At 55.7% G+C, this 56,619-nt stretch carries 58 protein-coding genes, 2 tRNA genes and 1 riboswitch (2 of these 61 only partly in view); of the genes, 29 read left to right on the top strand and 31 right to left on the bottom strand.

Annotated features, from left to right (window positions below):
• Positions 1–42 (bottom strand) — tRNA-Arg (locus QWY83_RS00855) (it extends 35 nt beyond the left edge of the window).
• A 111-nt stretch (positions 43–153) separates the two neighbouring features.
• Between QWY83_RS00855 and QWY83_RS00850 the strand changes: the two genes are divergently transcribed.
• The 7 genes from QWY83_RS00850 to QWY83_RS00820 all read left to right on the top strand — a co-directional run bounded on the left by QWY83_RS00850 (position 154) and on the right by QWY83_RS00820 (position 6,331).
• Entirely contained in the window at positions 154–1,179 is a 1,026-nt protein-coding gene (locus tag QWY83_RS00850; RefSeq protein ID WP_067552753.1) for a LacI family DNA-binding transcriptional regulator, read from the top strand.
• Positions 1,180–1,355: 176 nt separating this feature from the next.
• Complete coding sequence (locus QWY83_RS00845; protein ID WP_249946830.1) at positions 1,356–2,783, top strand: circularly permuted type 2 ATP-grasp protein; 1,428 nt, start codon at positions 1,356–1,358, stop codon at positions 2,781–2,783.
• A gap of 3 nt (positions 2,784–2,786) precedes the next feature.
• On the top strand, positions 2,787–3,731 hold the full coding sequence (locus tag QWY83_RS00840; RefSeq protein ID WP_249946692.1) for an alpha-E domain-containing protein: 945 nt from the start codon (positions 2,787–2,789) through the stop codon (positions 3,729–3,731).
• Positions 3,728–4,531, top strand: a complete 804-nt coding sequence (locus QWY83_RS00835) for a transglutaminase family protein (protein ID WP_249946691.1) — start codon at positions 3,728–3,730, stop codon at positions 4,529–4,531. Before QWY83_RS00840 ends, QWY83_RS00835 begins: the two co-directional genes overlap by 4 nt.
• Positions 4,532–4,543: 12 nt before the next feature.
• The gene (locus QWY83_RS00830; RefSeq protein ID WP_249946690.1) at positions 4,544–5,275 is read left to right on the top strand and encodes a proteasome-type protease; all 732 of its coding nucleotides are present in this window, start codon (positions 4,544–4,546) and stop codon (positions 5,273–5,275) included.
• Between the two features lie 179 nt (positions 5,276–5,454).
• The gene (locus QWY83_RS00825) at positions 5,455–5,748 is read left to right on the top strand and encodes a hypothetical protein (RefSeq protein WP_105236063.1); all 294 of its coding nucleotides are present in this window, start codon (positions 5,455–5,457) and stop codon (positions 5,746–5,748) included.
• 40 nt (positions 5,749–5,788) lie between these two features.
• Positions 5,789–6,331, top strand: coding sequence for a hypothetical protein (locus QWY83_RS00820; protein WP_249946689.1), 543 nt, complete (start codon positions 5,789–5,791; stop codon positions 6,329–6,331).
• Between the two features lie 93 nt (positions 6,332–6,424).
• Here QWY83_RS00820 and QWY83_RS00815 read toward each other — a convergent pair.
• Positions 6,425–6,500 (bottom strand) — tRNA-Lys (locus QWY83_RS00815).
• 94 nt (positions 6,501–6,594) lie between these two features.
• Between QWY83_RS00815 and dapF the strand changes: the two genes are divergently transcribed.
• Genes dapF through QWY83_RS00795 form a run of 4 tightly spaced genes read left to right on the top strand, consistent with a single transcriptional unit; the run spans position 6,595 to position 9,953 of the window.
• Positions 6,595–7,407 (top strand): diaminopimelate epimerase, encoded by an 813-nt coding sequence (gene dapF / locus QWY83_RS00810; RefSeq protein ID WP_249946688.1) that lies wholly within the window; start codon positions 6,595–6,597, stop codon positions 7,405–7,407.
• A complete protein-coding gene (gene mtaB / locus QWY83_RS00805; RefSeq protein ID WP_249946687.1) occupies positions 7,404–8,657 on the top strand; it encodes a tRNA (N(6)-L-threonylcarbamoyladenosine(37)-C(2))-methylthiotransferase MtaB in 1,254 nt (417 codons plus the stop codon). The genes dapF and mtaB overlap by 4 nt, the downstream gene beginning before the upstream one ends.
• A 40-nt stretch (positions 8,658–8,697) precedes the next feature.
• Positions 8,698–9,321, top strand: coding sequence for an FMN-binding negative transcriptional regulator (locus tag QWY83_RS00800; RefSeq protein ID WP_249946686.1), 624 nt, complete (start codon positions 8,698–8,700; stop codon positions 9,319–9,321).
• A gap of 29 nt (positions 9,322–9,350) precedes the next feature.
• On the top strand, positions 9,351–9,953 hold the full coding sequence (locus tag QWY83_RS00795) for a glutathione S-transferase (RefSeq protein ID WP_249946685.1): 603 nt from the start codon (positions 9,351–9,353) through the stop codon (positions 9,951–9,953).
• A 3-nt stretch (positions 9,954–9,956) separates the two neighbouring features.
• Here the strand turns inward: QWY83_RS00795 and QWY83_RS00790 are convergent, their stop codons facing one another.
• The gene (locus tag QWY83_RS00790; protein ID WP_249946684.1) at positions 9,957–10,622 is read right to left on the bottom strand and encodes an outer membrane protein; all 666 of its coding nucleotides are present in this window, start codon (positions 10,620–10,622) and stop codon (positions 9,957–9,959) included.
• 330 nt (positions 10,623–10,952) lie between these two features.
• Here QWY83_RS00790 and petA point away from each other — a divergent pair, with 330 nt between their 5' ends.
• The 3 genes from petA to QWY83_RS00775 are packed head-to-tail and all read left to right on the top strand — an operon-like array spanning position 10,953 to position 13,720.
• Complete coding sequence (petA, locus tag QWY83_RS00785; RefSeq protein ID WP_067552827.1) at positions 10,953–11,513, top strand: ubiquinol-cytochrome c reductase iron-sulfur subunit; 561 nt, start codon at positions 10,953–10,955, stop codon at positions 11,511–11,513.
• Positions 11,514–11,525: 12 nt separating this feature from the next.
• Positions 11,526–12,839 (top strand): cytochrome b, encoded by a 1,314-nt coding sequence (gene petB / locus QWY83_RS00780; RefSeq protein ID WP_249946683.1) that lies wholly within the window; start codon positions 11,526–11,528, stop codon positions 12,837–12,839.
• 17 nt (positions 12,840–12,856) lie between these two features.
• Positions 12,857–13,720 carry a cytochrome c1 gene (locus QWY83_RS00775; protein ID WP_249946682.1) on the top strand — a complete coding sequence of 288 codons (864 nt, stop codon included), beginning with the start codon at positions 12,857–12,859 and terminating at the stop codon, positions 13,718–13,720.
• A gap of 55 nt (positions 13,721–13,775) precedes the next feature.
• Here QWY83_RS00775 and QWY83_RS00770 read toward each other — a convergent pair whose 3' ends face one another.
• Genes QWY83_RS00770 through thiB form a run of 3 tightly spaced genes read right to left on the bottom strand, consistent with a single transcriptional unit; the run spans position 13,776 to position 16,961 of the window.
• Positions 13,776–14,474 (bottom strand): thiamine ABC transporter ATP-binding protein, encoded by a 699-nt coding sequence (locus QWY83_RS00770; RefSeq protein WP_249946681.1) that lies wholly within the window; start codon positions 14,472–14,474, stop codon positions 13,776–13,778.
• Entirely contained in the window at positions 14,461–16,002 is a 1,542-nt protein-coding gene (locus QWY83_RS00765; protein WP_249946680.1) for a thiamine/thiamine pyrophosphate ABC transporter permease ThiP, read from the bottom strand. Before QWY83_RS00765 ends, QWY83_RS00770 begins: the two co-directional genes overlap by 14 nt.
• Positions 15,978–16,961, bottom strand: coding sequence for a thiamine ABC transporter substrate binding subunit (gene thiB, locus QWY83_RS00760; RefSeq protein WP_249946679.1), 984 nt, complete (start codon positions 16,959–16,961; stop codon positions 15,978–15,980). The genes QWY83_RS00765 and thiB overlap by 25 nt, the downstream gene beginning before the upstream one ends.
• Before the next feature lie 43 nt (positions 16,962–17,004).
• Positions 17,005–17,107, bottom strand: a riboswitch (TPP riboswitch).
• 97 nt (positions 17,108–17,204) lie between these two features.
• On the opposite strand from thiB, the gene aroC reads away from it, so the two are divergent.
• Entirely contained in the window at positions 17,205–18,308 is a 1,104-nt protein-coding gene (gene aroC / locus QWY83_RS00755; RefSeq protein WP_249946678.1) for a chorismate synthase, read from the top strand.
• 44 nt (positions 18,309–18,352) lie between these two features.
• Here the strand turns inward: aroC and QWY83_RS00750 are convergent, their stop codons facing one another.
• The 3 genes from QWY83_RS00750 to QWY83_RS00740 form a co-directional block, all read right to left on the bottom strand.
• Positions 18,353–19,222 (bottom strand): DMT family transporter, encoded by an 870-nt coding sequence (locus tag QWY83_RS00750; RefSeq protein ID WP_249946677.1) that lies wholly within the window; start codon positions 19,220–19,222, stop codon positions 18,353–18,355.
• A gap of 84 nt (positions 19,223–19,306) precedes the next feature.
• Complete coding sequence (locus QWY83_RS00745) at positions 19,307–19,594, bottom strand: HU family DNA-binding protein (protein ID WP_067552698.1); 288 nt, start codon at positions 19,592–19,594, stop codon at positions 19,307–19,309.
• Between the two features lie 132 nt (positions 19,595–19,726).
• Positions 19,727–21,193, bottom strand: coding sequence for an AMP nucleosidase (locus tag QWY83_RS00740; protein WP_249946676.1), 1,467 nt, complete (start codon positions 21,191–21,193; stop codon positions 19,727–19,729).
• 191 nt (positions 21,194–21,384) lie between these two features.
• On the opposite strand from QWY83_RS00740, the gene QWY83_RS00735 reads away from it, so the two are divergent.
• Both QWY83_RS00735 and QWY83_RS00730 read left to right on the top strand, forming a co-directional pair.
• Positions 21,385–22,137, top strand: coding sequence for a DUF4253 domain-containing protein (locus tag QWY83_RS00735; protein ID WP_249946675.1), 753 nt, complete (start codon positions 21,385–21,387; stop codon positions 22,135–22,137).
• Positions 22,138–22,176: 39 nt separating this feature from the next.
• Positions 22,177–23,025, top strand: coding sequence for an SDR family oxidoreductase (locus QWY83_RS00730; RefSeq protein ID WP_249946674.1), 849 nt, complete (start codon positions 22,177–22,179; stop codon positions 23,023–23,025).
• Here the strand turns inward: QWY83_RS00730 and dxs are convergent.
• The 6 genes from dxs to QWY83_RS00700 are packed head-to-tail and all read right to left on the bottom strand — an operon-like array spanning position 23,022 to position 28,203.
• Positions 23,022–24,947, bottom strand: coding sequence for a 1-deoxy-D-xylulose-5-phosphate synthase (gene dxs, locus QWY83_RS00725; protein ID WP_249946673.1), 1,926 nt, complete (start codon positions 24,945–24,947; stop codon positions 23,022–23,024). The genes QWY83_RS00730 and dxs overlap by 4 nt on opposite strands.
• Positions 24,948–24,954: 7 nt before the next feature.
• Entirely contained in the window at positions 24,955–25,812 is an 858-nt protein-coding gene (locus tag QWY83_RS00720; RefSeq protein ID WP_249946672.1) for a polyprenyl synthetase family protein, read from the bottom strand.
• Complete coding sequence (locus QWY83_RS00715) at positions 25,812–26,054, bottom strand: exodeoxyribonuclease VII small subunit (RefSeq protein WP_067552682.1); 243 nt, start codon at positions 26,052–26,054, stop codon at positions 25,812–25,814. The genes QWY83_RS00720 and QWY83_RS00715 overlap by 1 nt, the downstream gene beginning before the upstream one ends.
• Entirely contained in the window at positions 26,051–26,977 is a 927-nt protein-coding gene (locus QWY83_RS00710) for a histone deacetylase family protein (protein WP_249946671.1), read from the bottom strand. The genes QWY83_RS00715 and QWY83_RS00710 overlap by 4 nt, the downstream gene beginning before the upstream one ends.
• Positions 26,978–27,007: 30 nt before the next feature.
• Positions 27,008–27,709: a response regulator gene (locus QWY83_RS00705; protein ID WP_249946670.1), complete on the bottom strand. Its 702-nt coding sequence runs from the start codon at positions 27,707–27,709 to the stop codon at positions 27,008–27,010.
• Complete coding sequence (locus QWY83_RS00700) at positions 27,706–28,203, bottom strand: MarR family winged helix-turn-helix transcriptional regulator (RefSeq protein WP_249942974.1); 498 nt, start codon at positions 28,201–28,203, stop codon at positions 27,706–27,708. Before QWY83_RS00700 ends, QWY83_RS00705 begins: the two co-directional genes overlap by 4 nt.
• 149 nt (positions 28,204–28,352) lie before the next feature.
• Here QWY83_RS00700 and QWY83_RS00695 point away from each other — a divergent pair, with 149 nt between their 5' ends.
• Positions 28,353–29,219: a branched-chain amino acid aminotransferase gene (locus QWY83_RS00695; protein WP_249942975.1), complete on the top strand. Its 867-nt coding sequence runs from the start codon at positions 28,353–28,355 to the stop codon at positions 29,217–29,219.
• Positions 29,220–29,253: 34 nt separating this feature from the next.
• Here the strand turns inward: QWY83_RS00695 and QWY83_RS00690 are convergent, their stop codons facing one another.
• The 3 genes from QWY83_RS00690 to QWY83_RS00680 form a co-directional block, all read right to left on the bottom strand.
• The gene (locus QWY83_RS00690) at positions 29,254–30,168 is read right to left on the bottom strand and encodes a DMT family transporter (RefSeq protein ID WP_249946669.1); all 915 of its coding nucleotides are present in this window, start codon (positions 30,166–30,168) and stop codon (positions 29,254–29,256) included.
• 102 nt (positions 30,169–30,270) lie between these two features.
• Positions 30,271–30,768 (bottom strand): DUF1097 domain-containing protein, encoded by a 498-nt coding sequence (locus QWY83_RS00685; protein WP_249946668.1) that lies wholly within the window; start codon positions 30,766–30,768, stop codon positions 30,271–30,273.
• Positions 30,769–30,884: 116 nt separating this feature from the next.
• The gene (locus QWY83_RS00680) at positions 30,885–31,661 is read right to left on the bottom strand and encodes an ABC transporter permease (protein WP_249946667.1); all 777 of its coding nucleotides are present in this window, start codon (positions 31,659–31,661) and stop codon (positions 30,885–30,887) included.
• A 127-nt stretch (positions 31,662–31,788) separates the two neighbouring features.
• On the opposite strand from QWY83_RS00680, the gene QWY83_RS00675 reads away from it, so the two are divergent.
• Positions 31,789–33,867 (top strand): 4Fe-4S binding protein, encoded by a 2,079-nt coding sequence (locus tag QWY83_RS00675; protein WP_353958930.1) that lies wholly within the window; start codon positions 31,789–31,791, stop codon positions 33,865–33,867.
• Positions 33,864–34,745 carry an FAD:protein FMN transferase gene (locus QWY83_RS00670; RefSeq protein WP_249946666.1) on the top strand — a complete coding sequence of 294 codons (882 nt, stop codon included), beginning with the start codon at positions 33,864–33,866 and terminating at the stop codon, positions 34,743–34,745. The genes QWY83_RS00675 and QWY83_RS00670 overlap by 4 nt, the downstream gene beginning before the upstream one ends.
• Positions 34,746–34,798: 53 nt before the next feature.
• On the opposite strand, the gene QWY83_RS00665 is transcribed toward QWY83_RS00670, so the two are convergent.
• The 6 genes from QWY83_RS00665 to pedF all read right to left on the bottom strand — a co-directional run bounded on the left by QWY83_RS00665 (position 34,799) and on the right by pedF (position 40,705).
• On the bottom strand, positions 34,799–35,584 hold the full coding sequence (locus QWY83_RS00665; RefSeq protein ID WP_105236115.1) for an FAD binding domain-containing protein: 786 nt from the start codon (positions 35,582–35,584) through the stop codon (positions 34,799–34,801).
• 14 nt (positions 35,585–35,598) lie between these two features.
• Positions 35,599–37,962, bottom strand: coding sequence for a xanthine dehydrogenase family protein molybdopterin-binding subunit (locus QWY83_RS00660; protein ID WP_249946665.1), 2,364 nt, complete (start codon positions 37,960–37,962; stop codon positions 35,599–35,601).
• A gap of 31 nt (positions 37,963–37,993) precedes the next feature.
• Positions 37,994–38,479, bottom strand: a complete 486-nt coding sequence (locus QWY83_RS00655) for a (2Fe-2S)-binding protein (RefSeq protein ID WP_067552651.1) — start codon at positions 38,477–38,479, stop codon at positions 37,994–37,996.
• Between the two features lie 26 nt (positions 38,480–38,505).
• Positions 38,506–39,030, bottom strand: a complete 525-nt coding sequence (locus QWY83_RS00650; protein ID WP_249946664.1) for an SRPBCC family protein — start codon at positions 39,028–39,030, stop codon at positions 38,506–38,508.
• 74 nt (positions 39,031–39,104) lie between these two features.
• Complete coding sequence (locus tag QWY83_RS00645; protein WP_249946663.1) at positions 39,105–40,013, bottom strand: substrate-binding periplasmic protein; 909 nt, start codon at positions 40,011–40,013, stop codon at positions 39,105–39,107.
• Entirely contained in the window at positions 40,013–40,705 is a 693-nt protein-coding gene (gene pedF, locus QWY83_RS00640; protein ID WP_105236118.1) for a cytochrome c-550 PedF, read from the bottom strand. Before pedF ends, QWY83_RS00645 begins: the two co-directional genes overlap by 1 nt.
• Positions 40,706–40,855: 150 nt before the next feature.
• Between pedF and QWY83_RS00635 the strand changes: the two genes are divergently transcribed.
• The 5 genes from QWY83_RS00635 (at position 40,856) to QWY83_RS00615 (ending at position 45,133) form a co-directional block, all read left to right on the top strand.
• Complete coding sequence (locus QWY83_RS00635) at positions 40,856–42,028, top strand: ABC transporter substrate-binding protein (protein WP_249946662.1); 1,173 nt, start codon at positions 40,856–40,858, stop codon at positions 42,026–42,028.
• A gap of 3 nt (positions 42,029–42,031) precedes the next feature.
• On the top strand, positions 42,032–42,991 hold the full coding sequence (locus tag QWY83_RS00630) for a YVTN family beta-propeller repeat protein (protein WP_249946661.1): 960 nt from the start codon (positions 42,032–42,034) through the stop codon (positions 42,989–42,991).
• A gap of 11 nt (positions 42,992–43,002) precedes the next feature.
• Positions 43,003–43,722 carry an ABC transporter ATP-binding protein gene (locus QWY83_RS00625; RefSeq protein WP_249946660.1) on the top strand — a complete coding sequence of 240 codons (720 nt, stop codon included), beginning with the start codon at positions 43,003–43,005 and terminating at the stop codon, positions 43,720–43,722.
• On the top strand, positions 43,719–44,507 hold the full coding sequence (locus QWY83_RS00620) for an ABC transporter permease (RefSeq protein WP_249946659.1): 789 nt from the start codon (positions 43,719–43,721) through the stop codon (positions 44,505–44,507). Before QWY83_RS00625 ends, QWY83_RS00620 begins: the two co-directional genes overlap by 4 nt.
• Before the next feature lie 77 nt (positions 44,508–44,584).
• Complete coding sequence (locus QWY83_RS00615) at positions 44,585–45,133, top strand: tetratricopeptide repeat protein (RefSeq protein ID WP_249946658.1); 549 nt, start codon at positions 44,585–44,587, stop codon at positions 45,131–45,133.
• Here the strand turns inward: QWY83_RS00615 and QWY83_RS00610 are convergent.
• Positions 45,130–45,732 carry an ABC transporter ATP-binding protein gene (locus tag QWY83_RS00610; RefSeq protein ID WP_249946657.1) on the bottom strand — a complete coding sequence of 201 codons (603 nt, stop codon included), beginning with the start codon at positions 45,730–45,732 and terminating at the stop codon, positions 45,130–45,132. The genes QWY83_RS00615 and QWY83_RS00610 overlap by 4 nt on opposite strands.
• Positions 45,733–45,771: 39 nt before the next feature.
• Positions 45,772–46,746 carry an ABC transporter substrate-binding protein gene (locus QWY83_RS00605; protein ID WP_249946656.1) on the bottom strand — a complete coding sequence of 325 codons (975 nt, stop codon included), beginning with the start codon at positions 46,744–46,746 and terminating at the stop codon, positions 45,772–45,774.
• 211 nt (positions 46,747–46,957) lie between these two features.
• Between QWY83_RS00605 and QWY83_RS00600 the strand changes: the two genes are divergently transcribed.
• The 4 genes from QWY83_RS00600 (at position 46,958) to QWY83_RS00585 (ending at position 52,993) form a co-directional block, all read left to right on the top strand.
• Positions 46,958–48,715 (top strand): PQQ-dependent methanol/ethanol family dehydrogenase, encoded by a 1,758-nt coding sequence (locus tag QWY83_RS00600; protein WP_249946655.1) that lies wholly within the window; start codon positions 46,958–46,960, stop codon positions 48,713–48,715.
• Positions 48,716–48,869: 154 nt separating this feature from the next.
• Complete coding sequence (locus QWY83_RS00595; RefSeq protein WP_249946654.1) at positions 48,870–49,544, top strand: response regulator; 675 nt, start codon at positions 48,870–48,872, stop codon at positions 49,542–49,544.
• A 60-nt stretch (positions 49,545–49,604) separates the two neighbouring features.
• Positions 49,605–50,777, top strand: a complete 1,173-nt coding sequence (locus tag QWY83_RS00590) for an FIST N-terminal domain-containing protein (protein WP_249946653.1) — start codon at positions 49,605–49,607, stop codon at positions 50,775–50,777.
• Positions 50,774–52,993, top strand: a complete 2,220-nt coding sequence (locus QWY83_RS00585; RefSeq protein ID WP_105236128.1) for a PAS-domain containing protein — start codon at positions 50,774–50,776, stop codon at positions 52,991–52,993. Before QWY83_RS00590 ends, QWY83_RS00585 begins: the two co-directional genes overlap by 4 nt.
• Here QWY83_RS00585 and QWY83_RS00580 read toward each other — a convergent pair.
• The 5 genes from QWY83_RS00580 to QWY83_RS00560 form a co-directional block, all read right to left on the bottom strand.
• Entirely contained in the window at positions 52,990–53,178 is a 189-nt protein-coding gene (locus QWY83_RS00580) for a hypothetical protein (RefSeq protein WP_249946652.1), read from the bottom strand. The two genes, QWY83_RS00585 and QWY83_RS00580, sit on opposite strands and share 4 nt — an antisense overlap.
• Before the next feature lie 38 nt (positions 53,179–53,216).
• The gene (queG, locus tag QWY83_RS00575) at positions 53,217–54,257 is read right to left on the bottom strand and encodes a tRNA epoxyqueuosine(34) reductase QueG (RefSeq protein WP_249946651.1); all 1,041 of its coding nucleotides are present in this window, start codon (positions 54,255–54,257) and stop codon (positions 53,217–53,219) included.
• Complete coding sequence (gene fzlA / locus QWY83_RS00570) at positions 54,238–54,903, bottom strand: FtsZ-binding protein FzlA (RefSeq protein WP_249946650.1); 666 nt, start codon at positions 54,901–54,903, stop codon at positions 54,238–54,240. The genes queG and fzlA overlap by 20 nt, the downstream gene beginning before the upstream one ends.
• Positions 54,904–54,984: 81 nt before the next feature.
• Positions 54,985–55,719: a monofunctional biosynthetic peptidoglycan transglycosylase gene (gene mtgA, locus QWY83_RS00565; RefSeq protein ID WP_249946649.1), complete on the bottom strand. Its 735-nt coding sequence runs from the start codon at positions 55,717–55,719 to the stop codon at positions 54,985–54,987.
• A gap of 285 nt (positions 55,720–56,004) precedes the next feature.
• A protein-coding gene (locus tag QWY83_RS00560; protein WP_249946648.1) for a DUF6976 family protein crosses the window boundary here: on the bottom strand, positions 56,005–56,619 show its 3' portion. Its footprint extends 366 nt past the window's final position; only the last 615 of its 981 coding nucleotides appear in the window; the start codon falls outside the window, past its right edge; the stop codon is at positions 56,005–56,007.

The following is a 56,619-nucleotide window of genomic DNA, read 5'->3' as shown; positions in this document are numbered from 1 at the left end:
CCCTTAGGAGGGGGCTGCTCTATCCAGTTGAGCCACGGGGCCATCGCTGCCTTGAATGCCTCCCTTTGTTTCGGGCGTCAATCGTTCGGGCTTGGACTAGCGATGAATGTGTGGATAAATGCAGAGTAATAAATCTGTTACAGGACGAATGCCGTGAAAGCTCCTAGCAAACGCCCCCTTACACTTCGCGACGTGTCCGAGGCATCTGGCGTCAGCGAAATGACCGTCAGCCGCGTTTTACGCAATAAGGGGGACGTGAGCGATGCGACCCGCAAACGGGTACAGGATGCTGCAAAGTCTCTCGGGTACGTTCCGAACAAAATCGCAGGCGCACTGGCGTCGCAACGTGTGAACCTAGTGGCGGTAATCATCCCCAGCCTTGGGAACATGGTTTTCCCCGAAGTGCTGTCTGGCGTTTCAGAGATTTTGGCCGACACCGACCTTCAACCTGTTGTGGGCGTGACGGACTACCTTCCCGAAAAAGAAGAGAAGGTCCTGTTTGAGATGCTGTCGTGGCGTCCATCGGGCGTGATCATCGCAGGCCTTGAGCATTCTGATGCGTCGCGCGCAATGCTCCGTCAGGCTGGCTGCCCAGTGGTAGAGATCATGGATGTCGACGGCCACCCTGTTGATGCCTGCGTCGGCATTTCCCATCGCCGCGCCGGTCGGAAAATGGCGGAGTCGATCCTCCAGAACGGCTATCGCAAGATCGGCTTTATCGGGACGAAGATGCCGCTCGACCACCGAGCTCGTAAGCGGTTCGAAGGCTTTACCCAGACGCTCGCCAAGGCTGGGATAGAAATCTCGGATCAGGAGTTCTATTCGGGCGGATCGGCGCTGGCTAAAGGGCGCGAACTGACTGAAAAGATGCTCAAGCGCAGCCCTGACCTCGACTTCATGTATTTTTCTAACGACATGATCGGTGCTGGTGGTCTGCTCTACCTCATCGAGCAAGGCTATGACATTCCGGGTCGCATCGGCATTGCTGGCTTTAACGGCGTTGAGCTGTTGGATGGTTTGCCGCGCAAATTGGCATCCATGGACGCCTGTCGCCGCGAGATTGGCCGCCGTGCGGCGCAAATCCTCGCCGACCGCGTGACCAACCCAGACGCCGACGAAGGGCTCGTCGTTGAGCTAACGCCAAAGCTGCAGCCTGGCGACACGCTCAACCGCTCGTAATTTGATCGATTGCAAAGAGAATCAGCGCAAAATTTTTGCGCTGATTTCTTTTTCAGCCCCAGACAGTGCACTCACGGGGTTGGGGCTGCCTATTTTTTAAACAAAAGTCCATTTCGCATGCGCAACCAATCATGGTTCCAATTGTGCGCCCCATGCTCGCTTCTAAGATCGAGCCTATGGAAAAGCGCAATATTTTTGACGAAATGACAGGTGTAAACGGGGACGACATTCGCGCCCCATACACGGATTTCAACGCATGGTTCGACGGCGAAGATCCAGCCCGATTGCGTAAAAAGCAGAGGGAGGCGGAAGACCTCTTTCGCCTGACTGGCATCACCTTCAACGTCTATGGGCGCGCTGCCGCATCAGAACGACTGATCCCGTTCGATATCGTTCCGCGCGTTATTTCGGGACGCGAGTGGGCCCGACTATCGCGCGGGATCGAACAACGCGTTCGTGCAATCAACGCCTTTCTTTACGACATCTACCATCGCCAAGAAATCGTGCGTGCTGGACGTCTACCTGCGGAAATGATCGCAAAGAACGCGGCCTTCTTGCCGCAGATGATGGGCGTCAGTCCCGCAGGTGGTGTTTACACGCATATTGTTGGCATCGACCTTGTCCGCACGGGGCCTGACGAATTCTACGTCCTCGAAGACAACGCACGGACACCGTCTGGCGTGAGCTACATGCTCGAAAACCGCGAAACTATGCTGCAGATGTTCCCTGAGTTGTTTGCACGCAATCGGGTTTTGCCTGTCTCGAATTACCCAAAGATGTTGCGCCGCTCCCTAGCCGCTTGCGCACCAGCCGCGACCTCCGATAAACCGACGGTCGCTGTTCTGACACCGGGCATCTACAATTCGGCCTACTACGAACACAGCTTCCTCGCCGACAAAATGGGCGTTGAGTTGGTTGAAGGCCACGACCTGCGAGTCGTCGATGGTCGCGTGGCGATGCGAACGACCGAAGGGTACAAAGCGATCGATGTTCTGTATAGACGCGTGGATGATGACTACCTCGATCCACTAAATTTCAACCCTGACAGCCAGCTCGGCGTTCCAGGTATCATGGATGTCTACAAGGCAGGCGGCATAACAATCGCCAACGCACCTGGAACAGGGATCGCCGACGACAAGGCAATTTATAGCTACATGCCTGACATCGTCGAATTCTACACTGGCGAAAAGGCAATCCTTCAGAACGTCCCGACATGGCGCTGTAGCGAGCCTGATAGCCTCGCCTATGTCCTCGACAACCTGTCCGAATTGGTCGTCAAAGAAGTTCACGGCTCTGGCGGCTACGGGATGCTCATTGGACCGACCGCGACGAAAAAGGACATCGAGACGTTCCGCCGTAAGCTCAAGGCGCGGCCATCGAACTATATCGCTCAGCCGACTCTATCGCTCTCAACCGTGCCCATTTTTACGCGCTCTGGCCTCGCACCACGTCACGTCGATCTTCGGCCGTTTGTTTTGGTCAGCCCTGACAGGATCGACATCACACCAGGGGGACTAACTCGCGTCGCCCTCAAGAAAGGAAGCCTGGTCGTGAACTCATCGCAAGGTGGCGGCACCAAAGATACTTGGGTTCTGGAGGAGTAAAAAATGCTGGGAAAAACTGCCGGCGGCCTCTTCTGGATGTTCCGCTATCTCGAACGATCTGAAAACACGGCACGCCTGATCGAAGCGGGACTACGCATCGCCCTCACCCGCAGCGGATCGACGGACGAAGAATGGATCAGCGTCATGCAGACGGCTGCCGTACTTGATGGTTACAATGTGGCTTACGACGGTGTCGTCACCCGTGATCAGGTTATCGACTGGATGCTTCGCGACCGCGACAACCCGTCTAGTGTCCTGAACGCAGTCGAATACGCACGCAACAACGCGAAAACCGTTCGCACAGCCCTGACCCGTGAAGTTTGGGAGGCCGTGAATGAATGCTGGATGTCGCTCAAATCCGCACTCGCTCGCAAAGTCGCGGAACGTGACCTGCCGCATGTCCTTCAGTTGATCCGCCAACGCAGCGCCTATGTGCGCGGTGCGCTTCATGGAACGATGCTGCGGAACGATATCTACAACTTCGCCCGCATCGGCACGTTTTCAGAGCGGGCGGACAACACGGCGCGCATCCTCGATGTGAAATACTACGTTCTGTTGCCATCCGCGATGGCCGTTGGGTCGTCGCTCGATAACGTCCAATGGCAAACAATCCTGCGATCTGTTTCTGCCGAAGGCGGTTTTCAGATGGCCTATGGCCAAGACCCGCGTCCTCGCGAAATCGCGCAATTCCTCATCCTAGACCGTCGGATGCCCCGAAGCCTCGCGTTTTGCATAGAGAAAATACGGGCGAACCTTGGCTACCTGATGTCGGACTATCAGACGCGATTGCCCTGTCATGATCTGGCCGAAAAGCTCGCACTCCAAACCATGCAGTCCAGCATTGATGAGATTTTCGACACTGGCCTGCACGAATACATCCAACTTTTCCTCAAGGATAACGCCCTCCTCGGCCAGCAAATCGAAGTTGATTATCGTTTCACACAATGACCCAAACGCTCTCCATCCAGCACACAACGACCTATCACTACGATGAGCCAGTGCCTTACGCGCTGCTCCAGCTTCGGTTGCGTCCTAAAGATCACCACGGGCAGACCGTGCGCAATTGGGTTGTCGATGTCGAAGGCGGAAAGATCGAGGTCGAATACGATGATCAGAATTGCAACCACGTGACCTTGATCAGCTTCGACGCGGATGTGACCGAGGTCAAAGTTACCAGCAGCGGTCAGGTCGATATCAGAGAAACGAATGGTATTACGGGTCAGCATCAGGGCTTCGCGCCTCTGTGGCTCTTTGAACAGCAAACACCCCTCACCAAAGCAGGATCAGCCTGTCGGAAAATTCTCGGGCAAGTTTCGGGCGAAGTGGGCACGTTGGCGTGGCTGCACGATTTATCAAACGTAATCCGCGCCAAGGTTGCCTACGAAATCGGTGCATCCAATGTTGGTTATTCCGCAGAGGATGCAGCCCAAGCAGGGCACGGCGTGTGCCAAGACCACTCGCATATCTTTATTGCCTGTTGCCGCGCTATGAACCTGCCGAGCCGCTACATCTCGGGCTATCTGATGATGGACGATCGCACGCATCAGGACGCGACACATGCTTGGGCCGAGGCCTATGTCAAAGACCTCGGATGGGTTGGTTTCGACATCTCGAATGGTATTTCGCCTGATAGTCGGTATGTTCGTGTCGCGTCAGGGCTGGACTATGCAGACGCTGCCCCTGTATCGGGAACGCGATTTGGAACCGCTTCCGAAAGCATGGCGGTCCAGTTGCAAGTGCAGCAGTAACGGACGAGTAAGATGACCTATTGTGTCGGGATGCAGTTGAACAACGGTCTGATTTTCATGTCGGACACGCGAACCAATGCGGGTGTCGACAACATTTCGACCTTCCGCAAAATGTTCACCTTCGAAGTTCCTGGGGAACGTTGCATCACCTTGATGACGGCCGGAAACCTCGCCACCACTCAAGCCGTGATCTCAATGCTCGAAGAGCGAACGAAGGCGCCTGACAATCGGTCGCCCTCCATCCTCGAAGCGCCTTCGATGTTTCAAGTCGCCCGTTTGATCGGGGACACATTGCGCGAAGTGATCGCGCGCAATGCCGACGCGGGGCAACGCGCAGACTCGACCTTCAATGCCACGGTATTGGTCGGCGGACAGATCAAAGGCAGCCCACCGCGGATGTTCTTGATCTACCCCGAAGGCAACTTTATCGAAGCGAGCGATGAGACACCGTTTTTCCAGATTGGCGAGACGAAATATGGCCGACCGATCCTTGTTCGGGCTTACGATCCCGACATGAGCTGGGAAGCCGCTGTCAAGCTGCTGCTTGTCAGTTTTGACTCGACCATCAAAGCGAACCTTTCAGTGGGTCTCCCGCTCGATCTCCAGATCTATACAACCGATAGCTATCAGCGGGGCCTTTCGAAGCGGATCACAGCAGAAGATCCGTCTTTTAGATCAATCACAGACGGCTGGGGCGATGCCCTAAAAGCTGCATTCGACAGCCTTCCTGAAATCTCACTTTGATATTTTTTATCGTTTGATGGAGCGAAATACTCAGATGTGTGTTACGATGCCACAAACGCGTCTAGAAATTTACGGTGATTACCCATATTAACCACCATCTACGTCTTCTGAGCACGCGTAAAACACTGCGCGTTTGCGGTATCAGCACCAGACGCAATATCGAAGGTACCTAATCGGCCATGTCTAGTCTCAAAGCAATCTCGCAACTGCGCGTTCTTCTTCGGGATATGGAACGCTCACTCGGGCTAAGCGAACTCACTGACGTTGAGCGTGACTTGCTCTCTGCAGCGGCCGAAGTTTCGATGTCCACAGGGACCCTAAAAACCGCAGACCTTATGGCTCACAAGCTGACGTCGTCAGTCCCCCGCGCGTCTTTTTTCCGTGCGCTCCGCGTGTTGGACATGAAGGGCTATTTGGTGTCCGATGCTGACCTCGGAAAAGGCTGGTATCGTTTGAACCCAGAACTCAAATAGTGACTCTCCGAGTCGGATTATATCGGAAGCGATAAGACGTATGAGAAATGAGGTCCTGAGAACGGTCGTCGTTTCCGCCTGCTTCCTGATTGCCTTTTGGATTTCGATTTTTGTTCTGGGCCCGATCCAGACCTATTTTCTGGGTAATCTTCCCAACTACTTGAGCCTGCTATTTTTACCGCACGGCGTCCGCCTACTGACGGCATGGCTCTATCGCGAAAAGTCGATCCTCTACATTTTTCCAGGCGCTTTGCTGTCGCACATTTCGTCCCAAGGAATCGGGTCGATCACAGAATCCTCTGTTTTGACAACGCTCGTCGGATCAGTCGTCGGAATCGGAGGGATACTCGCCGTCGAGGCCGTAAGCGGCACGAAAATTACCTCCCTCAAATCAATGTCCCAGTGGAAATTGCTCCTCATCGCAGGAGGAATCGCATCATTGGCCAATTCGATTCTCAATTGTTTGGTCTATGGGACCGACGTGATTCAGGGGATTGGTTATTTGATCGGCGATATTTCCGGTCAATTCTTCCTGATGGTGATTTTGGTATTCGTGTTTCGAATCGAACGCCGAATGGCGTGAAAAGCTCGGAAACCCAGAAAAACCTGTAAAATTAAGCCTGAGAAACAAAAAAGGCGCCCGAAAGGCGCCTTTTTTCGTTCTCTTTAGAGAAAGTGGTGAGCCGTGCAGGATTCGAACCTGCGACCCACTGATTAAAAGTCAGTTGCTCTACCAACTGAGCTAACGGCCCACTGTGGTGCGGCTTCTAGAAAGGTCGCTGGGTAGGGTCAACCCGAAAATCGCGATCTCTGGATTTAATTTTTATCGAGGCGTATACGACCACCATGCGCGCAGAACAAAATACTGGCCTGCCGTTCATGAAAATGCACGGTTTGGGCAATGATTTCGTAGTCATTGATGAACGCGTCCTCGGCACTGTCGTGGACGAAACCTTGGCTATTGCCATGGCCGATCGCCACATGGGAATCGGGTTCGATCAACTGGCGACCATTCACGAAGGCCGAAATTCGGACCTTCATCTGGTCTTTTGGAACTCTGACGGATCGCAATCCGCCGCCTGTGGAAACGCGACTCGCTGTATTGCCCGCTGGGAAATGGATCGCACGGGCAAATCCGCCCTCACGATCACCACAGATCGCGGCACCCTATTCGCCGAAGATGCAGGCAATGGCCTGACCTCGGTGAATATGGGGCCACCTCAGCTGAACTGGGACGAAATCCCGCTCGCTCGTGAAATGGATACGCTGTCACTGCCGATGGACGGCTCCCCCACGGCAACTGGGATGGGCAACCCACACTGCACGTTCTTTGTCGACGATGCCGAGGCTGTCGATCTGACCACCTTTGGACCCACAATCGAACATCACCCGCTCTACCCCCAGCGCACGAATGTGCAGGTCGCCACGGTTGTTGGACCTGATCACATTCGTATGCGGGTTTGGGAACGTGGCGCTGGCCTAACGCTGGCATCTGGGTCATCTTCATGTGCGACAGCTGTCGCAGCGGCCCGCAGGGGGCTCACAGGGCGCATGGTACGGATTGATCTGGATGGCGGCACCCTCCACATCGACTGGCGCGAGGATGGCGTCTGGATGACTGGGCCAACGGCGCATGTGTTTGATGGTATCTGGCGATGAGCGCACCTGTCTTTTCGACCTTGGGCTGCCGCCTGAACGCCTACGAGACCGAAGCGATGAAAGATCTTGCTGCGAAAGCAGGGGTCGAAAACGCTGTGGTCGTGAATACCTGTGCGGTGACATCCGAGGCCGTGCGCAAAGCCAAACAAGAGATTCGCAAACTTCGTCGTGAAAACCCTGATGCAGTTCTGATCGTGACGGGCTGTGCCGCTCAGGTCGAACCAGAAACATTTGCGGCGATGCCCGAAGTAACTCGCGTCATCGGCAACACCGAAAAGATGCAGGCGGATACTTGGGCATCCATGGCCCCCGACCTCATTGGTCAAACCGAGGCTGTGCGCGTCGACGACATCATGTCGGTCACTGAAACCGCTGGTCATTTGATCGACGGATTTGGGACACGTTCGCGCGCTTATGTTCAGGTCCAGAACGGCTGCGATCACCGCTGCACGTTTTGCATTATCCCGTTTGGCCGCGGCAACTCTCGCTCGGTCCCTGCTGGTGTCGTGGTCGATCAGATCAAACGCTTGGTCGATAAGGGATATAACGAAGTCGTCCTCACCGGTGTGGACCTGACCTCGTGGGGCGCCGACCTCCCCGCCACGCCGAAACTCGGCGATCTGGTCATGCGAATCTTGAAACTGGTGCCAGACCTTCGTCGCCTTCGGATCAGTTCCATCGATTCTATCGAAGTTGACGAAAACCTCATGCAGGCCATCGCTACTGAACCTCGGCTCATGCCTCACCTGCATTTGTCGCTACAGCATGGTGATGATTTGATCCTCAAACGGATGAAGCGCCGCCACCTCCGTGATGATGCGATCCGCTTTGCCGAAGACGCGATTAAGCTGCGCCCCGACATGACGTTCGGTGCAGACATTATCGCGGGCTTCCCGACCGAGACCGAAGAGCATTTCCAAAACTCACTACGTCTGGTCGATGAATGCCATCTGACGTGGCTTCATGTGTTTCCCTATTCGATCCGTCAGGGCACACCAGCCGCACGAATGCCGCAAGTGAACGGAAAACTCATCAAAGATCGCGCCGCCCGTCTTCGCGCAAAAGGGGACGAACGAGTCGCCGCCCATCTGGCGCAACAAATCGGCCGGACGCATCAGATTTTGATGGAAAACGCGCGTATGGGTCGGACCGAACAATTCACCGAAGTGATGTTCGAAACAGACCAGCCCGAATCGGAAATTGTGACCGCTACAATTCTGGGTGTTGACGGACAACAGCTTCGCGCCTGATCGTTGGCTGTCGATACGACACGCCAAACGAAAGCGCCCCATGCACCCGAATCCGATCTACAGACAGACGCCACCCGACCAAGCTACCGAATTCGCTCGGAATCGTGCGTTTGGAACCCTGACCGTCAACGGTGATGAAGGGCCGCTGGCCTCTCATGTGCCGTTTCTGCTCTCCGAGGATGGCAAGACCGCCGATGTTCACCTCGTTCGGTCCAACCCGATCGTCCGTGCCCTATCAGAGCCTCAAAAGTGTCTTTTGGCCGTGAACGGGGCCGATAGTTACATATCGCCCGATTGGTATGGCCTCGACGATCAAGTGCCGACTTGGAACTACGTGGCGGCACATCTGCGCGGAACCCTCGAAAAGCTGCCTGATGACACAATGCGCGACATGCTCGACCGCCAATCGGCGTTTTTCGAATCGCGCCTTCTGCCAAAGAAGCCTTGGAGAACGGAGAAAATGCCCAGCGAGGTCATTGAGCGAATGATGCGGCAGATCGTTCCTGTTCGACTGACCATCACCTCTGTCGATGGCACATGGAAGCTCGCCCAGAATAAGACCGCCGAAGCACGGTTGGCCGCATCGAACGAGGTAGACAAACATGGGTTTGGTCTAGAGCCGTCTACGATTGGAGCCTTGATGCGGGCGACTCTCACTGATTAACCTTGGGCAACTCAACGTAGGATACGACAATGAAACTAATCGCCTCGATCACATCCCCATTCGTTCGAAAAGTCCGCGTTTTGATCCGCGAAGCTGGCAAAACGGACGAGGTCGAAGAGGTGATGGTCGCCACCACGCCCTTGGCCACCGATTCGTCGGTTATTGCGGCGAACCCGCTGGGAAAAATCCCCGCCCTGATCCGCGAGTCAGGCCCCGCAATTTACGATAGCCGCGTCATCACGCGCTACCTCGATACGCATTGGGACCTCGGCCTTTATCCGGCTGATCGCCAGTGGGATGTTCTGACGCTCGAAGCGACCGCGGATGCGATTCTCGAAGCCGCTGTGGCAATTGTCTACGAAGCCCGTATGCGTCCCGCCGAATGTCAGTATCCCGAATGGGTTGAGGCTCAGTGGGCAAAGATTGACCGTGCTCTCACTGCCGTCGAAGAACGCTGGATCAGCAATCTTCTGGGGCCGCTCGACATGGGTCAGATTGCGATTGGCGTCGCGCTGTCCTACGTCGATTTTCGTTTGGGAGATCGGAATTGGCGCGCCACACGGCCTGAACTGGCAAAATGGCACGCCGAATTCGCGGCACGGAAATCCATGACGGACACCGTACCGGAATAAGGGTTAGAACGTGTAGCTAAGGCCAACGTTCAGCGCATTTGTAATCAAGTTGAACTGGACGTTGCCGCCATTGTCCAAATCGATGTCCTGTTTGCTGTATGTGAACTGGTATTCACCGAACACGGCCCAAGTATCGCTGAGATCATACTTCGCACCTGCGTAAAGGCGGGCCGCAGCGCCAGTAATCTGGTATTCCCAAGTGTGGGTTGCGCCACCATCTGCTTGAATATCGACGTGCGGGAACGTGAAACCAAGACCACCGCCAACGTAAGGTGTCACAGCGCCGGAAGCCCATTTGTCATTCCAGCGGTATGTCGCGTTTGCGGTCAGTACGTTGATACCGTCCGTCAGTTCGAAACGCTCATAATTTGCGGCTGCTAGTGAATCTGCGTCAGCATAAACCTTGGAGTGCGTGTACTCGACACCAAAGCCGAGGTTGTCGGTGCGCCACCACGTTCCTCGGAAGCCATAGTAGGGGGGCATCGCGAAAGGCTTACCTTCCCAACCAAATGTATAACTAGTCACGCCACCATTCTCATCGTCATCCATCGTGACCGGAGAATGAGGTGCGCCCTGTGTACCCGTGTAGCCACTAATTTCGAATTCTGCCGCGGCGAAGGTCGGCAGGGCGACAAATGCGATGGCCGTAAGAAGTTTGGCTTTTGTCATGATAACATCCCAAAATTGATATTTGTTCCCGTCCTACGCCTCGAGCCCTAAGCTATCAAGCGTCGCGGCGGCTTCGCGTCATTTTGCCTCCCGCACAAAAAAATCGCTACGGAATCTCGCAAATATCGAAATTACCACCAGATTACGGGGCAAATTGTGGTTTTTGCGCCATCTTTCCCCACCCTACGACCTTATTCCCAATGCCTGCGCCCGATTGTCCGCTAGACGCGACAGGTTTTGATAGCTAAACAGCGCCCGAACGGACGGCGGTTTTCTGCCGTCTGTCCTATTCGTATGGGCCGAGGCCCGGAAAAATCGGAGATGCACCCCGTGTCACATCAAGAAGAACACCAGGGCACACGCCGCGATTTCATCTACTACGCTACCGCAGGTGCGGGCGCAGTGGTGACCGGCGCCGCTGTCTGGCCTCTCGTTAATCAGATGAACCCGTCCGCAGACGTTCAGGCGCAAGCCTCGAAGCGTGTAGACGTTAGCTCGGTTGCCGCTGGCACCCAGTTGACTGTTCTGTGGCAGGGCAAGCCTGTTTTCATCCGCGCACGTACGCAGGAAGAAATCGACGCAGCTCGCGCAGTTGAACTGAATGCGCTGCCTGACCAGAATGCTGAAAACGCAAACTTGGCTGCCGATGCAGATGCTTCGGACGAAAACCGCGCACTGTCGGAAGACGGCGTATGGCTCGTTCAGATGGGCGTTTGTACCCACCTTGGCTGCGTGCCGCTCGGTGAGTCGGGCGATTTCGGTGGCTGGTACTGCCCGTGCCACGGTTCGCACTACGACACCGCAGGCCGCATCCGCAAAGGTCCGGCACCGCGCAACCTCGATATCCCCGTCGCTGCCTTTATCGACGAAACCACAATCCAGCTCGGCTAAGGAGAGGCACGAATGTCCGGTATCCCGCACGATCATTACGAGCCGAAGACTGGCGCAGAAAAATGGCTCCACAGCCGCCTGCCCGTCATCGGTCTTCTCTATGACACCCTCATGATCCCAACTCCGAAGAACCTTAACTGGATGTGGATCTGGGGCATTGTCTTGGCCTTCACACTGGGTCTTCAGATTGCAACTGGTGTTGTGCTCGTCATGCACTACACCCCGCACGTTGACATGGCGTTCGCTTCGATCGAACACATCATGCGCGACGTAAACGGCGGTCACATGATCCGTTACTTCCACATGAACGGCGCATCGCTGTTCTTCGTGGCTGTTTACGCACACATCTTCCGCGGCCTTTACTACGGTTCGTACAAAGCACCGCGCGAAGTCACATGGATCATCGGTATGCTTATGTACCTGATCATGATGGGCACCGCGTTCATGGGCTACGTTCTGCCTTGGGGCCAGATGTCGTTCCACGGTACCGCTGTTATCACCGGTCTATTTGGTGCGATCCCGTTCATCGGTGAATCGATCCAGACTTGGCTGCTCGGTGCGTCCGCTGTTGGTCAACCAGCTCTGAACCGTTTCTTCTCGCTGCACTACCTGCTGCCGTTCGTTCTGGCCGGCCTGACATTGGTGCACATCTGGGCATTCCACTCGACAGGCAACAACAACCCAACTGGTGTTGAAGTTCGTCGTGGCTCGAAAGAAGAAGCACAGAAAGACACTCTGCCGTTCTGGCCCTACTTCGTCATCAAAGACCTCTTCGCACTCGCTGTGATCCTCGTGGTCTTCGTTGCTATCGTAGGCTTCATGCCGAACTACCTCGGCCACCCGGACAACTACATTCCGGCAAACCCGCTGGCGACTCCGGCGCACATCGTTCCTGAATGGTACTTCCTGCCGTTCTACGCGATCCTGCGTGCGTTCACCGCTGACGTTTGGGCCGTTCAGTTCGCAAGCTTCATCACTGCTGGCATCGTCGACGCAAAGTTCTTTGGCGTTCTCGCGATGTTCGGTGCGATCGCTGTAATGGCTCTGGCACCTTGGCTGGACACATCCAAAGTACGTTCGGGTCGTTACCGTCCGATGTTCAAATGGTGGTTCGCTCTGCTGGTCGTCGATTTCTTCGTACTGATGTGGGTTGGCGCACAGGCAACAACCTTCCCGTATGACTGGATCTCGCTCATCGCTGCGACCTACTGGTTCTCGTACTTCCTCGTCATCCTGCCGCTGCTGGGTGTAATCGAAAAGCCGCTGGCACAGCCTGCGACCATCGAGGAAGATTTCAATGCCCACTACGGCAACCCGGCCGAGTGAGAAAGGAAACAAGAACTATGTTCCGTAAACTTACCCTTTCCGCCGCGATCGCTCTTGGCCTGTCCTCCGGTGCTGCTCTGGCATCGGGTGGCACCAGTCACGTCGAAGATTTCGCATTCTCGTTCGAAGGCCCGTTCGGCTCTTACGACCAGATGCAGCTTCAGCGCGGTCTGAAAATCTACACCGAAGTTTGTTCGGCATGTCACGGCCTCGAGCACGTTCGCATCGGCACCCTCGCTGATGAGGGCGGACCGCACTACGGCATCGACGAAGTCTGGGACTACGCTGGTCAGTTCGAAGTTTGGGATCCTGAACTTGCGGACGGTGAAGGCGACTTCCGCGCCGCCACTCCGGCTGACAAATTCCCTGGTTCGTCGCTGTCAAACGCACCTGACTTGTCCCTGATGGCCAAAGCACGCGCTGGTTTCCACGGCCCCTACGGCCTCGGTATCAACCAGATCGTCAAAGGCATGGGCGGCCCCGAGTACATCGCGTCGCTTCTGTCCGGCTACGAAGAGGCACCTGAATGTGCGCCTGAAGGTTTTGACGGTAACTACAACACCGTCTTTACTGCAGGTGGCTACCCGAACGAATGTAAAGACGAGCACGGCAACCACCTCTATCCGGGCAGCTGGATCGCGATGGCACAGCCGCTCTACGGTGAAGACACTGAATTCGATGACGGTCACTCCAACGACCTGCACCACGAAGCTCAGGACGTTGCTGCATTCCTGATGTGGGCTGCTGAGCCGAAACTGAACGCTCGTAAAGAAGCTGGCCTGACCGGCGTGATCTTCCTGATCGTTCTGTCGGTTCTGCTCTACATGACCAACAAACGTCTGTGGGCACCGCACAAAGGTAAAAAGCGCGACGAAGAGTAATCTGACGCGCTCTGAATAGGAAAAGGCCCGCCAAATTGGCGGGCCTTTTTCATTTCTAGGAGGAGGTTCCTAAATACCGCTGCAGCACATCAGGCGGGTTATCCATCACCTCTCGTGCCGGCAAAGGTGCGAATAACTGCCCTTCATCGACCAGGGCAATTTGATCAGCAGCGACCAGCGCATCCTGCGGGTCATGAGTCACCATCAAAACGACACGATTGTCGGTAAGCGCGCGCTCCCGCACGAGGGTAAGCATCTCTTGCTTGAGACCGGGTCCCAAAGCGGCAAAGGGTTCGTCCAAGAGGATCACAGGACGATCCTGCAGCAAAAGCCGCGCCAGCGCTGCGCGGCTCTGTTGCCCGCCCGAGAGAGCCGCAGGTTTTCTGGCTCCCATTCCCGATAGCCCGACGCTGGCGAGCATTTCATCAACGCGGCGCGGTTCATCGCGCGTCAGCCGAAGCGATGCTCGCAGCGCGAGGCCGACATTCTGTGAAACAGTCAAATGAGGAAAGAGGTTGTTGTCTTGGAACAGGATCGAAACTGGTCTCTGATCAGGTCGCAAATCGGTTATCGGCTCACCGCGCCACAACACCTGCCCTTCGGCTTGATAGAAACCCGCGATCACAGAAAGGATCGTGGATTTGCCAGCACCAGACGGGCCGATGAGAGCTGTAATCTGGCCCGCCGCAAAGCCTACATTTGCCGTTAGGTGGAAATCACCCTGACGCACATTCAGGTTTTCAAGCATCAGCATCGGCGCGTCCTCCCCTGTCGAAAATCCAAAAGGCACAAAGGCTCAGACTCAACAACACAAGTGCCGCGCCAGACGCGGCATCCGTGCGGTAACTTCCCATCAATTGATACATCAACAACGGCAAAGTCTGCTGGTCCGAGGTCGCAAAGAGAGCGATCACACCAAGATCACCCATCGAAAGTGCTGCCGCCAATCCTGCAGCAAAGCCGAGCGGCTTTCGAATACGAGGCAGGACTGAAATTCTAACCCGCGCCCAACCTTTCAGCCCGATCGAATCGGCAAGGCGTCCGTAGTCCGCCTCAACACGTTCAAACGCAGGCGCGATGACCCGTAGCGCAAAAGGAAGCGCCATAAGCGCATTCATCAAAGCCGTGACCAGCAGCGCTAATTTCCCGGGATTGAACATAGGTTGAACAACAACAAAGAGCCCCGTCCCGACCACCAATGAAGACGCAGCCAACGGCAAGGCTGAGGCCACCCCAACGGCGCGTCCGCCACGCATCGATAAGAGGACTGCGGCAGTGATGGTCAAAGCAGTAGAAACCGCAGCGACTGAAACCGAACGCGCAATTGCGGGCCAAACGGACGCTGGCAGATCGGACAAGCCAATCATGCCTTTGATGACCACCATCGATAGCGGCAGAATCAGAAATGCAGCGGCCAATGCGATAGCGAGGGCATCGCATGACCGCTCCCATAGGCTGGCTCCATCCCAGCGCGGCAGAACACGGTCCAACCCCGCCCCAAAGCCTTCAGGAACAGTGATGAACCACGCAGCCAGCGCGGCGATAATGGACAAACCGAATTGGACAGCAGCCAAAAGCGCGGCCCGCCCGAGGTCGAAGTCAAATCTCACAGCCTGATAGATTGCCAATTCAACCGTGGTTGCCTTTGGGCCACCGCCCAGAACGAGTGCGACAGCAAAACTCGTCAAGCAAATCAGGAAAATGGCCATAAACGCACCCGGCAAAACGGCTCGTAACATCGGTCGCTCTAGCATTGCGCTCACCGAGGCACCAAGGCTCACGACCAACCGAAATCTCTCGGCGGGTATAGCGATCCAGCCTTGCAGTATCATCCGCACCGCAAGCGGAAGGTTGAAGAAGACATGAGCCAACACAACGCCGCCCAGCCCATAGATTGAGATCCGATCCCCGCCCGCCATAGAGATCGCATCATTCAAAAGACCATTGCGGCCAAAGACAGCCAACAGCCCCATAACCGCGACAATGACTGGCAAAATGAATGGAGCGCCGAGGAGCGTTATAAGGACCGAGCGTCCCCGAAACCTGCGTCGAGATAGCGCCCGCGCAACTGGGATCGCCAGCACAACACTGGCCGCCGCAGATAGTATGGCCTGAAGCACGGTAAACCGAATGGCGGCCCATTCAGCCCGACCTAGCCCACCCACGCCTTCGGCGCGCCAAAGAACAGCCAACAGCGTTCCCAGCGTCAACACTAGCACGAGGGCGATCACCATCGCCCCCGGCCAGCGTGGATAGTTTATTGAGCGAGTGCTGCGCGCCATGCGTCAATCGCCGGACCCGACTTTGCAGCCGCATCCTCAGAGCTGAGCAACAAAGCGGTCGAGGGTGTGACAAGGGTCTCAAACCCTTCGGGCAGACCAACCGCAGGTGTCACCGCAGGATACATCCAGTTGGTTGTCGGAATCACAGACTGGAACCCTTCGGTCGTCATGAACGCGAGGAAGGCATCCGCAAGCTCTGGCACATCGGTCGATGCGACCTTTGCTGCAACTTCGACCTGCATGTAATGACCCTCTTCAAAGGCCCACGATGTCTTGCTGTCGTCGCCTTCCGCGATCAGGTGATAGGCAGGCGAGGTTGTGTAGGACAATACAGCGTCTGCTTCGCCTTCGAGGAATAGACCGTAGGCTTCGGACCATCCGGGGGTTACGGTGACGATGTTGTCTGCCAGATCAGCCCAAATGCTGCCAGCTTCGTCACCATAGGCCGCTTCAATCCAGAGGACGAGGCCCAGACCTGGTGTCGACGACCGCGGGTCTTGGATTACGATTTTCAGGTCGCTTGCAGCGAGTTCACGGAAATTGGTCGGTGCTTCGACGTCCTTCCCAGCAACGAAAGCAAAATAGCCCCAATCGAACGGAACAAATGTGTCGTCGGACCATTCGATTGGCAAATCATAGGCTGCAGTCACGCCCGATGCCGCAAAAAGGCCGGTCGCCGCTGCATCCGCCGTCAGGTTCGTATCGAGGCCGAGCACGATATCTGCATCCGTATTTGCGCCTTCGAGTTTCAGGCGCGACAGTACGGCAGCGCCGTCACCAGCGGCGACAAACTCCAGATCACAGGCGCATTCGGCCTCAAAGTTCGCCTCGATCTGCGGACCTGGGCCCCATTCGCTGTTAAAGCCGTCGTAGGTGTAAATCGTCAGGGTCGATGTTTCAGCGATTGCGCCAGTGGCAACGAAACATAGTCCTGCGACATGCGTGAGGGTGGTTTTCATAATGGTCTTTCCTCTTCATGCGCCGAACGGACGGGGGTCAAGAGGATCAACTCTGCACCTTCCCTCCGCCGGTCTTAACCGGTTCAGGTTCAACGGGTTCGCTTTCGCATCTCAGCCCTGTTGCCAGAGCACCCCGAGGTAACGGCGAACATAGACGCGCAAAAACGATGTTCAAGAGGAATTCGCAAAAGACCTTGGCCCCTCGCCCTGTCCGCGATAGAGGAAACAACAAAGGAGGCGCCCATGTCGTATAATACCTTCGGTCACATCTACCGCACCACCACGTGGGGCGAGAGCCATGGTCCAGCTTTGGGCGCAACGGTCGACGGCTGCCCTCCGGGCGTGGCGCTGACACCAGAGATGATTCAAGTCTGGCTCGACAAGCGCAAACCAGGTCAGAACAAAAATACGACCCAGCGCAATGAACCCGATGCAGTGAAAATCCTGTCGGGTGTGTTTGAAGGCGTGACCACTGGCACCTCAATCCAGCTGATGATCGAAAACACAGACCAGCGGTCCAAGGACTACGGCGACATCGCCCAGACCTTCCGCCCCGGTCACGCTGACCTCGCATATCACCAAAAATATGGCCTGCGCGATTATCGCGGTGGGGGTCGTTCCTCTGCACGCGAAACTGCGGCGCGCGTTGCCTCTGGTGGTGTTGCGCGCGAAGTGTTGAAGACCCTCGCACCCGCGATTGAGATCAAAGGTTACATGGTCCAGATGGGCGATAAAAAGATCGACCGTAATCGGTTTGATTGGAACGCCATCGACCAGAACGATTTCTGGTGCCCTGACGCGCAAATGGCGCTTGAGTGGGAAGAGTACCTTCAGTGGCTCCGCAAGGATGACCACAACAGCGTTGGCGCAGTGATCGAAGTTGTAGCGCGTAATGTCCCTGCGGGGATCGGCGCTCCGATCTATGCAAAGCTGGATACCGATCTCGCAGCAGCGATGATGTCGATCAACGCCGTCAAAGGCGTTGAAATCGGCGAAGGCATGGCAGCAGCAGCCCTGACGGGACGCGACAACGCCGACGAGATTTTCTTTGACGACGGTCAGGTGCGTTACGGGTCAAACCACGCTGGCGGTATCCTTGGTGGCATTTCGACTGGCCAAGATGTCGTCGTGCGCTTTGCTGTAAAGCCGACCTCGTCTATCCTGTCTCCACGCCGTTCTATTCGCATGGACGGCACTCCGACAGAAGTCGTCACCAAAGGCCGCCACGACCCCTGCGTCGGCATCCGCGCGGTCCCCGTTGGTGAAGCAATGGCGGCGTGTGTCATCCTCGATCATATCCTGCTCGACCGCGCCCACACTGGCGGCGTCCGAGGTCAGATCGGCTAACACTGTTGATGCTCAAGATACTAAGCGGCGCCCGAGAGGCGCCGTTATAATTTTGCGCCCTGCTTGGACAATTGGACGGCCAAAATTCCCGCTGCAATAATCGCAACCCCGATCACGTCCCAGTGTGTCAGTTCTTCACCAATCAGAGCCCACGCAATGGTTACGCCAAAGAACGGGTTCAAAAAGTGGAACGTCGCCGCTTTGATCGCGCCAATCCTCTGAACGAGCAGGAACCAGACAAGGGTCGCCAAAAGACCGGGAACCAAAGTGGTGTAGAAGAACGCCACAATCAGCTGCCAGCTCCAAATAATGTCCCAGCTCTCGAGCAGCGTCGCAGGCACGGACAGCACAGCCGAGCCAACCAGCATTTGCAAACCAACAATCATCAAAACGTTGCCGCCCGAGGACGCACCGCGCACGGACAGCGTTGCAACTGCCAGTGCCGTCACACCAATGGCGCATAGAACGAGGCCCATCACATCGATGGTCCCCGACAGGCGTGCACCCATGATCACAGTCACGCCGATGATCCCTGCAACAAGCCCGAGCATGCCTAACGGCTTTGGCCGATCGCCCATCACCCACCCGAAAAGAGCTACGATCAACGGCATCGTCGCTGCAATGATTGCAGCCAGCGACGCTTCAATCGTTTGCATCGCCACAAAGAACAGGCCGAGGTAAAGCGCGTTCTGGCAAACGCCAAAAATCAGCGTAGCCTTCCATTGCTCTCGCGTAAGTTTGGCCCGCTGCCCCATCGCATAAGCAATCGCGATCCCCAGAAGACCCGAGACCAAAAACCTAAGCGATAGAGAGGCCATTGGCGGGGCATATTGGACGATAATTCGTGCTGAGGTGAAAGCTGAAGACCACATAAGGGCAAAAGACAGCCCCATCAAAATAGCACGTAAATCCATAATGTCCCCGAGAATGAAAAAAGGGCCGCTGATGCCAGCGACCCTTTCTTAAGAATGCGTCAGGTGCAAGACCTGCAGAACGACTTATGCGTTAACGCTGTCTTTAAGTGCTTTCGCGATGGTCATTTTCACAACCTTGTCTGCCGGCTTCGACATGGTTTCGCCGGTTGCAGGGTTGCGAACCATACGCTCGGGGCGCTCGCGGCAGTAGATCTTGCCTACGCCCGGAAGGGTCACAGCGCCACCGCCCGAAACTTCGGAGGTGATGATATCGATCAGAGCTTCGAGACCAGCGGTTGCGGTCTTTTTGTCTGTGCCTGCTTTTTCAGCGAGTGCGGCGACGAGTTGCGCCTTAGTCATCGGCTTTGCCATTTTTATGGTCTCCCTAGTTCCGCCCGATATTGGGCCTCATGTCCCGTATAATAACGGTATATAGTAGATCACCACTATGAAAAGTGGATCGATGCAAGCAAAAAAGCCCTATTTTCGACCAAAAAGGCGAAATCACAGGAAGGCTGTTTCCTCAAAGCTGCGCAATTTCCGACTATGAATGCGTTCAAGAGGCATTTCTCGCAGATGTTCCATAGCACGAACACCAATCATGAGGTGCCGTGCGACCTGTGTTTTATAGAAATCTGACGCCATTCCGGGTAATTTCAACTCGCCATGCAGCGGCTTATCAGAGACGCACAGGAGCGTGCCGTAGGGCACTCTGAAGCGGAAACCGTTGGCGGCGATGGTCGCGCTCTCCATATCGAGCGCTACGGCCCTTGATTGGCTCAAACGCTGCACAGGGCCAGAGTGGTCCCTTAGTTCCCAATTGCGGTTATCAATGGTCGCAACGGTGCCTGTGCGCATGATGCGCTTAAGATCATAGCCAGAGACCTCTGTGACCTCTGCCACAGCATTCTCGAGCGCGATCTGGATCTCGGCAAGGGCTGGGATCGGAACCCAAACAGGCAGATCATCGTCCAGAACGTGGTCTTCGCGCAGGTACGCATGGGCCAAAACGAAATCGCCCAAGCGTTGGCTATTCCTCAAACCAGCACAGTGTCCAACCATCAGCCAAGCGTGCGGACGAAGCACAGCAATGTGGTCTGTTGCCGTCTTCGCGTTCGACGGACCGACGCCGATATTGACCAACGTAATACCCGAGCCGTCAGAGCGTTTGAGGTGGTATGTCGGCATCTGCGGGAGTTTTGCAGGAATGAGCAACGGCTCCGCAGCGCCCGTGATCACGATGTTCCCTGGCCCGACGAATTCGATGTAGCCGCTATCGGGATCAGCCAACATTTGACGGGCGTAGGATTCGAATTCTTCGACGTAGAACTGGTAGTTCGTAAACAGAACGTGGTTCTGGAAATGATCAGGCGATGTGGCCGTGTAGTGCGACAACCGCGCCAGCGAATAGTCCACCCGCTGCGCCGTGAACGGAGCGAGCGGATGCGAGCCATCGGGATACGTAAACCCCGTGCCATTCACGATATCATCGTGCGTGATCGACAGATCAGGCACGTCGAACACATCCCGCAAGGTGAAATTCATCGCGCCTTCTTGGGGGATCGTAACCGCCGCATCGTTCACGACGGCAAAGTGGACAGGAATCGGCGTCGTAGAGGGCCCGATTTCGACTGCGATACCGTGATTTTCGATCAGCTGACCAATCTGCTGCCGCAAGTAATTCGCAAACAAACGGGGCTGCGTCACGGTCGTCGAATAGACACCGGGCGTCGCCACATGGCCAAACGACAAGCGGCTATCGGTCTGGGCATAGCTTTTGGTTTCAATTCGGATTTCGGGATAAAACGCGCGATAGCGGGCTTCTGGCTTGCCTTCGGTCACAGCGCGCGAAAACTCTTTACCGAGGAATTGAACGGCGGCGTCATACAATTCGATCAAGCGTTCAACGGCCTGATCTGCGTTATCAAAGCTCTCCGCCGCCAATGTGTCGGCCGTAATGATTTGGTTCATTCTTCTACCTTTTTGGAATTGTTTTGGACGTCGGCATGCGCCCCGATTACGGGGTCGGAGTGTCCGGTTATGATGCCTGATCGGTCCATCCTCAAATCTGACACCAGTTATGCAACGTCTTCAAGACGCAATGGCACTTGCCGCTGGCAGAGCGATGATGGCAAATGGCGTCAAACCGCTTGGGGGCAAGCATGAGTATTTTGAAAAAGTTATTTGGCCCAGATGATGATCAGGCTCTGATCTACGACGCTGGTTCATTGGTCGAAACCACAGTAACTCGCTTTCCACTGATCCGCTGTCACAGCGATCTCGCTCAGGCCGTGATCGCAAAAGAAGCCCAAAATCGGGATCATACCCCCATCATCATCGGCTCGATCCGATCGGTCGAATTGCTGAACGATGCCACGCCGCGACCCATCACAGACATCGCGTTACGGGCTGCCAAATTCGATTTCCCTGCATGGATGGATCAGGCAAAGCTCGACTGGGCCACTCGATCAAATACCGCCAAACAGCCAGTGCCGCCACGCGGGCCATCGGATACGCACACCAACCACGCCGATGCGATTGACAGCGCCGTCTGGGATCCTGCACGCGGCGCGGCGTTGCAGACGATCTACATCGCGCTTTTCCCCACCGCAGACCCGACCGAAGTTCCTGCATACCTCGACTGCGGTGGATGGAATGCCTTTCCAGAAACCGAAGTCCATATGGGTCTCATGCGCCGCTGGCGTGATCGGTTCGGCGCACGGCTAATTGGTCACAGCCACGACACGCTAACCTTCCACGTTCTGCGCCCGCCTCACACACTCGCCGAAGCGCTGACGCTTGCGGAAGAGCACTATGCCTATTGCCCAGATGTCGTTGATCAAGGGTTCGAAACGCTGGATGCGCTTGCTGGGGCGCTCTTGAATGCCGCCACTTGGCAGTTCTGGTGGGACTGACCACTTGACCATGCCTGAGGTCACGTCACATTGCGAAACATGAAAACGCTTCTCTCATTCGGTCACGGCTATTCCGCCCAAGCCCTTACACAACTATTGCCCGACGACTGGACGGTGATCGGGACCACTCGGTCCGCCGACAAGGCCACAAGATTGCTCTCCGAAGGCGTTGATCCCCGCGTTTGGCCCGGCGCAGACTTGCGGCCTGCACTGGACTGTGCGACGCACCTTCTGGTTTCCGCTGCGCCGAACGAAGATGGCGACCCAGTGCTTCAGCATCTGCGCGATGAAATTCTATCGCGAGCCGATACCTTTGAATGGGTCGGATATCTGTCCACGACGGGCGTCTATGGCGATCACAGCGGCGATTGGGTGGATGAAGATGCTCCCCTGACCCCCGCCACAAAACGTGGGCAACTGCGAGTTAAGGCAGAGGCCGAATGGCGGACTATGGGCCTGCCGCTCCATATCTTTAGGCTCGCGGGAATATATGGACCCGGTCGTGGACCGTTTGCGAAAGTGCGTAATGGGACGGCGCGGCGGATCATTAAACAGGGTCAGGTGTTCAGCCGTACCCATGTCGAAGACATCGCGCAGGTGCTTTGGGCCTCAATCAACCGTCCCAATCCGGGGGCCGCGTATAACGTCTGCGACGACGACCCTGCCCCGCCCGAAGACGTCATTGCCTATGCCGCGAAACTGCTGGATCTTCCGATCCCGCCAGCCGAGGATTTCGAGACAGCCGAAATGACGCCTATGGCGCGGTCGTTCTATGCCGAGAGTAAAAAGGTGAAAAACGACCGGATTAAGGACGAATTGGGTGTGATTTTGAAATATCCAGACTACCGCAGCGGTCTGGACGCCCTTCTCGCCGCTGGAACCGATTAAGCAGTCTTGCCGATCGTCGCCACGCCCAGAACCTCGAGCACTTTTGCTTCGATGTCGTCGGCGTTCAATCCAGCCGTCGCATACATATCGCGCGGGTTGGCGTGATCGATGAACGTATCAGGCAGGACCATCGAACGGAATTTCAGACCCGCATCGAATACACCCTCGTCAGACAGCAATTGCGCAACGTGACTGCCGAAACCGCCAACCGCGCCTTCTTCGATAGTGATCAAGGCGTCATGATCTGCGGCAAGTTTCAGGATCAATTCACGGTCGAGCGGTTTTGCGAAACGCGCATCTGCGACGGTCGGCGAGATGCCTTTAGCGTTCAGACTTTCGACGGCTTGCATCACCTCTTGAAGTCGAGTCCCGAACGAGAGGATTGCAACCTTCTTACCCTCAACAATCATGCGGCCCTTGCCGATTTCGAGAGGCTCCGCATCGGTTGGAATTTCGACGCCAACACCTTCACCACGAGGGAAGCGGAATGCGATCGGCCCTTCGTCATGCGCCGCAGCCGTCACAACCATCCGCACCAGTTCGGCCTCATCCGCCGCAGCCATGACAACCATGCCCGGCAAATTCGCCAGAAACGCCACATCAAAGCTACCTGCATGTGTCGCGCCATCAGCACCAACGAGACCAGCACGGTCGATTGCAAAACGAACGGGCAGACGTTGGATAGCAACATCGTGAACGACTTGATCGTAACCACGCTGCAAGAACGTCGAATAGAGCGCGCAGAATGGTTTCATTCCACCCGCAGCCAGCCCCGCAGCAAAGGTCACCGCATGCTGTTCGGCGATACCCACGTCGAAACAACGTGATGCATAACGTTCCATAAATTTCGACAGACCCGTGCCATCCGGCATCGCAGCCGTGATCGCGCAGATTTTTTGATCCTTTGCCGCCAAATCGAGCAAGGTTTCAGCAAAAACATTCGTGTAGCTTGGTGCGTTGGACGGCGCCTTGTGCTGCTTCCCGCTCGGAACGTCGAATTTGGCCGTCGCGTGACCTTTGTCGCGTGCCGCCTCAGCAGGGGCGTAACCCTTGCCTTTTTTCGTAATCGCATGGATCAGGATCGGACAAGTTGCGCGCGCCTTGACCGTGCGCAAGACGGCCAAAAGCTGCTCCATGTCGTGGCCATCAATCGGCCCGATGTAAGAGAACCCAAGCTCTTCGAACATGGTCCCACCGACGGTCATATGCTTGAGCATATCCTTCGCCCGCTTAGCGCCTTCGCGGAATGGCGGGGGGAGAAGGCTTACCGCGCCTTTGGCAGCCGCTTTCAGCTCTTGGAACGGAGCGCCTGCATAAAGACGCGATAGATAAGACGACAACGCGCCAACGGGCTCTGCAATCGACATCTCGTTGTCGTTCAGAACTACGATCATCCGCTTGCCCAAGTGGCCCGCATTGTTCATCGCCTCGAACGCCATGCCCGCAGACATGGACCCATCACCGATCACCGCAATCGCGTCGCCGACGCCCTCTTCGGTGACGCCGCCCAAATCGCGTGCCACGGCAAAGCCGAGTGCCGCAGAGATCGACGTCGACGAGTGACCAGCGCCAAACGCGTCATACGGGCTCTCGCTACGCTTGGCGAAACCAGACAGGCCGTCTTTTTGACGGAGGGTCCGAATACGATCACGACGACCCGTCAAAATCTTATGCGGGTAGCACTGGTGCGAAACGTCCCAGATGATCTTATCTTTGGGCGTATCGAACACCGCATGAAGCGCGACCGTCAGTTCCACGACGCCCAATCCAGCGCCCAAATGCCCGCCTGTCACCGATACCGCACTGATCGTCTCGGCACGCAGTTCATCGGCTACATGGCGCAGTTCAGAATCCGACATACCCTTAAGGTCCGCAGGTGTGTGAACGCGGTCGAGGTGTGGTGTCATCGGTGTGTCAGTCATGGCTGTCTCACTTGTCGCGGGCGATCACAAAACGTGCCGCGTCGCGCAGGGTTTGCGCGGTTTCACCATAGATAGATAGGGCATCGCAAGCCTCGGTCACCAAATCGGCTGCGCGGCGTTTCGCCCCGTCCAAACCCAAGAGGGACACGAATGTCGCTTTGCCAGCATCAGCGTCTTTACCCACGGCTTTGCCGACCGTTTCAGCATCGCCCGTCACGTCCAGAACATCGTCCCAGATTTGGAAAGCCAGCCCCAAGGCATCGCCATAGCGTTTCAACGGTCCAATGTCCGCGCCCGCCATTCGAGGCCCCGCCGTCGCGGACCACGTGATGAGCGCACCCGTTTTACCTGCCTGCAATGTGGTGATCTGATCGAGTGTGAGCGGAGCCAAAGCGGTCTCTGCCGCGATGTCCAACGCCTGACCACCGACCATCCCACGCACACCCGACGCCTCGGCAAAGGAACGGATCAGGTCTATGCGCCGTTCAGCGGCACAATCAGCGGAAGCCAAGAATTCAAATGCTAACGATTGAAGCGCATCACCTGCAAGGACGGCGGTCGCTTCGTCCCATTTGCGATGAACGGTCGGCTGCCCACGGCGCACATCATCATCGTCCATGCAGGGCAGATCATCATGCACCAGAGAATAGGCGTGCAAACATTCGATCGCCGCCGCGACCTTGGTAGCGTTCGCAATACCGTGGAGCGCCGCACCTTCGAGAACCAAAAAACCGCGCAACCCTTTTCCGCCGCGCACTGCATATCCCATCGCATCAGCGACAGGCATATCAATGCCCGACAGCGCCTGCGCGATCTCAGCCTCGGCCAGATCGCGAGCGCGGGTTAGTGCGGCGTTCAATGACATTAGCCAGCGTCCAGCGGTGCCGTTCCAGTCGGTGCGCCATCAGCGCCCAAAGTGATCTTGGCCACTTTTTCTTCAGCTTCTTTCAGCTTGGCCTCGCAACGGGCCTTTAGCGCAGCGCCACGTTCATAAAGCGCGATGGAATCGTCGAGCGCCACATCACCATGCTCAAGACGGTTCACAACCGACTCCAGCTCTTTCATCGCCTGCTCAAAGCTCATTTCATCAACGGGCGTGTCAGTCATCGGCCTCTTTCCTCCAGAACACTTACAAGGGCGGCAGCGGAGGCTGCCAACGCGTCAAGGTTATAGCCACCTTCCAATGCAGATACCACGCGCCCGTTGCAAGAGGACTCGACAATATCACACAGGCGGTGTGTCACCCAGGCAAAGTCTTCGGTCTCGAATTCCAACTGGGCGAGCGGATCATCACGATGCGCATCGAAGCCAGCAGAAATAATCAATAGCTCGGGTGCGAAAGCCGCAAGACGGGGGAACACTTGGTCTTCGTATACTTTGCGAAAAACGTCAGAGCCGCTTGCGGGCGGCAAGGCGATATTTAGAACGTTATCAAACTCACCCGTATCAACAGGATCACCCGTCCCCGGCCAAAGCGGCATCTGTTGCGATGTGATCGTAAGGATACGAGGATCATCTTCGCACAACGCCTGAGTGCCATTGCCGTGATGAACATCGAAATCAACGATAGCGACACGGCGCAGTCCATGATGATCAAGCGCATACTTCGCCGCGATGGCGACATTACCGAACAAACAAAAGCCCATCGGGATTTCTTGTTCGGCGTGATGACCGGGGGGGCGAATGGCGGCAAAGGCGTTCTTCACATCGCCGTTTAGCACTTTGTCGACTGCGAGCATGACAGCGCCTGCAGCACGATACGCCGCCTCAAGCGATCCGGGCGACATATGCGTGTCGGCATCCAACTGCCGCGAGCCAGATGTGGGCAATGCCGAACGTAGTCGGTCGATGTAAGACTGCGGATGGCACCGTTTTAAATCGTCGTCCGCCGCCATTGGGGCTGTAAACCGCTCCAACGGAATATCAGACAAGGCGTCCAAAACGACTTGAAGACGGGCAACTTGTTCAGGATGTCCGTCGGGCGTCACATGGTTCAGGCAGGCGGGGTGTGTGATTAAGGCTGTGGTCATACCGCAAGGAACCCCAATCCCATCCGTCCGTCAATCAGGCTGCAGCATGTAGCCCGAACCGCGAACCGTCTGGAGATAACGAGGCTGCTTCGGATCGACCTCGATCTTGCGGCGTAGACGGGTAATCTGAACATCGACCGCGCGTTCCTGCGTTTGCCCACCAGAACGGCTAAGCTCCTCGACCAAGGTACCCCGCGATACGGGTTCACTGGGCTTAGCGCTGAAAATCTTCATCAACTGGCTCTCGGTCGCGGTCAGGCGGATCAGATCATCACCCCTCCACAACTCCCCCCGATCCACATCGTAGCGAAACGGACCCATATTAAGCGACTTCGGCACCACGACAGCAGGAACCGCCTGCGGAACACGGCGCAGGATTGCATTGATCCGCAACAGCAGTTCTTTGGGCTCGAACGGCTTTGCTAGGTAATCGTCAGCGCCCGCTTCCAAACCAGCAATTCGATCAGAGGTCTCACCCTTTGCCGTCAGCAACATAACGGGCGTGCCCAACCGTGCCCGCAGATCGCGGCACAACGACATGCCGTCTTCACCAGGCATCATGACATCCAAAACGATCAAATCGAATTCGAGACCAGACAGGATACGACGCGCATGAGCCGCATCGCGTGCGGTGCTCACCAAAAAACCATTCCGCATAAGGAACTTCTGTAGAAGTCCCCTGATCCGTTCGTCGTCATCAACAATTAAAATATGGGCGTCATCGGCGCTCATGTCGTTCTATCCCTCAGCGCCTCGTATTGACGACGCATGTCCGTATCCATCATCGCCTCTAGAACTTGGCGGAACCCACCAACGGCAGCTGGACCTGCGGCGCGAAACGCTGCCCGCATTCGATCCCGCTGCGCATCGGACAGCTCGCGCTCCAGACGCTGGCCAGCTTCGGTGAGGAAAAGGTGACGTTCACGCTTGTCCTCTTGGCCGACCCTGCTCTCTACCAAACCGTCATCGATCAAAGCGCGCAACACACGATTAAGGGACTGCTTTGTAACACCAAGAATAGACAAGAGATTATTCACCGTCGTACCGTGGCTTCGGTTGATAAAGTGGACAGCACGGTGATGCGCCCGTCCGTAGCCTTTTTCTTCAAGGATGCGATCAGGGTCTGCCGTGAAACCGCGGTAGGCAAAATACATCGCCTCAATCCCCTGCCGTAGCTGTTCATCCGTCAAAAACAGCAAGGACTGTCCGCTTGGCACGTCATTCATGGCCGAAACCCTTCTTTCGTTCACGGACAGAATACGTCAGCCTTGTTGACATTCCAAGCCTTCACTGTTAGCGAATCTCATGAATTCGCGCAATTTTACGATAGAAATCGTAGTGCGTTGAGAAATAAATGAAAAGCAGAGGGTGCACTATGGCTGGCTATGATGATCGTGACGGTAAAATCTGGATGGACGGCCAGTTGGTCGATTGGCGTGACGCAAACGTCCATATTCTGACCCATGCGCTGCACTACGCATCGTCCGTTTTCGAAGGCGAGCGCGCTTACAACGGCAAAATCTTCAAATCCGTCGAGCACTCTGAGCGTTTGCTGAAATCGGGCGAAATGCTCGACATGCCGATCCCCTACACCGTTGAAGAAATCGAAGCTGCGAAGAAAGCTGTTTTGGATGCGAACGGCCTGACCGACGCATACATCCGCGTTGTTGCATGGCGTGGCGCGGGCGAAGACATGGGTGTTGCATCCGCGCGCAACCCTGTTCGCATGGCTGTGGCCGCTTGGACTTGGGGTGCCTACTACGGCGACGCAAAGATGAAAGGCGCAAAGCTGGACATCGCGAAATGGAAGCGCCCGTCGCCCGAAACTATCCCGACCGCTGCAAAGGCCGCTGGTCTCTATATGATCTGCACGATGTCCAAACACGCCGCAGAAGCCAAAGGCTGCTCTGACGCACTGTTCCTCGACTATCGTGGCTACGTGGCTGAGGCGACTGGCGCGAACATCTTCTTCGTCAAAGACGGCGAAGTGCACACCCCGATCCCAGACGCGATCCTGAATGGCATCACCCGTCAAACCGTCATCGGCATGCTGCGCGACAAAGGCATCAACGTCATTGAGCGCCGCATTCAGCTGGAAGAGTTGGCTGACTTTGAACAGTGCTGGCTGACAGGCACTGCGGCTGAGGTTACTCCCGTTGGTCAGATCGGTGACTACACTTTTGAAGTTGGTGATATCACCCGCTCAATCGCAGAGGACTATGAAGCACTCGTTCGCGCCTAATCGTAGGTTCTGATGAACATTATGTCGCCGTAGGTTAGCCCTGCGGCGACATTGCTTTACGGGTCTTGGTTCGTTCGAGCCCAAGTTGGCGTTCGCGCCATATGATCAATATGCCTGCAAAGATCACCACCGACGCACCAATCAACGTGGTGCCCGTCGGCACCTCATCAAAAAATGCAAAGCCAATAGCGATCGAGAACAGCATCGACGAATATTCGAATGGCGCCACGAACGACGCATCCGCAAGCCGATAGCTTGAGGTGAGAAGGATCTGACCGACGCCACCAATTATACCCGCAAGCACCAGAAGTGCGGCCTCTTTGGGCGTGGGTACGACCCAGCCCCAGTAAATCGTCAGCAACGACAGTCCAGTGGCAGTGACGGAGAACCAGAAAACAATCGATGAGGTCGTCTCAGTCTTCGTCAGTTTCCGAATAAAGACCTGCGCCAAGGCCGCTGTGACAGCAGACCCCAACGCCAAAACCGCGCCAAGCGTCTCTGACACGTCGATCACATCGACCGATAACCGTGGGGCCATGATGATCATAACTCCGACGAGGCCGACAGCGACTGTCATCAATCGAAACAGGCGAACCGTTTCATTTAAAAACATCGCTGCGAAAACGACGACGAAGATCGGCATCGCATAACCAATTGCGGTCATTTCAGGCAGCGGCAAAAGGCCCAGCGCCCCAAAAGTCATGGCCATAGCAGACGTGCCGATCACGCCGCGCCAAACATGGTTCATTGGGTTTTGTGTCTTAAAACCGATCCGCAACTCTTTGCGCATCGCGAGCCAAACAACGATCACTGGAATGGCAAAGAGGGATCGAAAGAAGACCGATTGCCCTGGTGGCACATGGCCGGAGACAGATTTGATGATCCCCGCCATGACGACAAAGAGAAGCACCGACAATACTTTGAAAATGATGGCTCGGAAAAACTGCATAGGTCGCCCTTGTTCTAGGGACCTTGTAGCACTCAATGGGCGCGCGCCAATGGGTATTCTAATAGCTAAGCGGCGCGTCCTGAAAACGCGCCGCCGTGCTGATCACTCAGCTTTTGCAACCATGGCACCCGCGACCTTTTCAGACACGATGCCAAAGACGTTGCCGACAATCAGCGAGACCGCGATCATCATCGCCGCTTTACCAAGTGCGGCAGTGTCGGTCAGCGCAACACCCGTCAGAAGCGTGCCCGCTGCTGTTGATGCATAGCCGTAGACGCCCGCTGGAATGGTGGCGAGGGCTGGCAGATGCGCGCCCAGCACCAGAACAACCACCGACAGACCCACGATGATAGATGTGACAGCGACGGAACCAGCGACCGATCCAACAACGAAAAGTGTCACGGCAGCAACGGCCACGCCCCAGATGTGGTTAATGCTATTCTTAGTCAGGGCCTCAAATTTTCCGCCCGTGTGGTAGAATGCGCCCCAACCGATAAAGAGCGCCCAAACCTGCAAGCCTGCTCCATTCCCAAGGCAGACCCATGTTGCCACGGCCGCCAATACACCGATTGAAATCGCTAATGCGTTAATCAAGTTCATAGTTTCTCCTTCCCTGTTTACCCCTCTCCTCTGGGGGCAAGCGAAACGGTAGAGAGAAGCCTGTCCGGCGGGTATTAGACCTTAAGTTGATAAACTAAAGTCGAATACCACTCATTTTAAACGGTGATTTTACCCTGAAGTTGGCGCCACCGCGTAGCTTTCGCTTCAATCGGCTGAATCAGAAGATATTCGATCAACAGCATGATCACGATAAACGCACCAGAATAGGCCAACACGCGCGCCACATCGAACATCTGGAAATAGAGGTGGATTTGAAACCCTATCCCATTTGATCGACCCAAGAATTCGACTACGAGCACCAGTTTCCAAATGATGGCCAGCCCGTTTCGCGCACTCGCCGCCATGAACGGGGCCAACTGAGGAAGCACCACATGGCGTAGCCGCTGCATCGGGGACATTCCAAACACCTTCGCCATTTCGGCGACTTTTCGATCCATCGCCCGCGCACCTTCGCGCAGGGTCACGATCACTAGTGCCGTTTTGTTAAAAGCGACCGCGATGATCGCGGAAAGGTCGTTCAAACCGAACCACAGGTAACACAGAACGATCACGACCAAGGCCGGGAGGTTCTGCGCGAGGATAACCCATGGCTCTGCCCATCTGTTCAACCGCGGCAGCGTGCCGAGCATCACCCCAATGATCGAACCCAAAACCATCGCAACCACAAAGGCAGCAGCAACACGTTTGAGCGTTTGCCAGAGATGATAGGGCAAACGCCCCGAGTCGATCTCGGATACGATAAGTTTGAAGACAACGATCGGATCGGGAAAAATCCTCGGCGTAGCGTAGATCATGCTGACCACCCACCATAGCGCGATCATTCCCGCCAGCGATCCAGCGAGCACGGCCATGCGTGAGAAAAGTCCCGTCATTTGAGGCATCACAGCCCTCCCTACGGCTCACCATTTCGCGGCAGTGGGGCCCAAGTCAACAAAGCCAAGCGCAGGTCGAGACTTAGGTCGTATGGGTCAAACCTCGGCGCATGCATAATGTTTCGCCATGCGCTTGATGTTGAATGCCCTTAGGTCGCTTTTGGTTGTGCTGCTGTTGAGCCTCTTCAGCACGCAGATCACGCACGCCGAAACCATGACCCGAGAACAGATGTCAGAATACGTCAGTGCTCCAATGGCGCTGGGCGACCCCGTGAATGATCGCGGTGTTTGGGAGTTGCTGAACTCTGGTGGAGCGCACGTTGGCTACGTATTCGAAACTGGAATGCTTGCCCCGCTGCCGGGCTTTGCCGGCGAACCGATTAACATGTTCGTCGCCATCGACCTCGAAGGGCGGTTCATTGATGTACGTCTTATCTCTCACCACGAACCCATTTTTGTGTCGGGTCTAGGCGAGGCGCCACTCCGCGCGTTTTTGGAACAATATAGGGGGCTATCGATCTCTCAGCCCATCGTGGTCGGCACACCCTATGGCAATGCGTCGGACGGATCGGCTCTGGTATATTTGGACGGCGTGACCAAAGCGACGGCCAGCGTCCGCATTGCACATGAGTCGATATTGGCCGCCACGCGCACAGTTGCGCAGGAAAAGATGCAAGGCGTTGCCTCGGTCCCGCCCGCCACACCAAACATGACCTATCATGAGGACCTAGACTGGCCGCGCCTTATCGAAGAAGGATTGGCACAGAACATCCGAGTGACCAACGCGGAAGTAGAAGCGGCATTTGAAGGCACCCCCTTTGCCCGCACTGACGTCGAAGCTCTGTCCGATCCAGATGGTGCGTATCTGGACCTTTGGATGTTGGACATAGGACCGCCGACAATTGCCCGAGCAGCATTGGGCCAAGACACCATCGATCAACTAGATGTCCTACAACGCCTAGTGCCGTCTTCCGAGATGATCCTCTTGATCGAGAACGGACGGCACGGATTGGTCGGGCCTGATTTTGTCCGCAACACTTCGCCTGATTGGGTATCTGCAACGCAAGATGGTTTACCTATTCAATTACGTGATGCGGATGTCTCGGTCGATCTCACCAGTGGCGGTCCCGATGGTTTTGCGATGATCCTACGAACGGATCGTCGCCTCGGGTTCGACCCCTCACGCGATTGGGTTCTCCACATTGACGCCCTTCGAGAACGCGGCGTTTTCCAGCCCGAGATTGGTCGCATCACATTGGACGCGGAATACATCGCTGCGCCTCGGTTCTTTATCAGCAACACGGGTCAGCCGATTGAAACGTCACCTCTGAAAGAAGCCCTTCGCAACCGACAGACCGACCTGATTGTCGGAGCAATTTTCGTCACGGTTCTGCTAGTCGTCTTAGGCTTTGGGCAAAGCTGGATCGCAAAAAAGGCGCGCCTCACACCAGTCCGACTTTCGATCCTCGCATTTGTTACCGTGTTCGTCGGTTGGTGGGGACAAGGTCAGCTGTCGATCGTGACAGTCACAGGCGTGCTACAAGCGCTCGTCAAAGATCAGTCGATGGAATTTCTTCTCTACGATCCGTTTTCCCTGCTCATTTGGGGTGCCGCAATCGTTGGATTTGTCCTTTGGGGTCGAGGGCTGTTTTGCGGCTGGATGTGTCCATTTGGCGCCCTACAAGAATTCGCACACCACCTGGGGCGATTGCTAAGGCTCCCTCAGGTCAAGGTGCCAGATCGTTGGGACAGTCGGCTCAAATGGGTGAAATTCTTAGTACTCGGAACTTTGATCGGCGTTGCCCTCTTTGCACCTAGCTACAGTGTGAAAGCCGCAGAAGTTGAGCCATTCAAAACCGCAATCTCAGTCTTTTTCGTCCGCAACTGGTATTACGTAGCCTACGCTGTGTTCTGGCTGTTGCTCGGGATGGTGATCTTTAAAGGGTTCTGCCGTTATGTCTGTCCGCTCGGCGCCTTCATGGCCATTGGCGGCCTGCTACGCGGTCGCAACTGGATCGAACGCCGTGAGGCCTGCGGATCACCATGTCAATTGTGCAAGGTCCGCTGCAATTACAATGCGATCAAAAAGGACGGCGCGATTGCATACTCGGAATGTTTCCAATGCTTGGACTGCGTTCAGATTTTTGACGATCGCAAACAATGCGTTCCACTGATCCTCGCTGATCGCAAAGGAGCAAAGCCATGATCACCCGCCGCCGTGCTCTCAAGATTTTTGCTGCCGCCGCAACCGTGCCCACCGCATCCTTCGCACAGGATCGACGCTATGCGCTGGGCGCTGATGTTTCGATGAATTTACGCGGGCCAGATGAAATCACCACCGCCGCTCGCGCTGCAGCTTGGGCTGAAATTGATCGCATAGAAGTCCTGTTTAGCCTCTACAAAGAGTCCGATTTGACTCGGCTGAACCGTGATGGAGTGCTCCGCAATCCTGCGCCCGAGTTCGTTGAATTGCTGAATCTTTGCGACACGCTCCATCACGCGACAGGCGGTAGGTTCGACCCCACCGTTCAACCCGTTTGGCTGGCTCATGCTTACGGGGGCGACGTTGCCGCCGCGCGTGGCAAAACGGGGTGGCACAGAGTAGAGGTTGCAGATGATGTGGTCAGGATCGCAGACGGGCAATCCCTCACGCTGAACGGCATCGCGCAGGGCTATGCCACTGACCGTGTGACTAAGGTCCTCAAAGGCCACGGGCTTACGCATGCGCTGGTCAATATCGGGGAATACAGCGCCCTATCTGGCCCTTGGCAGCTCGGGCTTTCTGATCCAGCGTTTGGGCAACTCGGCCAATTCACGCTCACAGATCGTGCGACCGCGACCTCAAGCCCCGCCGCGATGAGGCTTCCCGACGGCACAGCCCATATCATTGATCCGACGGGGGCCAGCGACATTCCACAGTGGTCAACGGTTTCTGTGTGCGCACCCAGTGCAGCAATTGCCGATGGGCTATCGACGGCGCTTTGCCATGCAACGGCGGTCGAAATGCCCCTGATCGCAGCACGTCTCGACGTGCCCCTCACGATCCGCCTCATCGATCTGTCTGGCAACCTTCGCACCCTTTAAAACAGAAAGGCCCCCGTTTCCGGAGGCCAATCTTACCCAGAGGTAGTTGGGTCTTACTTTGCCGCGGCAACCGCGCGCTTGGTCATCACCTTGATCAGGTGAGCGCGATACTCTGCATCACCATGCAGGTCATTGATTAAGCCATCAGCCGACGCTGTCAGACCTTCGACCGCATCCGCAGAGAAGTTCGCAGACAGTGCAGCCTCGGCCTCCGTCCAGCGGAATACACCGTTTTCAGATGCGCCTGTCACAGCAACACGAACACCGTCCGCGTATTTGGCAACGAACACACCGACGAGGCTGAAGCGCGATGCGGGCTGAACGAACTTCTGGTAGTTCGCTTTTTCCGGTACCGGGAACTTCACCGCTGTAATGATTTCGCCTTCGTTCAGAGCTGTGGTGAACAGACCTTGGAAGTAATCATCCGCAGCGATCTCGCGGTTGTTGGTGACGATGGTCGCACCCGAAGCAAGCGCCGCAGAGGGGTAGCACGCCGACGGGTCGTTGTTGGCCAACGAACCACCGATTGTGCCACGGCTACGAACCGCTGGGTCACCGATGTTTGCTGCAAGAGCAGCAAGTGCTGGATAGGCCGATGCCTCGGCTGCGACGGTGGCGTGGGTTGTCCCGCCGCCAATGGTCAGGGTTCCGCCATCGGCGCAAACCCCTTTCATTTCGTCGATCGCCGTAAGGCTGACCAGCGTGGCGGGTGACGCCAAACGTTGCTTGAGTGTTGGGATGAGGGTCTGGCCCCCACCCAATGCCTGAGCCTCATCACCAGCAAGGGCGGCGACGGCTTCGGCCACGGTTTTGGGACGGGTTACGTCAAATGCATACATGATACGTCCTCCTCTTACTGGTTGATTGCTTTCCAGACGCGGTGAGGCGTCAGGGGCATGTCGATGTGCGGAACGTTCTTACCACCAGAGGCAAGAGCGTCGATGACGGCGTTCACAACTGCAGGCGGGGAACCGATGGCACCAGCCTCACCACAGCCTTTCACACCCAGCGGGTTGTGAGTGCACGGTGTGCAGCAGGAATGGTCTACGATGTAGAACGGCACGTCATCTGCGCGCGGCATTGCGTAGTCCATATAGGACGCCGATTGCAGCTGACCGTTTTCATCATAAACCGCCGCTTCGAGAAGGGCCTGACCGATACCTTGAGCGATACCGCCATGGACCTGACCTTCCACGATCATCGGGTTGACCACGTTGCCGAAGTCATCCGCCGCGGCGAACTTCTCGATCGTGACTTTGCCGGTTTCGGGATCAACTTCGACCTCACAGGCATAAGCGCCCGATGGGTAGGTAAAGTTGGCTGGATCGTAGAACGCGGTTTCTTCGAGACCTGGTTCGATATCTTCCAGCGGGTAGTTGTGCGGGACATAGGCTGCGAGGGTAACGTCACCCCATGCGCACTCTTTGTCCGTACCAGCCACGCTGAATTTACCGTCCTTCAGTTCGATGTCTGCCTCGGATGCTTCCAGAAGGTGTGCCGCGATCTTTTTCGCCTTGCGAATGACCTTTTCAGCAGCACGCACCATCGCAGAACCACACACAGCGAGCGAACGGGAACCATAGGTGCCCATACCGAACGGGATCTTGGACGAGTCACCGTGAACGATGTCCACTTGGCTTTCGTCGATACCGATCATCTCTGCGATAACCTGCGGGAAGGTGGTTTCGTGACCCTGACCGTGGCTATGCGCACCGACCATGACCGAAATCGAACCCGTTGCGTTCACACGAACTGTTGCCGCGTCATAGAGACCTGCGCGCGCACCCAACTGACCAACGAGGTTGGACGGCGCGATACCGCATGCCTCGATGTAGCAGTTCACGCCCAGACCGCGCCATTTGCCTTTGGCTTCGGACGCTTTGCGGCGAGCTTCAAACCCAGAGATATCCATGATCTCTTCCATACGGTCCATCGTCGCGATGTAGTCGCCAGTATCGTATTCCACAGCAACTGGAGTTGCATATGGGAACTGTGTGATGAAGTTCTGACGACGCAGAGCAATCGGATCAACGCCGAGTTCACGAGCCGCCTTATCGACCAGACGCTCCAGCTGGAACGTAGCTTCAGGACGACCAGCGCCGCGGTATGCGTCGACTGGAACGGTGTTGGTAAAGACTGCCTTAACGTTCACATAGATCAACGGGGTCTTGTAGTTACCCGCCATCAGTGTGCCATGAAGCCATGTCGGAACCGACGGTGCAAAGGTGGACAGATATGCGCCCATGTTTGCGTAGGTGTCCGTGCGGATCGCCATGAAGTTGTTGTCAGCATCCAGCGCCAGTTCGATCTTGGTCTTGTGGTCGCGACCATGAGCATCCGACATGAATGCTTCGGAACGGGTCGAGGTCCATTTCACCGGACGACGGATTTGACGCGATGCGAAGGTAACAAAAGCCTCTTCCGCATAATGGAAGATTTTTGTGCCGAAGCCACCGCCAACGTCAGGAGCAACAACACGCAGTTTGTGCTCTGGGATACCCAGAACAAACGCGCCCATCAAAAGACGAATAACGTGCGGGTTTTGCGAGGTCGTGTAGAGCGTCGATTCATCGTTCGCTTGGTTATAGTCACCAACAGCAACACGCGGCTCCATCGGGTTCGCGACCAAACGGTTGTTGATCAGCTCAAGCGTGGTGACGTGCGCCGCTTTTTCAAACGCTTCGTCAACTGCCGCTTTGTTTTCTTCAACAAAACCCCAGTCGTAGCAGAGGTTCGATGTCAGTTCGTCGTGAACTTTTGGCGCATCAGGAGCGAGCGCAGACACCATGTCCACAACAGCAGGAAGCTCTTCGATGTCGAGGCCGATTGCTTCGGCAGCGTCGCGCGCTTGCTCCTTGGTTTCAGCGACAATCGCTGCAATCGGATCGCCCACGTGACGGACCTTACCACGTGCCAGAACGGGGTGACCCGGTTCCTGCATCGGTTGGCCGTGACGGTCAGTGACCTGCCATCCGCACGGAAGACCGCCGACGCCTTCGAAATCCGCACCTGTGAAGATACGAACAACGCCAGGCATGTTTTCAGCGTCAGAAGTGTCGATCGATTTGATGATGCCGTGTGCAACATCGGACCGCAGGAAATGCACGTATGTTTGGCCATGCAGGTTTATGTCGTCTGTGTACTGACCTTTACCGGTCAGAAATCTTACGTCTTCGCGCCGCTTTGGGCTGGCGCCGATACCATGATCTTTAGGCATTTATTCCTCCCTAGACTGTTGTCGACGCCGCTTATTCAGCAGCGATTGCGCTTACGTCCTGCCCGCTGGCTGCCATGATCGCCTTGACGATGTTATGGTAGCCTGTGCAGCGGCAGATATTGCCTTCAAGGTGATGACGGATCTCAGCCTCGGTGGGCTTCGGGTTCACCTTCAAAAGCGACGACGCAGCCATGATCATACCCGGAGTGCAGAAACCGCACTGTAGGCCGTGATGTTCTTGGAAGGATGCCTGCAGGGCCGACATTGTGCCGTCTGCGTTGCCCATACCTTCGATGGTGGTAACCGTCGCGCCGTCAGCTTCGAGCGCGAACATGGTGCAGGACTTCACCTGAAGCCCGTCAACATGCACGGTACACGCACCACACTGCGAGGTATCGCAACCAACGTGGGTTCCTGTCAGTCGTTGTGCATCACGTAGAAAATCTACGAGTAGCGTCCGACCTTCAACTTCGCCGCTTACGGACTTGCCGTTCACGGTCATTGTGACTTTGGTCATGTTTCTCCTCCCTGAAACGATTGGGCTCAGCCGCCAAAAGTGCGTTTAAGCCAGCCTTTCTTCACTTCTGTCTCGGTCGCTCCTTCTTCGACGGCTCCGCTCTCCTCAGCAGGGCCTTCGACGACCGATTGGAATTTCGTAAAAAATTCGTCTGCCAATTTGCGGGCAACACCATCAATGATCCGACTGCCAAGCTGGGCAATCTTACCGCCGATCTTGGCCTCGACATCATAGGACAGCTCTGTGCCGCCTTCGACTTCGGCAAGACGCACCTTTGCGCCACCTTTAGCAAAGCCAGCGGGACCACCTTTGCCTTCACCACTAATGGTACAGCTTTCGCCTTCGACGATATCGGTCAACTGAACCGCGCCCTTAAAGGTCGCCTTCACCGGACCGATTTTTTGGACAACTGTCGCCTCGAAACCTTCTTCAACTGATCCCGCCATTTCCTGACAGCCTGGGATGCAATCTTTCAGAACTTCGGGATTCAGCAATGCGGTCCAAACCTCATTTTTGGGTGCATTGATCACGCGGGAATCAGAAAGTTCCAAGGTTTCCTCCATCTTTATGCACCCAAGCTAAGCCGATGGGCGCTAACATTCATATAAGACTAAAGGGCTAGACCCTAACGTTCTGGGGCCAAAAAGGTCAGCCCGTAGTTTTCAAAAATCTGCTCAATCCGACCGTCGTCCAAAGCAGCGACGATGGCGTCATCCACTGCGTAACTGAGAGGACGGTACGACATGTGAACCGCAACACCAACAGTCCATTTACCGACGGCGAAATTTGGTAAAGGCGGAGCGTATACTTCTGTCTCATGACTCGCCCAGTGTTCCAAACGCGCCAAAGGCCCCATGGCCGCGCGTACGTCACCCGCGTCAATCGCTTGCACTGCATCGCCTACATCAGGGTAACGATGGATATTCGGAGCCGCAGCCATTCCCAACAAATTGGTTAGGTAGAAATCAGCGATGGTGTCATTTTCCACCCCAACTGGGTCAAAGCGGAAATAGGGCGGCGTTGGCTGACTGTCCTCGTAAAACGCTGGATCATATGCGATTCCGATCGTGTCAGCGTAGACCTGCCCCGTAAACGTCACCTGTTCGACCCGACACCCAAGATCGCTGTTGTACGGAATGTGCATCATCACATTCGCAACTGCGCCGCCAACTACGGGACCTTTCCAGATCCAGTTGCGCAGATCAGCTTCGACGTTTTCGCCCGAGGTCACGTATTTAAAACGCGGCTCGACGCCCAGCGCTTCGGCAATCAGACGGGCGATCTCGACGTCTACACCACGATCTTCGGCACCGTCTTTCCAGCTATAAGGAGGAAGGTCTTCGTAAACGGCGAACTCGATCCATCCACGCTCAACAATCGTGTCTAGATCTGCACCAACATAGTCGCGAGCCGTATTTTGAGGGCGTGCGCTCGGCGCGTAGTCTTCGCACCGAGCATTCACAAAATTGGCCGACCCGATTGCGAATGCAATCGCTAGGATGGAACGCGCGAGAGCGGATCGGCTTTTAATCATCAGTGCGCCGCCGAAAGACCAACGGTTAGGATTTCGCCTGCGTGTTTGTAGCTCTCAGGCGTATCGCTGATGGAACGCGCTGCTTCCCATGCGATGGAAACAGCCACAGGTGCGCCAGACAGGGTTTCGATGCTCGACGCAATCTCATTGAGTTCGGTTTGAATAGCGGCCGCATCGCCGTCACCACCCGTTGACATCGACATGAGCAGGTCACGCAGCTCCATCAGGCGGGGCGCCTGATCTGTGACCATCACGTCATCAGGACGAGTTTCGATATAGGTGCGGATCGCCCAGCCCGCTTTCTGACCAAGGATTTCACCGAACGCAGGCATCTTTGTCGTACCGTTTTGGGTGTACCCGTGTTGGAAGCGCTCAACGAACCACTCATCGCCGTATTCTTCAGCTTCAAGGAAACGGAGGTCCGGAGCAAGACCACCAGAAATCACGCCGAGGCCGTGGCAACGTGCGCAGTTCTGGTTGTACCCCGACGAGCCGATCTCAACAGCCTTGAGCCATACCTCGTCACCCGCAGCTTCAGCGCGGTACGGGTTCTCACTCAACCATTCGTCACCCACATCTGGCAAAGCATCGGTATTAATTGGCTGGGGCGCCACGTCGCCATGAGCATGTGCCAGTGCCGCAACTGCGATGAAGCCCGCTGCGAAAATCGACGTCTTGCGTGACGTTTTCATGAGTGTTCCTCCTCGAACGCATGTTTGGCGATCTGATTGCCATGCTCTCGTCCCACTAATCTATGCGACCTTGGTTTAAGGGGAGCCACGACGATAGTCGTATTCGCCTCACTTCTCTGAGGCCCTAGGCTGCGGTGAGGGAGGATCGCTATGAAGACCGTAACGCGCACATTTTGCGGGCTTTTTGCGCTTTGCTTGGCAGCGCCTGTCGTCGCCGAAACCGTTGTGAATATTGCCTACCTGCGTCAAGAAATTGACAGGCCACCTGTTTTATCGAACCTCGATGCCGTCCCCGAAGACGAAGGAATCGCGGGTGCTTTTGTCGGGCTAGCGGACAACATCACCACGGGGAAATTCCTCGGCCAGACTTTCACGCTGGATATTCGCAGCGTTCCTGTGGGCGGTGATCTTGTGGCGACCGCTAATGAAATTCTGGTATCCACCGACCTCATTTTGATTGATGCGCCCAGCGCAGATATGACCCAAATCGTTGATCTGGAGGCAGCTAAGGATACCTTGTTCTTTAACGTCTCGAACTACGACGACGCGCTACGGGACGATCATTGCCGAGCAAACCTGCTGCACACGTTACCAAGTTACGCAATGCGGTCGGACGCTCTTATGCAACTCCTACAATCACGGCGGTGGACCGACCTCGTGATGGTGTCAGGCACCCATGAGCCAGACATCGCGTTCGCAAACGCTTTGCGGCGATCAGCGACCAAATTCGGCCTGCGGATCAGAGATGAAAAGGAATGGGTTTTCGACGCGAATATGCGCCGCGCCGCCAGTGCCGAAGTGCCTTTGTTCACCCAAGATTTTCCCAACCACGACGCGATGCTCGTCGCCGATGAAACGGGCGACTTCGCGCGGTATCTACCGTTCAATACCTGGGAGCCCGTGCTTTTGGCCGGGTCCGAAGGTGCACAACCCGTCGCATGGTCCCCCGTGATGGAGCAATGGGGCGGTGTTCAGCTTCAGAACAGGTTCGAAGAGTACGCAGGCCGCTCGATGCGTTCGGTCGACTACGCTGCTTTCGCCGCCATCCGCACCATCGGCGAAGCTGTCACGCGCACAGCATCAGATGATGCCTCTGTTTTGCGCGACTACATCTTGTCGCCCGAATTTGAACTCGGCGCATTCAAGGGCCGCCCGCTTTCGTTTCGGGATTGGAACGGCCAAATGCGTCAACCAATCCCTGTCGTCCATGCGCATGCGGTGATCGCAGTGCCCCCGATGGACGGCTTTTTACACCCAGTTAACGAGCTAGACACACTCGGGATTGATAAACCCGAGTCCCGATGCTCAGCGTTTACGGAGTAATTTATGAAAAAGATTTTGATCCCCGCCTTATTGGCGGCAAGCCCTGCACTGTCTGGTGAGATTTGGGTCACCAATGAACACGACGACACCGTCAGCGTTATCGATACGGAAACCTACGAAGTCAAACGCACGATCGAGGTCGGCGAACGCCCTCGCGGGATCACATTCTCCAAGGATTATTCGGTCGTTTATATCTGCGCATCTGACAGCGACACAGTTCAGGTTGTCGACCCTAATACAGGTGAAATCCTACACGATCTGCCCTCTGGCGAAGACCCCGAACAATTCGCGCTGCACCCCGACAATCGGCACCTCTACATCGCCAACGAAGACGATGCGATTGCCACCGTTGTCGATGTTGAAACCCGTAAAGTCGTCGCCCAAATTGACGTAGGCATTGAACCAGAAGGCATGGCAATTTCACCTGACGGTTTGATTGCCATTACGACCTCTGAAACGACCAATATGGCGCATTGGATCAACACGGAAACGCACGAACTGTTCGCGAACACTTTGGTCGATAGTCGTCCTCGTCACGCAGAATTCACCCATGATGGAAGCCAGCTTTGGGTAAGCTCGGAAATCGGCGGCACCGTGACTGTGTTTAACGTGGCCGACCAATCGGAGATCGCGAAAATCAGGTTCGAGATCACAGGGGTTCACCCTGATAATATCCAACCTGTCGGATTTGAATTTACCGAAGACGGTAAAACGGTATTCGTAACCTTGGGTCCGTCTAACCATGTCGCGACGATCAACGCGAAGACGTTTGAAGTCGAAGACTACATCCTCGTGGGCCGCCGCGTTTGGCACATGGCATTCAACGACGACAACACAGAGCTTTACACCACCAACGGCGTCTCTGGGGACGTCACGGTGATTGATGTTGCAAGCCGCACACCGATCCGCACAATCAAAGTCGGTCGGTTCCCTTGGGGCGCAGCATTTCGACCGACTGAGTAAAGGACGACTAAGTGAGCGCTCTCCGCGTCAGTGATCTGCACTACCGATACGGCTCGAAGGTGGCGCTAAATGGCGTCAGCTTTAGCATAGATGAGGGCCAGTTTTGTGCCCTCCTCGGACCGAACGGAGCAGGGAAATCCACGCTTTTTTCCCTGCTGACGGGATTATTGGCAGCTCGGCAAGGTGGAATCGCGATTGCAGGTCATGACATAAGAACCCAGCCGAGAGCCGCACTCGCTCGGATGGGAGTAGTCTTTCAACAAACCACACTCGACCTTGATCTGACGGTCGCGCAGAGCTTGCGGTATTTTGCGGCGCTGCATGGGTTGTCAGGTCAAACGGCAGCAAAGCGTATTGATGAAGCCCTTGATCGTTTGGGCATGCGGGAACGTGCATCCGAGAAAGTCCGCGCCCTGAACGGCGGCCACAGACGGCGGACAGAGATCGCACGAGCGCTACTTCATCGACCCGCCGTTATGCTTCTGGACGAGCCAACGGTTGGCCTCGACGCCCCAGCCAGAGCCGCGATCACAAACCACGTTCATGATCTCTGCGACGACACACAAATGACGGTTCTATGGGCGACACATTTAACCGACGAAGTCCGCCTGACAGACGAGTTAGTTATCCTTCATAAAGGCGAGGTTTTGGCATCCGACACGGCCCATCGCATCGCTGGTGACGACCCCCTGCAGACTGCCTTCCTCGAAATGGTCGGTGAGACAGCATGATCTACTTCACCGCCCTCATCGCCATTATTCAACGCGAGGCGCTACGCTACATCGGTCAACGCGAACGCTTTGTTGCGGCCTTGGTCCGTCCATTGGTCTGGCTTTTGGTCTTTGCAGCAGGATTCCGCGCGGCGCTCGGCCTCTCGATCACGCCGCCTTACCTGACCTACATCACCTACGAGATTTACATCATCCCCGGACTGTGCGGCATGATCCTGCTGTTCAACGGGATGCAGTCGTCACTATCGCTGGTCTACGATCGTGAAATGGGATCGATGAAGGTGCTTTTGACGGCCCCTCTGCCCCGTTGGTGGTTGCTATTCTGCAAGCTGGTCGCAGGTGCGATCATCAGCATCCTGCAGTGCTACACCTTCCTACTAATTGCGAGGATTTACGGCATTCGGATGCCCACGATTGGCTACGTCACCGCATTCCCCGCCCTGCTGGTAGGCGGGTTGATGCTAGGAGCCTTAGGCCTCGCGCTCTCATCGTTCGTGAAGCAGCTAGAGAACTTTGCAGGTGTGATGAACTTCGTAATCTTCCCGATGTTCTTTCTGTCCTCGGCGCTCTACCCACTCTGGAAAATGGCCGAGGCGGGCCGATTGTTGCACGACATTTGCGCTGTGAATCCCTTTACCCAAGCCGTCGAATTGGTCCGATTTGCTCTCTATGCGCAATTCAATTTGCCCGCTCTTGGATGGAGCCTCCTTGCGACCGGTGCATTTCTCGCACTGGCTATCTGGGGATACGACCCTGCCCGAGGTATGATCCGCAAAAAGGGCTGACGCCGATCTACGACCATAGGAAGGGCGACTTTTCTTGGGGTTTTCGCTAGTCTCAACGGATAGGGAGGACGACGCATATGTTTAAGTTTGCTTTCATCATCGCAATTCTCGCGACACCCGTCTTGGCCGAAGAAGATGATCTATCGCTCTACGGAGACCTTAACCGAGAAGAGCTAACCATGGATCGAATCCTTGAGGATATGAGCCGCGGCGAGACTTCGATGACAGGCTGCGCTGCGGGGTATTTCATGACCAAAGGTGGCAACCATGACAGCGCCCGCCTTACTTTTGAGACCTGCGCTGATGCTGGCTACTCCGCCGCGATGTCTTGGATGGCCTACATGGAGGATAACGGGTTTGGTGGCGACGGCTACATCGACCCCGAGGCCGCCGCAGAATGGAACCGTCAAGCCGCCGAAGCTGGCGATCCAGTCGGCATGTTTAACCATGGCATCGATTTAATGCGCGGCTGGGGCGTCGAACAGGACAGCGAGGCAGGCAAAACATTTGTTGATCAAGCCGCATCGCAAGGCGTCGAAATTGCCCAGCGTCTGCGTGGCGCAGACTATGATTTGAATGAAATTACACCTGACGCGGACAACTGGAAATTCTCACCGTTGTTCTAAACGACCATTGCAGGGCGGCCATCCAGCCGAACGATGCGGTCCGCCAATCGTTCAGCTTCGCGCTCTTCATGTGTGATCAGAAGTGTTGCGGGCTGATCATCCGCCCTGAGCTTTTCAAAGAGCGTCATCATCTCTTCGGCCAAGGACGGATCAAGCGACACGAAAGGCTCGTCCATCAGCAGGATATCAGGACGCAAGGCGAAGGCCCGCGCGAGTGATAGCCTTCGCTGCTGCCCGAGGCTGAGTTGATCGGGGAAAAGGTCAGCTTTGTCCGCCAATCCCACTCTGGCCAAATGATCCAAGGCATCGCGTTCGGAAATGCGCGTGGCGAGGCATAGGTTCTGCGCCAAGGTTCGCCAACGCAGTAATGTTGGCTCTTGGAACACGACGGCAGGGACACCGCGCAATCGGACTTTTCCGTGATAGCCAGACTCAAGCCCCGCGATGATCCGCAGCAATGTCGTCTTACCGATCCCAGATGGCCCCGTCAGAGCAACGGTTTCACCTCGCGCCACCTCAAGAGCGAGTGCGCCGAGAATTGGCGTTCCCCTAATAGCGAAACCGTCCAATTCGACCGACAAAACGGCCGAGCCCGCCAAAGCGGGCTCTGTTGTTTTTCTGAGAGTGGACGCCACTTCTTAGTTCCGTGGCTGAAGGAATATGCCCGAAGGCATTTCAGTCATGTCACCCACCAACTCTGCACCACCAAGTTCAATCATAAGCGCCATCATCCGCGCCGCGGCTTCTTCATCAACTGATCCAGCAGCAGGAATACCCGCAATAAAGCCCGCCTTGAGAGCTTCGAACTGCTCATCCGACCTTGCGTTCATACGGTCCCGTAAACGATCCCATGCAGAGGAATCAGTCGCAAGCAACGCCTTGGCATCGGCAGACGCATCGGCCAGCGCGTAAACTAGATCAGGATTTTCGGCGAAAGTCTCACCGTGCAAAACATAGCCCAACAACGGTGTTTCAGGATCTAACCCCAAAGCCTCTGCGGCCGTCGAAACATCGATCAGACTGTGCATCCCGCCCGCTTCCATTTTCGCGGCCCAATGCCAGAAATTGATCGCGCCTTGAGTTTCACCTGAAAGGGCCGTTTCGGCAATCAGAGGCGGAGCGCCAAAAACCTGTTCAGTCTGCGCAACGAGGTCCATGCCGTACTCTTGCTGCGCATAGGCACGCAGGATCAGCCAGCTTTTATCAAGAGGCCCGCCAGCAATCCCGATTTTTGCGCCGTTCAGGTCGGCCAAGGTCTGTGCTGGGCTGTCGTCTTTCACCAACAGACCACCTACCGCTTTAGAGTATGGAATAAAAACCAGATCAACGCCGGCTGCTTTTTGACGCGCAACCCAGAGCCAATCCGACACGATTACATCCGCTTCACCGCCTAAGAACGCGATCTGGGACGCGTTGCCACCGCCCATGCCCGTCACTTCAAGGTCAAAGCCGTGATCCGCATCGAATCCGTAATGGGTGATCGTGTCCAGCTCCCAGTTCACTGTGCCCGATTCCATGACCGCAGCACGCAAAACTGGGGTTTCGGCAAAGGCCGAAGAGGCTGCAATCACGGCACAAACAGCCGCTGAACCCAGCGTCTTGAGTAAAGTCATTTATTCCTCCCTAGTTGAAGGAACACTATCAGCGCACAGCTTTGCGGAAATACGACCATAGGCGCAATTGCTGCAGTTGCATCTACGACCATAGCTACGACCATGGTGTAATTCCCCTTGGATTAAACGCTCCCAATACTTGCGGCGGGGAGGAAGTGCGGAGTCCATCCGTCCTTCTTAAGACCCTCGAATTCGAGAACGGGAGGAACAGATGAAGCGTTTCATCATGGCCGCGTCGGTCAGCCTTATGGCACTGGCATCAACGCAGGCAACCGCACAGGTCACCGAAGAAGAAGTGGCCAATGACCAAACCATTACAGATCAAATCGTGACCAACGGTATGGGTCGTAACCTTCAGCGTTACAGCCCGTTGGATCAGATCAACACTGACTCAGTTCAGAACCTTGTGCCTGCATGGGCGTTCTCGCTTGGCGGTGAAAAACAGCGTGGTCAGGAAACCCAGCCGCTTGTTTACGATGGCATTATGTATGTCACTGGTTCGTACTCGCGCCTCTACGCGATTGACGTCCACACTGGCGAAGAAATTTGGCAATACGACGCTCGTCTCCCCGAAGGTATTTTGCCTTGCTGTGACGTGATCAACCGTGGCGCTGCGATCTACGGCGACAAGATCTTCTTCGGTACTCTCGACGCTCGCCTGGTCGCATTGGACCTGAAAACTGGCGACGTTGTTTGGAACAAGAAAATTGCAGATTACCGCGCTGGCTATTCCTACACAGCCGCACCGCTCATCGTGAACGGCCTTATCATCACCGGTAACTCGGGCGGTGAATTCGGTATCGTTGGCGAAGTCCAAGCACGCGACACAGAAACGGGTGAGCTCGTCTGGACCCGTCCGGTGATCGAAGGTCACATGGGCACCCTGAATGGCGAAGAATCGACCATGACTGGCACGCTCAACGCGACCTGGCCGGGCGACATGTGGAAAACTGGCGGCGGCGCAACGTGGCTCGGTGGTTCGTATGACATCGAGACTGACACGCTCGTCTTTGGTGCTGGTAACCCTGCGCCTTGGAACTCGCACCTCCGCAACGCGGGCACACCTGTCGAAGGTAACGCAGGCGACAACCTCTACGCAGCATCCCGCCTTGGTATCGATCCCGCAACTGGCGAGATCAAATGGCACTTCCAAACGACCCCGCGCGAAGGCTGGGACTTTGACGGTGTGAACGAAGTGGTTGCCTACACCGACCGCGACGGCAACGACCGCTTTGCAACGGCTGACCGTAACGGCTTCTTCTACGTTCTGAACCGCGAAGACGGTGCGTTCGTACATGCAACGCCGTTCGTGCGTGACATTTCGTGGGCTTCGGGCATCGATGAAAACGGTCGTCCGATCTACAACGAAGACAACCGTCCTGGCGATCCGACTGCGGCATCTGATGGCGACAAAGGCGAAATGGTCTTTGCTGTTCCATCGTTCCTCGGTGGTAAGAACTGGATGCCGATGGCCTATTCTCAGCGTACCGGTAACTTCTACGTTCCGTCGAACGAATGGGGCATGGATATCTGGAACGAGCCTGTGACCTACCGCGAAGGCGCTGCCTACCTCGGCTCGGGCTTCACCATCAAACCACTGTTCGAAGACTACATCGGTTCGCTTAAAGCGATCGACCCAGATTCGGGCGATATCAAGTGGGAATACCGCAACGAAGCTCCGCTCTGGGGTGGCGTTATGACCACGGCTGGCGGTCTGGTGTTCTTCGGCACTCCTGAAGGCAAGTTCATCGCACTGAACGACGAAACTGGCGAAGAAGTTTGGTCCTTCCAGACTGGTTCGGGCATCGTTGGTCAGCCTGTCACTTGGGAAATGGACGGCGCGCAGTATGTGTCGGTCGTATCTGGCTGGGGTGGCGCTGTTCCGCTCTGGGGTGGCGAAGTTGCAAACCGTGTAAACTACCTGAACCAAGGTGGCATGGTTTGGACATTCAAACTCGCTGGCTCTTAATCTAGCCAATATGAACTTTTGGAACGCGCCTTCGGGCGCGTTTCTTTGTTTTTGACATAAGACCTTTGTGTCGTAGGAGGATGGCCGCTACCCTGTTAGCCTAGGGTTCCGATAACTCCGGACTCTGACCATGTATCCTTTACGCGCAATGCCCATGACAAACACTTTCGCAACCGCCCTGATCATCGACGACCACCCGCTCTTTTGCGATGCGTTGTCCATGACCCTGCGGACCGTTGCTGCCATTCAGCAGATTGATACGGCAGAGAATCTCGAAACTGGCCTTCGGAAAATAGCGAACGGCGCTACGCCTGACGTCATTGTCTTGGATCTGAACTTGCCGGACGTGAGCGGCCTCGATGGCCTGATCCGCCTGCGCACAGCCGTACCCATAACCCCGATTATCGTTGTGTCATCCATGGCGGACCACCGAATGATTGGGTCATGCATTCGTGCGGGTGCTACAGGGTTTGTCCCCAAACATAGTCAGCGGGATGTGTTCCGCATGGCATTCGACAAAATCGCACGTGGCGAACGCTACGTCCCCGAAGGTGTTCCGCTCGACACAGACCCAAACACACCGCTGACTGACCACGAAGAGGCCATTGCCCGCTTGTCTCGACTGACACGCCAACAGGCCCGTATTCTTCAGCTGATCTGCGAAGGAAAACTTAACAAACAGATCGCTTATGATCTAACAATTGCCGAAACTACGGTAAAAGCACACGTTACGGCGATCATGCGCAAACTGGGTGTCCAAAGCCGCACACAAGCGGTTTTGATGGCACAGGAGGCCAGCTTTGCATCTGTCTTGCACGACATGTCCTGACAGGCATACGATCCCTTCGACTCGCCACCCGCGTGGGTCGATTAGCCAAGGAGGGGGGCTATGGGAGGAAGCGGGAAGTCGTTACTAGATGCAGCGACTCATCTGACAGGAATAGTGAAGTCGGCACAGGTACCTTGTGACGCTAAAGATCCTATTGCCGCACTCAGCGACGCATTGGGCGATGGTCCTTTTGCGCTAGTCATTCTGTTTGCGAGCCCCTGTTCGGACTTTAAATCCGTCGTTGCCGAAGCAACGCAAGCGTTACCAACTGAGCATGTCATCGGGTGCACTACCGCGGGTGAGCTTGGCCGAGGTGGTTATGACGAAAAGACGATTGTAGCGATGGGTCTTCCCGCATCCCATTTCGCGGCTGCACCGATGTTGATCCCCGACCTTGAGGACCTCGATCAACAGGAAATCGTCGGACAAATGATCCGTACGCGGACCATCCTCACCTCGCAAGCACCAGAATGGCAGCATGAATTCGCATTCCTCGCCGTGGATGGTCTATCGGTCAAAGAGGACGAAGTCGTTTCTGCAATTTCAAGCGGACTAGGTCCTGTCCCTTTGTTTGGAGGCTCGGCGGGTGACGGCGACCGTTTTGGTGCCACGCTTGTGTCACTGGATGGTCAAGTCCATGCCCACGCGGCTGTTTTGTGTTTCGTCCGCACGATTTGTCCTGTCCATGTGTTTAGCCTCGATCACCTGAAACCAACCGAAATTCGCATGGTCGTGACAGAGGCCGACCCGAAACGCCGCATCGTCCGTAAGATCAATGCAGAGCCCGCCGCGCGCGAATATGCGCGGTTGCTCGGCAAAGACCCTGAACAACTATCCGCCTTTACCTTTGCAGCCCACCCCGTGGTCGTGCGCTTTGGCGGCACGCATCATGTTCGCGCCATCCAGCGTGTCTTGGACAATGGGGATTTGGTGTTCTTCTCAGCCATCGACGAAGGGCTGGTCCTCGCGCTTGCCGAACCAGAGGACATGGCCACCCATTTGGAACGGGAACTCAATGCCATCGGAAAAGGCCGTAAACCTGATGCGATTTTTGCCTGCGATTGTATCTTACGACGGGTAGAAGCGCAGGAAAAACAGGCGACGACGGCTTTGTCCCAGATTATGGCGAACAATCGCGTCGTTGGGTTCTCCACCTACGGCGAACAGATCAACAGTATGCATGTGAACCAAACGATGACAGGGGTGGCGATTTTTGCGCCGGATGGTGAATGACACCCAATTCGCTCACTCTGATCGACCTATCTGAACCTATTGAACGGCAGCGAGATAAGCTACTGAAAATCTGTGATGCGCTGATGCAGCGTGTCGAACAGAATCACGACGACCGCAGCGCGGCATATACCCAGTTCCAGCGTGCAGTCCTTTTGGAAGAGCAGGTCCGCGAACGCACCCGCGACCTCGAACATGCGCTCGACCTTTTGAACGAATCCAACGCGCGCCTCGCAACGGCGAACCTCGAAACCGAACGCGCCCGCTCTGACCTCGCGAACGCGATTGAAACGATCCAAGAGGGCTTTGGTCTTTTTGACTCGGACGGGACACTCATTATGTGCAACAGCCGTTTCGGCATGCACATGCCCGACATTCGCAGTCAGTTGCGCCCTGGGCTTAGCTTTAACGACTATGTCGGGATGGTGAGCCGTAGCCGATACCTCCACTTGCCCGACGGTTCATCCGCCGAGGCATGGGTGGCGCAACGGATGCTGCGCCACGGCGAAGAACATGTGATGTTCAACGTCCGCATGATCTGGGATCGCTGGGTTCAGGTGAGCGAACACCGCATGGCTGGTGGGCAGACCGTGGTCATGCAGACCGACATTTCCGACATCATTCGGATGGAGCGGATGGAGCGTGGTCGTCTGATGGATGATCAGGCGAAACTGATCCGCGCAACGCTCGAACACATAAACCAAGGCGTCGGAATTTTTGACCACAATCAGCGGCTCGTGGGGTTTAACCAACGGCTTGCGCACCTCATGTCCATCCCCCTGACCCAAATTCGGATCGGACTGGATTTCGAAATCATTCTCAAACTCATCGAGAACGATATCACAATCGAAGGTGATGTGACGGGTGGTGGCTTGATGCGCTGGGTCACGCGGACCGATCCGCGCCCGCCGCTCAGATTCGAATTTAAACGCGGTGAAACCCGGTGGTTTGACCTCTTCGCGGAAGAGATGCCCGACAAGGGCTTCGTGATTTCGATCACCGATATCACCGCTGAAAAAGATGCGGCGCGCGCGCTGTCGCTCGCCAATGAATCGCTCGAACAGCGCGTGACGGAACGCACCCTCGAACTCGAAGATGCGCTGGCGGTAGCGGAACGGGCGATTGCATCACGCTCACGCTTTGTGGCGGCGGCATCGCATGACCTTCTGCAACCACTGTCCGCTGCAACGCTCTATTTGTCGTCAATCGGCGAGGAACTCACGGATCCACGCCACAGTGAAGTCGTGAGCAAAGCGCAGAATGCGCTGACCTCTGTCCAAGACATCATCGAAGCCCTCTTGGACATTTCCAAACTAGAATCAGGACGTGCTGCGGTTGATATTCACCAGATCGATCTGGGTGCACTACTTCGCCAGCTGAGAGACGAGTTCGAACCAATTGCTGCGAAAAAAGGACTACGGCTCAAGGTCCTGCCCTCTGATCTAAGGGTCAAATCAGATGCGACCTACATCCGACGCATTCTTCAAAACCTGATTTCCAACGCAGTTCGCTACACCAACGAAGGCACAGTTCTGGTCGGCACCCGCAGAACACGTCGTTCGGTGCGGGTCGAGGTGTGGGATACTGGGCCGGGGATTCCAGCCTCTGAACACGAAACGATTTTCAAGGAATTCCACCGCCTCAACGCGCGATCCTCTGCATCCGAGGGCCTCGGTCTTGGCCTGGCCATCGTAGACCGCGCATGCGCATTGTTGCGACATCCGCTGACAGTCGAGTCGACTGAGGGCAAAGGCACTGCCTTTAAGGTCACAGTCCCGCTTGCTGACGACACAACACATATTCCGCCATCACGGCTCTCCGTGCCCGCTCAAACGGCATGGCGGCACGACGGGCTTGTTGTTTTGCTCGTCGAGAACGATTTGGACATGCGCCGCGCGTTAACGCTGCTGCTGGAAAAGTGGAACGTTGAAGTCCTCGACGTATCATCGGGCGAAGAAGCCGCCCGATTGATCACCGAAATCGACCTCGCGCCCGATGCGATGCTCATCGACTTCCAGTTGGATAATGGCGAATTGGGAACCGACGTGATCAAGCGGTTGCGCAGCCTTATCGGGCGCGTTCCAACACGCCTGATCACGGCAAATCGAAACATCGATGTTCAAGCCTTAAGCGCGAATATCGGCGTTGAGGTTTTGAACAAACCGATCGATCCGATCTCGCTTCACCTGTTTCTCGAAACGGCTGGGTCGAGGAATTAAGCGTCGTATCCGCGGTCAATCTCGCAGAATTTCACGACGGCCGTTTCCGAACCTGATGCTTTGTGTTGGCGATGCAAAACATCATAGACGCGATGGCGTTTGGTCTGACGATCGATGGCCAAGTAGGCCCGAACACGCGGCGATTCCAAACGGGTTTTGGGATGATCGGTGATATGTCGTTGCATGGCATTCTCCTCCTATCGGGATCAAGCCATACCATATTTTAGCGCGAAATGCGATCCATAGCCCATTGAGCGGCGTCCGAAACAGTGGCGTCGGGGTCTGAACACAATGACGTAACGAACGGAATGTAGGCAGCATCCCTCGTATTTCCGATCGCATACAACACGTTACGCACAAATCTGTTTCGCCCAATGCGTTTGATTGGACTGCCCGAGAACTTTGCCCGAAACGCAGCGTCGTCCAGCAAAACCAGTTCGGCCAGATCAGGCGCGATCAAGTCCTCACGAGCTGCATATTTGACCTCCCGCGCCTCTACCGCGAATTTGTTCCATGGACAGGCGGCAAGACAATCATCGCAGCCGTAAATCCGATTGCCGAGCTTTTCCCTGAGGTCGAGGTCAACCGGCCCACTGTGTTCAATGGTTAGATATGAAATGCACCGCCGCGCATCGAGTTGATACGGCGCGGGAAACGCATCAGTCGGGCAGGCCAAAAGGCAAGCAGTGCATGACCCACAGTGGCTTTGCTCTGCAGCATCAGGCTCGAACTCAATCGTCGTGAAAATCGCGCCGATGAAGAACCAACTCCCCAGCTCGCGACCCAGCAGGTTAGTGTGTTTGCCTTGCCACCCAAGACCCGCCGCCTGACCGAGCGGCTTTTCCATCACAGGTGCCGTATCGACGAAAACTTTGATCTGTTCGTCAGGGTAGTGCGATAGCAACCAGCGACCGACGGCCTTTAGGCGCTTTTTGACGACGTCATGGTAGTCTCGGTTCTGGGCATAAACGCTAATCGCAGCCTTATCGGGCTGCCCCACGACCGTCATCGGGTCATGGTTCGGCGTATAAGCTTCGGCCAGCATAATGACCGACTTTGCCTCGGGCCAAAGCGCCGATGGATTGCCACGCCAATTCATACGTTCGGCCATCCACGCCATTTGGCCATGACGCCCTTCGTCCACAAAAACCTGCAGACGATCCGCAATTTCAGGAACTGCATCAGGCCGACACACACCCATTGCCGAAAAACCGGCATCAATGGCGTAGGCCTTTAGCTGGTCCTTAGAAATCAAGGTTTGCATACTGCGGTGACTGCGGGAAACCAGGGATATTGTCCGCGAGGATCGATCGGAACGCTGGGCGCGATTTGATCTTTGCGTACCAGTCTTTCACCACCTCAGAACGGTTCCAATCCACATCAGACACATAGTCGAGGCAGGACAGGTGCGACGCAGCCGCGAAATCGGCCAAGGACAATTCGTTCCCAGCCAACCAGCGGCGTTTTTCCAGCAACCATGTCATGTAGTCCAAATGATACTTGATCGCTTTGGCGCCCGCTTTGACGTTTGAACTATCGGGATAACCCGTGCCCATCAGTTTGCGGAACACACGTTCGCCCATCAGCTTGGATGTGACTTCGTGATAGAACTTGTCATCGAACCACGACACGATACGGCGCACTTCGTATTTGCCGTCCGCGGTGCGCGGCATGAGTGCTGGATCAGGAAACGTGTCTTCGAGGTACTCGCAAATCGCCATGCTCTCGGTCAGCATTTTGTTGCCCATCTTCAAAACGGGCACCTTGCCTGCGGGGTTGCGGCGACGGAATTCAGGATCTTGCTCCCAATACCGTTCTTCAACCAGTTTAACCTCTACCTTCTTTTCACCAAGGCAGAGTCGCACTTTGCGGGAAAATGGGGACAGGGGAAAATGATACAGTACGTTCATCACTAGCTCCGAAAGGTATTGTTCTCTCCATGCCAGCCTCCCGCGAAAGGATCAAGGGAGGACCCCGAAGGAGTCAACGAACTAGCCGGAAGTCGCCGTGAAACAGGCTGCGCGCCCATCGTTCAGAATTGTTGCAGCACCATCCGCGATGCTAGATGCACGGTTGATCAACGCTCGATCTGGACGTGATGCACTTCGGGTCTTTGGCGACGGCAAAACCGCTGCCAGCCGTGCAGCCTGTGTCGCGGTCAATTGCGCGGCATCAACACCAAAATAGTGTTGGGCTGCGGCACCCACTCCGAAAACACCTTCGTCAAATTCAGCAATATTCAGATAGACTTCAAGGATGCGGTTTTTGGACCAAACCAGTTCGACCACAGGCGTCATAAGCGCCTCTAGGAGTTTTCGAAACCAACTCCGATCCTGCCAAAGATAAACGTTTTTTACGACCTGCTGGGAGATGGTGGAGCCCCCACGAGCGCCACCCTGCGCCATTGCGAGCTGAATAGCGGAAACATCCAACCCCCAATGCAAACAGAAATCCGCATCTTCAGCGGCAACAACACTACGAGCCATAACTGGCGCAATGTCCTCCATCGCGACCCATTCGTAATCAACCGATCCCAACCGCCAGCTTTCAGATTGCATATAGGGCGTAATCGGCGGGTTCACGATCGAGAACAGGACAATGACAAAAAGGCCAAAACCAAGAACAGCCCAAAGCGCCCGAAACGCCCAACGCCTCACGCCTGAGCGTAAACGAGCCGCAAGTGATTGCGATTGGACGGGCGATTTGCGACGCGTGGCTTTGGACATAGCCACAGGTATAGTTGGATGTCACCCAACTGCAAAGTCAGCTTTGCAGAGGGTTTTTCCACTACAACATCAACTGCCCGCAATGCAGGGATGGAGGCGGTATTTGCAATCTGTAGGTGGGACTGTCTCATGCTGCCCTCTCAATATTCATCAATCGAAACAATTAAGAATATGAGAGCAGAATTGGTCGATAATTTGAAACAACCTAAGGATATTTTGATCAACCAAAGGTAAATTCAGGGCAAAAAAATGGCGCGACCAAAAGACCGCGCCATTCTAGGGAACTTAGGCGGCTTTGACGTCGAGTTTGACCAAAGTTTGGTTCAACAAGATGTACGCAATCTCACCAAAGGTCACAGGACCAGTGAATCCACCAGTCTTTTTGCCTTCGAGGTCGCCGTAGAGGTAGTTCAGGATGCAGTTACAGGAATACTGACCGACACCAGCTTCACCGATGCTGTTGGCGAAAGCTGCCGCATAGTCTGGCTGCGGTGCAGCGAGCTTGTATTCCATACCAGCAACGATCGGCGCATAGAAATCGACGCGGCCATCCGCAACATCAACGGCTTGAACAGACACGTTAACCATCGAACCAGCGTAGTTCGCCACAAGCGGCAGACGCGTGTCGATCGCATTGTCAGTCAGATACTGCGCGAGGTTCACTTCAACGCCGTTCACTTTTGCAGATCGCGCGGTGAAGCCTGTCTCGGAAAAGACGACCGACATCTCTTCGCCTTGGGTGAAGATGTTCACAATGTCGAAATCAACGGACGACCCAGCAGGCAGTTCAACATGCAACAGCACGGCGGCGTTCTCTAGCTTCGCACCTGTGCTGCCATCTACGACGACAGAGGCTTCGCTGCCAAGTTTGTCGAGATGCACGCCCGTCACCCAACCTAC

The sequence above is a fragment of the Marivivens donghaensis genome (genome assembly GCF_030410045.1).
Classification (GTDB): Bacteria; Pseudomonadota; Alphaproteobacteria; order Rhodobacterales; family Rhodobacteraceae; genus Marivivens; species Marivivens donghaensis.
This window is presented reverse-complemented; position numbering and strand designations above follow the sequence as displayed.

Coding starts and splice junctions, on each gene's coding strand:
- QWY83_RS00845 (WP_249946830.1), top strand. CDS start 1,356: ATGGAAAAGCGCAATATTTTTGACGAAATGACAGGTGTAAACGGGGAC.
- QWY83_RS00840 (WP_249946692.1), top strand. CDS start 2,787: ATGCTGGGAAAAACTGCCGGCGGCCTCTTCTGGATGTTCCGCTATCTC.
- QWY83_RS00835 (WP_249946691.1), top strand. CDS start 3,728: ATGACCCAAACGCTCTCCATCCAGCACACAACGACCTATCACTACGAT.
- QWY83_RS00830 (WP_249946690.1), top strand. CDS start 4,544: ATGACCTATTGTGTCGGGATGCAGTTGAACAACGGTCTGATTTTCATG.
- QWY83_RS00825 (WP_105236063.1), top strand. CDS start 5,455: ATGTCTAGTCTCAAAGCAATCTCGCAACTGCGCGTTCTTCTTCGGGAT.
- QWY83_RS00820 (WP_249946689.1), top strand. CDS start 5,789: ATGAGAAATGAGGTCCTGAGAACGGTCGTCGTTTCCGCCTGCTTCCTG.
- dapF (WP_249946688.1), top strand. CDS start 6,595: ATGCGCGCAGAACAAAATACTGGCCTGCCGTTCATGAAAATGCACGGT.
- mtaB (WP_249946687.1), top strand. CDS start 7,404: ATGAGCGCACCTGTCTTTTCGACCTTGGGCTGCCGCCTGAACGCCTAC.
- QWY83_RS00800 (WP_249946686.1), top strand. CDS start 8,698: ATGCACCCGAATCCGATCTACAGACAGACGCCACCCGACCAAGCTACC.
- QWY83_RS00795 (WP_249946685.1), top strand. CDS start 9,351: ATGAAACTAATCGCCTCGATCACATCCCCATTCGTTCGAAAAGTCCGC.
- QWY83_RS00790 (WP_249946684.1), bottom strand. CDS start 10,622: ATGACAAAAGCCAAACTTCTTACGGCCATCGCATTTGTCGCCCTGCCG.
- petB (WP_249946683.1), top strand. CDS start 11,526: ATGTCCGGTATCCCGCACGATCATTACGAGCCGAAGACTGGCGCAGAA.
- QWY83_RS00775 (WP_249946682.1), top strand. CDS start 12,857: ATGTTCCGTAAACTTACCCTTTCCGCCGCGATCGCTCTTGGCCTGTCC.
- QWY83_RS00770 (WP_249946681.1), bottom strand. CDS start 14,474: ATGCTGATGCTTGAAAACCTGAATGTGCGTCAGGGTGATTTCCACCTA.
- QWY83_RS00765 (WP_249946680.1), bottom strand. CDS start 16,002: ATGGCGCGCAGCACTCGCTCAATAAACTATCCACGCTGGCCGGGGGCG.
- thiB (WP_249946679.1), bottom strand. CDS start 16,961: ATGAAAACCACCCTCACGCATGTCGCAGGACTATGTTTCGTTGCCACT.
- aroC (WP_249946678.1), top strand. CDS start 17,205: ATGTCGTATAATACCTTCGGTCACATCTACCGCACCACCACGTGGGGC.
- QWY83_RS00750 (WP_249946677.1), bottom strand. CDS start 19,222: ATGGATTTACGTGCTATTTTGATGGGGCTGTCTTTTGCCCTTATGTGG.
- QWY83_RS00745 (WP_067552698.1), bottom strand. CDS start 19,594: ATGGCAAAGCCGATGACTAAGGCGCAACTCGTCGCCGCACTCGCTGAA.
- QWY83_RS00740 (WP_249946676.1), bottom strand. CDS start 21,193: ATGAACCAAATCATTACGGCCGACACATTGGCGGCGGAGAGCTTTGAT.
- QWY83_RS00735 (WP_249946675.1), top strand. CDS start 21,385: ATGAGTATTTTGAAAAAGTTATTTGGCCCAGATGATGATCAGGCTCTG.
- QWY83_RS00730 (WP_249946674.1), top strand. CDS start 22,177: ATGAAAACGCTTCTCTCATTCGGTCACGGCTATTCCGCCCAAGCCCTT.
- dxs (WP_249946673.1), bottom strand. CDS start 24,947: ATGACTGACACACCGATGACACCACACCTCGACCGCGTTCACACACCT.
- QWY83_RS00720 (WP_249946672.1), bottom strand. CDS start 25,812: ATGTCATTGAACGCCGCACTAACCCGCGCTCGCGATCTGGCCGAGGCT.
- QWY83_RS00715 (WP_067552682.1), bottom strand. CDS start 26,054: ATGACTGACACGCCCGTTGATGAAATGAGCTTTGAGCAGGCGATGAAA.
- QWY83_RS00710 (WP_249946671.1), bottom strand. CDS start 26,977: ATGACCACAGCCTTAATCACACACCCCGCCTGCCTGAACCATGTGACG.
- QWY83_RS00705 (WP_249946670.1), bottom strand. CDS start 27,709: ATGAGCGCCGATGACGCCCATATTTTAATTGTTGATGACGACGAACGG.
- QWY83_RS00700 (WP_249942974.1), bottom strand. CDS start 28,203: ATGAATGACGTGCCAAGCGGACAGTCCTTGCTGTTTTTGACGGATGAA.
- QWY83_RS00695 (WP_249942975.1), top strand. CDS start 28,353: ATGGCTGGCTATGATGATCGTGACGGTAAAATCTGGATGGACGGCCAG.
- QWY83_RS00690 (WP_249946669.1), bottom strand. CDS start 30,168: ATGCAGTTTTTCCGAGCCATCATTTTCAAAGTATTGTCGGTGCTTCTC.
- QWY83_RS00685 (WP_249946668.1), bottom strand. CDS start 30,768: ATGAACTTGATTAACGCATTAGCGATTTCAATCGGTGTATTGGCGGCC.
- QWY83_RS00680 (WP_249946667.1), bottom strand. CDS start 31,661: ATGACGGGACTTTTCTCACGCATGGCCGTGCTCGCTGGATCGCTGGCG.
- QWY83_RS00675 (WP_353958930.1), top strand. CDS start 31,789: ATGCGCTTGATGTTGAATGCCCTTAGGTCGCTTTTGGTTGTGCTGCTG.
- QWY83_RS00670 (WP_249946666.1), top strand. CDS start 33,864: ATGATCACCCGCCGCCGTGCTCTCAAGATTTTTGCTGCCGCCGCAACC.
- QWY83_RS00665 (WP_105236115.1), bottom strand. CDS start 35,584: ATGTATGCATTTGACGTAACCCGTCCCAAAACCGTGGCCGAAGCCGTC.
- QWY83_RS00660 (WP_249946665.1), bottom strand. CDS start 37,962: ATGCCTAAAGATCATGGTATCGGCGCCAGCCCAAAGCGGCGCGAAGAC.
- QWY83_RS00655 (WP_067552651.1), bottom strand. CDS start 38,479: ATGACCAAAGTCACAATGACCGTGAACGGCAAGTCCGTAAGCGGCGAA.
- QWY83_RS00645 (WP_249946663.1), bottom strand. CDS start 40,013: ATGATTAAAAGCCGATCCGCTCTCGCGCGTTCCATCCTAGCGATTGCA.
- pedF (WP_105236118.1), bottom strand. CDS start 40,705: ATGAAAACGTCACGCAAGACGTCGATTTTCGCAGCGGGCTTCATCGCA.
- QWY83_RS00635 (WP_249946662.1), top strand. CDS start 40,856: ATGAAGACCGTAACGCGCACATTTTGCGGGCTTTTTGCGCTTTGCTTG.
- QWY83_RS00630 (WP_249946661.1), top strand. CDS start 42,032: ATGAAAAAGATTTTGATCCCCGCCTTATTGGCGGCAAGCCCTGCACTG.
- QWY83_RS00620 (WP_249946659.1), top strand. CDS start 43,719: ATGATCTACTTCACCGCCCTCATCGCCATTATTCAACGCGAGGCGCTA.
- QWY83_RS00615 (WP_249946658.1), top strand. CDS start 44,585: ATGTTTAAGTTTGCTTTCATCATCGCAATTCTCGCGACACCCGTCTTG.
- QWY83_RS00605 (WP_249946656.1), bottom strand. CDS start 46,746: ATGACTTTACTCAAGACGCTGGGTTCAGCGGCTGTTTGTGCCGTGATT.
- QWY83_RS00600 (WP_249946655.1), top strand. CDS start 46,958: ATGAAGCGTTTCATCATGGCCGCGTCGGTCAGCCTTATGGCACTGGCA.
- QWY83_RS00595 (WP_249946654.1), top strand. CDS start 48,870: ATGACAAACACTTTCGCAACCGCCCTGATCATCGACGACCACCCGCTC.
- QWY83_RS00590 (WP_249946653.1), top strand. CDS start 49,605: ATGGGAGGAAGCGGGAAGTCGTTACTAGATGCAGCGACTCATCTGACA.
- QWY83_RS00585 (WP_105236128.1), top strand. CDS start 50,774: ATGACACCCAATTCGCTCACTCTGATCGACCTATCTGAACCTATTGAA.
- QWY83_RS00580 (WP_249946652.1), bottom strand. CDS start 53,178: ATGCAACGACATATCACCGATCATCCCAAAACCCGTTTGGAATCGCCG.
- queG (WP_249946651.1), bottom strand. CDS start 54,257: ATGCAAACCTTGATTTCTAAGGACCAGCTAAAGGCCTACGCCATTGAT.
- fzlA (WP_249946650.1), bottom strand. CDS start 54,903: ATGAACGTACTGTATCATTTTCCCCTGTCCCCATTTTCCCGCAAAGTG.
- mtgA (WP_249946649.1), bottom strand. CDS start 55,719: ATGTCCAAAGCCACGCGTCGCAAATCGCCCGTCCAATCGCAATCACTT.